The 57671-nt window shown below is 38.8% G+C and carries 53 protein-coding genes and 2 pseudogenes (1 of these 55 only partly in view); 19 read left to right on the forward strand and 36 right to left on the reverse strand.

The window, feature by feature from the left end; translation table 11 throughout:
- Nucleotides 1–5: 5 nt before the first annotated feature.
- The 3 genes from BW142_RS06050 (at nucleotide 6) to BW142_RS06060 (ending at nucleotide 4855) form a co-directional block, all read left to right on the forward strand.
- Nucleotides 6–1232 (forward strand): MFS transporter, encoded by a 1227-nt coding sequence (locus tag BW142_RS06050; RefSeq protein WP_076924261.1) that lies wholly within the window; start codon nucleotides 6–8, stop codon nucleotides 1230–1232.
- Nucleotides 1233–1403: 171 nt separating this feature from the next.
- A complete protein-coding gene (locus tag BW142_RS06055) occupies nucleotides 1404–3794 on the forward strand; it encodes a TonB-dependent receptor (protein WP_076924262.1) in 2391 nt (796 codons plus the stop codon).
- Between the two features lie 113 nt (nucleotides 3795–3907).
- On the forward strand, nucleotides 3908–4855 hold the full coding sequence (locus tag BW142_RS06060; protein ID WP_076924263.1) for a carbohydrate kinase: 948 nt from the start codon (nucleotides 3908–3910) through the stop codon (nucleotides 4853–4855).
- Between the two features lie 44 nt (nucleotides 4856–4899).
- Here BW142_RS06060 and BW142_RS06065 read toward each other — a convergent pair whose 3' ends face one another.
- From BW142_RS06065 to BW142_RS06080, 4 genes are all read right to left on the reverse strand, one after another.
- Nucleotides 4900–5352 carry a hypothetical protein gene (locus BW142_RS06065; RefSeq protein WP_076924264.1) on the reverse strand — a complete coding sequence of 151 codons (453 nt, stop codon included), beginning with the start codon at nucleotides 5350–5352 and terminating at the stop codon, nucleotides 4900–4902.
- A 157-nt stretch (nucleotides 5353–5509) separates the two neighbouring features.
- A complete protein-coding gene (locus BW142_RS06070) occupies nucleotides 5510–5890 on the reverse strand; it encodes an STAS/SEC14 domain-containing protein (protein WP_076924265.1) in 381 nt (126 codons plus the stop codon).
- Nucleotides 5891–5988: 98 nt separating this feature from the next.
- Nucleotides 5989–6681: a cupin domain-containing protein gene (locus tag BW142_RS06075; RefSeq protein ID WP_076924266.1), complete on the reverse strand. Its 693-nt coding sequence runs from the start codon at nucleotides 6679–6681 to the stop codon at nucleotides 5989–5991.
- A 41-nt stretch (nucleotides 6682–6722) separates the two neighbouring features.
- Nucleotides 6723–7343 carry a glutathione S-transferase gene (locus BW142_RS06080; protein ID WP_024597780.1) on the reverse strand — a complete coding sequence of 207 codons (621 nt, stop codon included), beginning with the start codon at nucleotides 7341–7343 and terminating at the stop codon, nucleotides 6723–6725.
- 389 nt (nucleotides 7344–7732) lie between these two features.
- Between BW142_RS06080 and BW142_RS06085 the strand changes: the two genes are divergently transcribed.
- Nucleotides 7733–8251 carry a TetR/AcrR family transcriptional regulator gene (locus BW142_RS06085; protein WP_024597781.1) on the forward strand — a complete coding sequence of 173 codons (519 nt, stop codon included), beginning with the start codon at nucleotides 7733–7735 and terminating at the stop codon, nucleotides 8249–8251.
- Nucleotides 8252–8339: 88 nt separating this feature from the next.
- Here BW142_RS06085 and BW142_RS06090 read toward each other — a convergent pair whose 3' ends face one another.
- The 5 genes from BW142_RS06090 to BW142_RS06110 all read right to left on the reverse strand — a co-directional run bounded on the left by BW142_RS06090 (nucleotide 8340) and on the right by BW142_RS06110 (nucleotide 15177).
- Nucleotides 8340–9809, reverse strand: a complete 1470-nt coding sequence (locus BW142_RS06090; protein ID WP_024597782.1) for a carbon starvation CstA family protein — start codon at nucleotides 9807–9809, stop codon at nucleotides 8340–8342.
- A 257-nt stretch (nucleotides 9810–10066) separates the two neighbouring features.
- Nucleotides 10067–10984, reverse strand: coding sequence for a carbohydrate kinase (locus BW142_RS06095; RefSeq protein ID WP_076924267.1), 918 nt, complete (start codon nucleotides 10982–10984; stop codon nucleotides 10067–10069).
- 2 nt (nucleotides 10985–10986) lie between these two features.
- Entirely contained in the window at nucleotides 10987–12510 is a 1524-nt protein-coding gene (locus BW142_RS06100; RefSeq protein ID WP_076924268.1) for a mannitol dehydrogenase family protein, read from the reverse strand.
- 60 nt (nucleotides 12511–12570) lie between these two features.
- A complete protein-coding gene (locus BW142_RS06105) occupies nucleotides 12571–14292 on the reverse strand; it encodes a hypothetical protein (RefSeq protein WP_076924269.1) in 1722 nt (573 codons plus the stop codon).
- Nucleotides 14293–14502: 210 nt separating this feature from the next.
- Nucleotides 14503–15177, reverse strand: a complete 675-nt coding sequence (locus BW142_RS06110) for an HAD family hydrolase (RefSeq protein WP_076924270.1) — start codon at nucleotides 15175–15177, stop codon at nucleotides 14503–14505.
- 427 nt (nucleotides 15178–15604) lie between these two features.
- On the opposite strand from BW142_RS06110, the gene BW142_RS06115 reads away from it, so the two are divergent.
- Nucleotides 15605–17131: a catalase gene (locus BW142_RS06115; RefSeq protein ID WP_076924271.1), complete on the forward strand. Its 1527-nt coding sequence runs from the start codon at nucleotides 15605–15607 to the stop codon at nucleotides 17129–17131.
- A 100-nt stretch (nucleotides 17132–17231) separates the two neighbouring features.
- Nucleotides 17232–17756, forward strand: coding sequence for an ankyrin repeat domain-containing protein (locus BW142_RS06120; protein ID WP_076924272.1), 525 nt, complete (start codon nucleotides 17232–17234; stop codon nucleotides 17754–17756).
- A gap of 72 nt (nucleotides 17757–17828) precedes the next feature.
- Here BW142_RS06120 and BW142_RS06125 read toward each other — a convergent pair whose 3' ends face one another.
- Together BW142_RS06125 and BW142_RS06130 are read right to left on the reverse strand one after the other, a co-directional pair.
- Complete coding sequence (locus BW142_RS06125; RefSeq protein ID WP_253188800.1) at nucleotides 17829–20996, reverse strand: M1 family aminopeptidase; 3168 nt, start codon at nucleotides 20994–20996, stop codon at nucleotides 17829–17831.
- Entirely contained in the window at nucleotides 20990–21853 is an 864-nt protein-coding gene (locus BW142_RS06130) for an ABC transporter ATP-binding protein (RefSeq protein ID WP_076924273.1), read from the reverse strand. Before BW142_RS06130 ends, BW142_RS06125 begins: the two co-directional genes overlap by 7 nt.
- A 343-nt stretch (nucleotides 21854–22196) precedes the next feature.
- On the opposite strand from BW142_RS06130, the gene BW142_RS06135 reads away from it, so the two are divergent.
- Both BW142_RS06135 and BW142_RS06140 read left to right on the forward strand, forming a co-directional pair.
- A complete protein-coding gene (locus BW142_RS06135; RefSeq protein ID WP_076924274.1) occupies nucleotides 22197–23705 on the forward strand; it encodes a histidine kinase in 1509 nt (502 codons plus the stop codon).
- Nucleotides 23699–24379: a LytTR family DNA-binding domain-containing protein gene (locus BW142_RS06140; RefSeq protein ID WP_076924275.1), complete on the forward strand. Its 681-nt coding sequence runs from the start codon at nucleotides 23699–23701 to the stop codon at nucleotides 24377–24379. The genes BW142_RS06135 and BW142_RS06140 overlap by 7 nt, the downstream gene beginning before the upstream one ends.
- Nucleotides 24380–24495: 116 nt before the next feature.
- Here the strand turns inward: BW142_RS06140 and BW142_RS06145 are convergent, their stop codons facing one another.
- The gene (locus tag BW142_RS06145; protein WP_076924276.1) at nucleotides 24496–26547 is read right to left on the reverse strand and encodes a TonB-dependent receptor; all 2052 of its coding nucleotides are present in this window, start codon (nucleotides 26545–26547) and stop codon (nucleotides 24496–24498) included.
- Nucleotides 26548–27218: 671 nt separating this feature from the next.
- On the opposite strand from BW142_RS06145, the gene BW142_RS06160 reads away from it, so the two are divergent.
- Nucleotides 27219–28769 carry a PepSY-associated TM helix domain-containing protein gene (locus BW142_RS06160; RefSeq protein WP_076924278.1) on the forward strand — a complete coding sequence of 517 codons (1551 nt, stop codon included), beginning with the start codon at nucleotides 27219–27221 and terminating at the stop codon, nucleotides 28767–28769.
- Between the two features lie 62 nt (nucleotides 28770–28831).
- Here the strand turns inward: BW142_RS06160 and yddG are convergent, their stop codons facing one another.
- A complete protein-coding gene (yddG, locus tag BW142_RS06165; protein WP_076924279.1) occupies nucleotides 28832–29752 on the reverse strand; it encodes an aromatic amino acid DMT transporter YddG in 921 nt (306 codons plus the stop codon).
- Nucleotides 29753–30200: 448 nt separating this feature from the next.
- Between yddG and BW142_RS06170 the strand changes: the two genes are divergently transcribed.
- From BW142_RS06170 to BW142_RS06200, 7 genes are all read left to right on the forward strand, one after another.
- Nucleotides 30201–30854: a TetR/AcrR family transcriptional regulator gene (locus BW142_RS06170; RefSeq protein ID WP_024597735.1), complete on the forward strand. Its 654-nt coding sequence runs from the start codon at nucleotides 30201–30203 to the stop codon at nucleotides 30852–30854.
- 3 nt (nucleotides 30855–30857) lie between these two features.
- On the forward strand, nucleotides 30858–31340 hold the full coding sequence (locus tag BW142_RS06175; protein ID WP_076924280.1) for a putative 4-hydroxy-4-methyl-2-oxoglutarate aldolase: 483 nt from the start codon (nucleotides 30858–30860) through the stop codon (nucleotides 31338–31340).
- A gap of 337 nt (nucleotides 31341–31677) precedes the next feature.
- A complete protein-coding gene (locus BW142_RS06180) occupies nucleotides 31678–32883 on the forward strand; it encodes an amidase family protein (protein ID WP_076924281.1) in 1206 nt (401 codons plus the stop codon).
- Entirely contained in the window at nucleotides 32880–34481 is a 1602-nt protein-coding gene (locus BW142_RS06185) for a gamma-glutamyltransferase (RefSeq protein ID WP_076924282.1), read from the forward strand. The genes BW142_RS06180 and BW142_RS06185 overlap by 4 nt, the downstream gene beginning before the upstream one ends.
- Nucleotides 34469–35293: a sulfite exporter TauE/SafE family protein gene (locus BW142_RS06190; protein ID WP_076924283.1), complete on the forward strand. Its 825-nt coding sequence runs from the start codon at nucleotides 34469–34471 to the stop codon at nucleotides 35291–35293. The genes BW142_RS06185 and BW142_RS06190 overlap by 13 nt, the downstream gene beginning before the upstream one ends.
- 3 nt (nucleotides 35294–35296) lie before the next feature.
- The gene (locus BW142_RS06195) at nucleotides 35297–36526 is read left to right on the forward strand and encodes an alanine--glyoxylate aminotransferase family protein (protein ID WP_076924284.1); all 1230 of its coding nucleotides are present in this window, start codon (nucleotides 35297–35299) and stop codon (nucleotides 36524–36526) included.
- A gap of 14 nt (nucleotides 36527–36540) precedes the next feature.
- Complete coding sequence (locus BW142_RS06200; protein ID WP_076924285.1) at nucleotides 36541–37824, forward strand: allantoate amidohydrolase; 1284 nt, start codon at nucleotides 36541–36543, stop codon at nucleotides 37822–37824.
- 138 nt (nucleotides 37825–37962) lie between these two features.
- Here BW142_RS06200 and BW142_RS06205 read toward each other — a convergent pair whose 3' ends face one another.
- The 13 genes from BW142_RS06205 to BW142_RS06265 form a co-directional block, all read right to left on the reverse strand.
- Nucleotides 37963–38265: a hypothetical protein gene (locus tag BW142_RS06205; protein ID WP_076924286.1), complete on the reverse strand. Its 303-nt coding sequence runs from the start codon at nucleotides 38263–38265 to the stop codon at nucleotides 37963–37965.
- Nucleotides 38266–38309: 44 nt separating this feature from the next.
- On the reverse strand, nucleotides 38310–38558 hold the full coding sequence (locus BW142_RS06210) for a DUF1272 domain-containing protein (protein WP_076924287.1): 249 nt from the start codon (nucleotides 38556–38558) through the stop codon (nucleotides 38310–38312).
- 161 nt (nucleotides 38559–38719) lie between these two features.
- On the reverse strand, nucleotides 38720–39022 hold the full coding sequence (locus BW142_RS06215) for a hypothetical protein (protein WP_076924288.1): 303 nt from the start codon (nucleotides 39020–39022) through the stop codon (nucleotides 38720–38722).
- Between the two features lie 248 nt (nucleotides 39023–39270).
- Nucleotides 39271–40809, reverse strand: coding sequence for a glucan biosynthesis protein (locus BW142_RS06220; protein ID WP_076924289.1), 1539 nt, complete (start codon nucleotides 40807–40809; stop codon nucleotides 39271–39273).
- Nucleotides 40810–41162: 353 nt separating this feature from the next.
- Nucleotides 41163–41591 (reverse strand): hypothetical protein, encoded by a 429-nt coding sequence (locus tag BW142_RS06225; protein ID WP_076924290.1) that lies wholly within the window; start codon nucleotides 41589–41591, stop codon nucleotides 41163–41165.
- A gap of 171 nt (nucleotides 41592–41762) precedes the next feature.
- Nucleotides 41763–42032, reverse strand: coding sequence for a hypothetical protein (locus BW142_RS06230; RefSeq protein ID WP_076924291.1), 270 nt, complete (start codon nucleotides 42030–42032; stop codon nucleotides 41763–41765).
- Nucleotides 42033–42350 (reverse strand): hypothetical protein, encoded by a 318-nt coding sequence (locus tag BW142_RS06235; protein ID WP_010553581.1) that lies wholly within the window; start codon nucleotides 42348–42350, stop codon nucleotides 42033–42035.
- 87 nt (nucleotides 42351–42437) lie between these two features.
- On the reverse strand, nucleotides 42438–42662 hold the full coding sequence (locus BW142_RS06240) for a hypothetical protein (protein WP_007584351.1): 225 nt from the start codon (nucleotides 42660–42662) through the stop codon (nucleotides 42438–42440).
- A 99-nt stretch (nucleotides 42663–42761) separates the two neighbouring features.
- On the reverse strand, nucleotides 42762–43274 hold the full coding sequence (locus BW142_RS06245) for a hypothetical protein (RefSeq protein WP_076924292.1): 513 nt from the start codon (nucleotides 43272–43274) through the stop codon (nucleotides 42762–42764).
- 98 nt (nucleotides 43275–43372) lie between these two features.
- Entirely contained in the window at nucleotides 43373–43729 is a 357-nt protein-coding gene (locus BW142_RS06250) for a hypothetical protein (RefSeq protein ID WP_076924374.1), read from the reverse strand.
- A gap of 307 nt (nucleotides 43730–44036) precedes the next feature.
- Nucleotides 44037–44213 (reverse strand): hypothetical protein, encoded by a 177-nt coding sequence (locus tag BW142_RS20710; protein WP_171972314.1) that lies wholly within the window; start codon nucleotides 44211–44213, stop codon nucleotides 44037–44039.
- A 591-nt stretch (nucleotides 44214–44804) separates the two neighbouring features.
- Complete coding sequence (locus BW142_RS06255; RefSeq protein WP_076924293.1) at nucleotides 44805–45203, reverse strand: hypothetical protein; 399 nt, start codon at nucleotides 45201–45203, stop codon at nucleotides 44805–44807.
- A gap of 506 nt (nucleotides 45204–45709) precedes the next feature.
- Nucleotides 45710–46291 carry a hypothetical protein gene (locus tag BW142_RS06265; protein WP_024593233.1) on the reverse strand — a complete coding sequence of 194 codons (582 nt, stop codon included), beginning with the start codon at nucleotides 46289–46291 and terminating at the stop codon, nucleotides 45710–45712.
- Between the two features lie 657 nt (nucleotides 46292–46948).
- Between BW142_RS06265 and BW142_RS20830 the strand changes: the two are divergent.
- Nucleotides 46949–47152, forward strand: a pseudogene (locus BW142_RS20830) (hypothetical protein); the annotation flags it as partial.
- A gap of 541 nt (nucleotides 47153–47693) precedes the next feature.
- On the opposite strand, the gene BW142_RS06280 reads toward BW142_RS20830, so the two are convergent.
- The 3 genes and pseudogenes from BW142_RS06280 to BW142_RS06290 form a co-directional block, all read right to left on the reverse strand.
- Nucleotides 47694–48209: a hypothetical protein gene (locus BW142_RS06280; protein ID WP_076924296.1), complete on the reverse strand. Its 516-nt coding sequence runs from the start codon at nucleotides 48207–48209 to the stop codon at nucleotides 47694–47696.
- A gap of 202 nt (nucleotides 48210–48411) precedes the next feature.
- A pseudogene (locus BW142_RS06285) lies at nucleotides 48412–48654 on the reverse strand (Rho-binding antiterminator); the annotation flags it as partial.
- A gap of 17 nt (nucleotides 48655–48671) precedes the next feature.
- The gene (locus BW142_RS06290) at nucleotides 48672–49511 is read right to left on the reverse strand and encodes a DUF417 family protein (protein WP_076924297.1); all 840 of its coding nucleotides are present in this window, start codon (nucleotides 49509–49511) and stop codon (nucleotides 48672–48674) included.
- A gap of 284 nt (nucleotides 49512–49795) precedes the next feature.
- On the opposite strand from BW142_RS06290, the gene BW142_RS06295 reads away from it, so the two are divergent.
- Nucleotides 49796–51262, forward strand: coding sequence for a DASS family sodium-coupled anion symporter (locus BW142_RS06295; protein ID WP_076924298.1), 1467 nt, complete (start codon nucleotides 49796–49798; stop codon nucleotides 51260–51262).
- Between the two features lie 114 nt (nucleotides 51263–51376).
- Nucleotides 51377–51811, forward strand: coding sequence for a GNAT family N-acetyltransferase (locus tag BW142_RS06300; RefSeq protein ID WP_076924299.1), 435 nt, complete (start codon nucleotides 51377–51379; stop codon nucleotides 51809–51811).
- A gap of 2 nt (nucleotides 51812–51813) precedes the next feature.
- Here the strand turns inward: BW142_RS06300 and BW142_RS06305 are convergent, their stop codons facing one another.
- The 7 genes from BW142_RS06305 to BW142_RS06340 form a co-directional block, all read right to left on the reverse strand.
- Complete coding sequence (locus BW142_RS06305) at nucleotides 51814–52449, reverse strand: trimeric intracellular cation channel family protein (RefSeq protein ID WP_076924300.1); 636 nt, start codon at nucleotides 52447–52449, stop codon at nucleotides 51814–51816.
- A gap of 578 nt (nucleotides 52450–53027) precedes the next feature.
- The gene (locus tag BW142_RS06315) at nucleotides 53028–53429 is read right to left on the reverse strand and encodes a hypothetical protein (RefSeq protein ID WP_076924301.1); all 402 of its coding nucleotides are present in this window, start codon (nucleotides 53427–53429) and stop codon (nucleotides 53028–53030) included.
- A 135-nt stretch (nucleotides 53430–53564) separates the two neighbouring features.
- Entirely contained in the window at nucleotides 53565–54161 is a 597-nt protein-coding gene (locus BW142_RS06320) for an RDD family protein (protein ID WP_076924302.1), read from the reverse strand.
- 139 nt (nucleotides 54162–54300) lie between these two features.
- A complete protein-coding gene (locus tag BW142_RS06325; protein ID WP_076924303.1) occupies nucleotides 54301–55035 on the reverse strand; it encodes a DUF5020 family protein in 735 nt (244 codons plus the stop codon).
- 29 nt (nucleotides 55036–55064) lie between these two features.
- The gene (locus BW142_RS06330; RefSeq protein ID WP_076924304.1) at nucleotides 55065–56441 is read right to left on the reverse strand and encodes a nucleobase:cation symporter-2 family protein; all 1377 of its coding nucleotides are present in this window, start codon (nucleotides 56439–56441) and stop codon (nucleotides 55065–55067) included.
- A gap of 74 nt (nucleotides 56442–56515) precedes the next feature.
- A complete protein-coding gene (locus tag BW142_RS06335; RefSeq protein ID WP_076924305.1) occupies nucleotides 56516–57583 on the reverse strand; it encodes a BMP family ABC transporter substrate-binding protein in 1068 nt (355 codons plus the stop codon).
- A 72-nt stretch (nucleotides 57584–57655) separates the two neighbouring features.
- On the reverse strand, nucleotides 57656–57671 hold the end of the coding sequence (locus tag BW142_RS06340; protein ID WP_024600002.1) for an ABC transporter permease. Its footprint extends 911 nt past the window's final position; the window shows 16 of its 927 coding nt (coding positions 912–927); its start codon lies off the right edge, out of view; the stop codon is at nucleotides 57656–57658.

Genomic DNA, 57671 nt, shown 5'->3' on the forward strand with positions numbered 1-57671 from the left:
AACACATGACAAAATCACACACACACGTAAGCAGCGACCCACTGCAACAAATACGCTGGCTTACATACATGATGTTTTTTATGTTTGCCATGACCTCTGACGCAGTCGGCATGATAATCCCCGAACTTATAAAGGATTTCGGTTTGAGCATGACTCAAGCTAGTGCATTTCATTACGCTCCCATGGCACTAATAGCCTTTAGTGGATTATTTTTAGGCTTTTTAGCTGACAGCCTTGGTCGTAAAAAAACCATTATGCTAGGTTTATTAATATTTTCTGCGAGTTGTTTTTTATTTGCATTTAGCACCAGTTTTACCTTCTTTTTAGTATTGCTTTGCTGCATAGGCTTGGCCATTGGTTTATTTAAAACCGGCGCACTGGCGTTGCTTGGCGATATTTCACATAGTAACGACGACCATACTAAAACCATGAACAAGGTTGAGGGCTTTTTTGGTATTGGCGCTATTGTAGGCCCTGCCCTAGTTGGTGTTTTATTAGTGCAAAACGTAAGTTGGACATACCTGTATATTATTGCGGGCGTAATGTGTTTAATACTTGCTTTATTAGCATGGCGCGCAGACTACCCTGACGTGGTTAAAACAACTGAAAAGCCAGCCTCTTTGGCAACCACCCTAAAAATGGTAAAAAACCCTTATGCACTTGGCTTTTCTTTAGCTATTGCACTTTATGTAGCGACTGAAGTGGCTATTTATGTATGGATGCCGACGCTACTAAAGGACTACACAGGCTCTTGGCCGCTCCTTGCCACTTATGCACTTACTATATTTTTTATACTACGTGCTGCAGGTCGTTTTATTGCCGTATGGTTACTAAATCGCTATAGCTGGCAAGGTGTTATGGCTTATTTAAGCTTAGGTATTGCGCTTTGTTATGTGGGTACACTTATTGGGGGTGTTGATTGGGCTGTAGGGTTACTACCTCTTTCAGGTTTATTTATGTCTATGGTTTATCCAACTTTAAACTCTAAAGGTATATCGTGTTTTCCTGCAGAGCGCCATGGAGCCGTAGCCGGCGTTATATTATTTTTCACCGCATTATCAGCTGCTTTAGCTCCTTTATTTATGGGTATGATCAGTGATTACTTTGGCCATGTGCGCTATGGCTTTTACTTAGCAACAGGGTTTGCCGTGATTTTATTTGTAGCTATGTTGTTCAATTATTTACGCGACCCATCAATGAGTGCTTTACAAGAAAGTAACCCAACAGCTTAATAAACTTGTATCTCAATACAATAAAAAACACTTTTAAAATCAACATATGAATAATAAAAGAGCAAATTAAACACAAAATGATTTGCTTATTGTAAAATATTTGTTATTTTTACTTAATCGATTAAGTGAAAATAACAAATCCTATTGGGATCAACACAACGAGGCGTTCACATGACAACACACAATACACCTTTATATTTAATTAGCGCTTTAGCACTTGCCGTAAGTCAAGGCGTTAACGCACAAGAAACAGACCAAGCAAAACCTGAAGCATCACAAAACAAAGGTCTTGAAACAATTGTTGTAACCGGCGTACCACGTCGAACAACAATCATGGCTTCAAGCGTATCAGTTAGTAGCGTGTCACTTGAACAAGTTCAAGTGTCTACTCCTCGCTCAACAGCCGAAGCTTTTAGAATCATCCCTGGTATTCGTGCAGAATCTACAGGTGGCGAAGGCAATGCAAATATTGCTGTTCGTGGCCTGCCAGTTGCTTCAGGCGGTGCAAAATTTTTACAATTACAAGAAGATGGTTTACCTGTACTGCAATACGGTGATATCGCTTTTGGTAATTCAGATATTTTTATGCGATTAGATAACACTGTGCAAACTATCGAATCGATTCGTGGTGGTTCAGCATCTACTGCAGCAAGTAATGCACCTGGTGGCATTATTAACTTTATCTCTAAAAATGGCGAAAACGAATCTGGCAGTGTATCTACAACACTTGGCTTAGATTACGACAGCGTTCGTACAGACTTTGAATACGGCACTTACTTAACCGATAGCGTGCGTTTTCATGTTGGTGGCTTTGTTCGACAAGGCGAAGGCCCGCGCGAAACAGGTTACACGTCTAATAAAGGTGGCCAAATAAAAGCTAACCTTACTAAAGATTTCGACAACGGTTACGTGCGCCTTTATTACAAACACTTAGACGATAAGAGTGTTGGCTACCTTCCTATGCCAATGTACTCAAATGGTGACTCTATTGCTGGCTTTGATGCACAATCAGACACACCTCACTCAGCGTTATTTACTAAAACAGTACGCTTAAATGGTGAAAACCAAATTAGTAGCGGCGATATCCGCGATGGTATGAATCCAAAGGTTGACTCTGTTGGTTTTGAAGCTGTATTTGATTTAGATAACGATTGGCGTATCGAAAACCGCTTTCGTAAATCATCAATAAGCGGCAACTTTAATTCACCTTTCACAGAACAAGTAGGTAGCGCAACATCAATTGCAGAAAGCATTGGTGGCGTAGGTGCAACCTTGAGCAACGCGAACACCGGTGAAGCGTTTAACGATGGTTTAGCAATGAAGATAGTGACATTCGATGTCACAATGAATGACTTTGGTTCTATAGTTAATGACTTTAAATTAACTAAATCGTTCGACGATGATACTAGCCTAACATTTGGTTACTATGCATCTACGCAAAACATTGCGATGTCGTGGTTATGGAACTCTTACGTAATGGAGCTCAAGGGTGACAATGCTGCATTATTAAATGTAACAGGTGCCGATGGCACTGAGTTATCTGAAAACGGTTTATACGCTTACAGTGCATTTGGTAACTGTTGCCAACGTGATTACGATACAGAGTACGATACTCGTGCACCATACGTTGCATTTTCTACTAAATTAGGCGACGTAAGCATTGATGCAAGTGCTCGCTATGATAGTGGCGAAGCTCGCGGAACATACGCAGGTGCAGCGACTTCAACAGTAGATATGAACCGCGACGGTGAAATATCAATCCCTGAGCAAAACGTTGCAGGTATTGATACTGCAAACGCCAGCCCAGTAAATTACGACTGGAACTATTCTTCTTATTCAATTGGTGCTAATTATCAAATTGATCCAAGCCTTGCTACGTTTGCACGTATTAGTAAAGGTGGGCGTGCAAATGCTGACCGTCTTTTATTTGGTAAAGTACGCGCCGACGGCTCTGTTGCAAAAGAAGACGCTGTTGATGAAGTAAACCAGTTTGAGTTTGGTGTTAAGAAGCGCTTTGATTCATTATCAGTGTTTGCTACTGCGTTTTTTGCCGAAACTGAAGAGCAAAATTTTGAAGCAACATCACAAACGTTTTTTGACCGTGAATACGAAGCAAAAGGGATTGAAATAGAATCTACTTACTTTATTGATGCATGGGATTTTCGCGGTAATTTAACCTGGACCGATGCAGAAATAGCAAAAGATGCGCTTAACCCAGGTGTGGTAGGTAATACACCACGTCGTCAAGCCGATTTAATTTACTCATTAATGGCACGTTACAACTATGAAAAAGGCGCTGCAGGGGTAAGTTTCATTGGTACTACCGATGCATACGCTCAAGATAATAACGACTTGCAATTTGACGGCTACACACAGGTAAATGGCTTTGTAAGCTATGATTTATCTGAAAACCTTAATATTGCGCTTAATGTGAACAACCTATTTGATACAGTAGGTATTACAGAAGCAGAAGAAGGCTCAGTACCTGAAAACAACATTATTCGTGCCCGCGCTATTAACGGCCGCACAACGTCGGTAACTTTAAAATACGCTTTTAACTAAATGTGTGTATTGCGCTGCGGTGAGTAATCACCGTAGCGCCTTTTAAAGTATGGATAAATAACACCCTTCACGTTTTTTAGCCTAGCCTTGCTAGGCTTTTTAGGATATTCCAAATGACCAAACTTCTGTGCTTAGGCGAGCTATTAATTGATATGCTGCCACAAGATGCTGATAACTCTGCCTATTTACCTATACCAGGTGGCGCGCCTGCCAATGTAGCTGTAGGCTACGCAAAACTCGGCGCAGAGGCTGCATTTTGTGGTGGTAAAGGGGACGATCATTTTGCCAATCAATTAAGTAATGCATTAGCGCAATACAATGTAAATACAGACTATTTATTTACCATTGCAGGCTCAAAAACTGCCATGGTTATAGTAAGCCTTGATGAAACCGGCGAGCGTAGTTTTGGCTTTTATCGCCATAACACAGCCGATGTACTATTAACGCAGGCGCATTTAGCGCATATAAATTGGCAAGAAATAAGCACACTACACTTTTGTTCAAACACATTAACCGAATCAGCAATTGCTAACACAACGGTTAAAGCGCTAGAACTTGCAAAAGCGAATAATAAGCTCGTCAGTTTTGATGTAAATTTACGCTACAGCTTGTGGGAAAATACAAACGATATAGCAAGCAATGTAAAAGCTTGTTACACCTATTGTGACATAGTAAAACTCTCGCGTGATGAGCTTAATTTTTTAGCTCAGCATAGCGATACAACGAGCGATGATTACATTCAAGCGCTATTAAATACCGGAGTAAAACTGGTGTTTTTAACCGATGGGCCAGAGCCTGCCAAGGTTTACCACAGCGCATTTACACTTAACGAATCGGCACCAAAAATAAACGCCGTAGATACAACAAGCGCGGGCGATGCATTTATAGCGGGGGTTTTATACTACTTAAATAACTTGGGAAGTGATTTACCACTAGCAGATAAACTAAATGATAAAGCGAGCGTAAAAGACGCCCTGCACTTTGCTCTTAAATGTGGCTCTAAAGCGTGTTTAGCTAAAGGGGCATTTCCGGCATTACCTGTACTGGCTGATGTAATTTAAACGATTAAAGCCCCATATTACAGGGCTTTAAATTAGAGTTAGATCTATTGCTTTATAAAGGTGACACCTTTAGGTATTTCATCTTGGGGTAACCGAGTAGAGTGCATTTGCGATAACAACCATTTATCGCCCACTTTTGATACAACAACGCTTTCTAACCAATAAATATCAATACTTCTTTGAGTGTTTTTAATATTGGCTTTATTCCAGTAATTAATAAATGCAACATCACCCACTACACGCGAATTTATAACACTAAAATAATTAGTTCTTATAAAGTCAGAAGGCTTAACTACATTTATAAAGTCATTAATAGTCCACACTTCACCGTGTTCTAAAAGTAGAAATGAATCATCAACGGCTGCACGCATTTGCGAGTGATCAACGTTAGAAACAGCTAAAAAAAGATCGCTAACCGGCGTGAATATGTTGTTATCTTTTGCATGTATTGATGTAGAAAATATCAGGAATGTAATAAAGATAAGTACTTGTTTCATTGTTTTTATAATATGTAATTTGCTCAATAATAATGAGTGTATTTTAATAGAGCAGTATTAACAATTGAAATAAAGCGAATGTAACTACTTAATAACGTTACCCATAGAGCAAAAAAGCACTCTATAAGAGTGCTTTAATTTAAGTTTTTAAACCAGGCTATTCGTCTAGCCAATCTATGGCTGCGGTAGCATTTTCAAAGTATTGAACCTCACCCGATATAAACCAGTTACCTATTTTTGCCATTCGAGCTTGCCACTCTTTATTACCGTAAATAGCTACTTTTTTAAATTCTTTAGAGTGCTTAACACCTAACTTTAAGTCATCCCACGCTGCGCGTACTTTCCAACCTTCAAGTTCGCTACCATCTATTAAGGCGTTCACGACTGGATGCTTAACTTCGCCAAGAGCTGAATTTATCATTGGGGTAATTATTTTGTAGTCGTCGTGAGTAAGCGTACCAACGGCTTTAAGTTTTAAAAAAAACTCTCTTCCTGCACGTTCAAGACCAATCGATAAACCATGTGTTGTGTGTACCATTACTGCTCTCCTTAAATAGGCTGAGCGGTAAAAATACACCTTCTAAAATTAATTAGTCCTGAACTAAATCAATAAATAATCTCAAATAAACGACTGATTTACGCATTTTGTACGCGAGATATCTGGTTTTCTACATCAGTTAAATGGCCCGTTTTAAGCCATACTTTTGCGCCATTACTTCCCGCCTTAACGTTAATGGAGCTATTAATAGGCACTCTTAACCAACTGTTTTTTACAAAGGTATCGGCTTGCTCATCAAATGAACCTTCAAGTACTAGCAGTTCTGCTCCACCTTTTGCGTTTATAACCATGCTGGCGTTGGGCTTAAAGTGCAACAAGCTTACGTCTTCAAAGTCGTCTTTGTACAAAGGAGTTACAGCTACATTTTTAAAACTAGGGTGCGCCGTACTTTGCATCAAGTCCGTTTGTAAACGCACGTGGGTTCTATCATCTGGCTGAAACTGCCATAACTTTACAAATATAACGCAGCCATTTTCAGACCCCGGTTTGTGCTTTGATTGCGGTGGGTTACGGATATAAGAACCTGCCACAAAGTCACCATGCTCATCTTGAAATACCCCTTCAAGTACAACAAACTCCTCACCGCCGGTGTGTACATGCGGCGAAAATTCACTGCCTGGTGCATAACGAACAATGGTCGTGGCGCGAGCAACTTCGTCGCCCACACGGTCCAGTGCTCGTCTATCAACGCCCGACATTGGCGATGCAACCCACGGGAGCGTTTCGCTGTGTACAACAACTCGTTTACTAAAATCGGCAGCAATTTTCATATTTGGCTCCTAACCGTAACTCCACTTAAACTTTAAACTAATTACGCCGCAACACTTGGGCGTTTTGCTACTTTTTCTTGCCATGCTAATAAATGAGTTAACTCATTCGGGATTGCTATTTGTGCAAATCCAGCAAATACCAGCCCAGCATACAATGTAATATCAGCAATACTAAACTGCTCACCAGCAACAAACGCCGACTGCGCTAGTACATCATTAAAATAGCTAAACCCTTGGCGTGCTTTTTCACCTTGTTTTTCACCCCAAGCCACATTTTGATACGTTTCAAGCTCTGGACCTAAGCCATCAGTTGCATGATGAAAGTAAGTTGCCACAGCGTCAAGCACCATAGACTCTGCACGCTTTTGCATCATGTTAATTACTGCTCGCTCTTTTGCGGTTTCACCCATTAATGACGGGCCTTCAAATGCGGTATCAATATACTCAGTAATAGCGGTACTTTCTGATATAAACGTGCCGTCATCTAGCTCTAATACGGGCACACCTGCTAGTGGATTCTTAGCTAAGAAGGCTTCTGTTCTGTGCTCACCATTTAATAAATCAACAGGTACAAACTCAACATTTGAAGTGGCATTTTTTTCAGCTAAAGCGATACGAACACGAAGTGGATTTGGAAAGTTTTCTACATCATAAATTTTCATAGTAATCTCTATCTTTATTGTTTAAAAGTGAATTAGTGGCAGAAACCTACCTACCGATAGGTAATTTATAATATTAAACTAAATTTAAGTCAACGTTTAAATTTTTCTGATGTATAGGATTTAACTTAATTCATTGTAAAATTAGGGGGTTGCTTAAAAATAAAATCGCTTGTAAATAACTACCTACTGGTCGATAATTTTACTATACCAATTGCATTAAATAGGTGACCTATTATTACGCTAAGAAAATAGCGTAATAACAAGGCGAAAATTATGACATATAGTTGTTCTATATGAGTAATTTTTAACGCAGTTAGTAAGTTATTTAATGCGATAGAATGATCATGTTTTAATAAAATTGGTATTGCTACGGATAGGAAATATTAAAAATGAGTAAAAAAGAAGCTTTATTAAAAGCAGCTGAAAACAAGGTACGCCTTGGCGGGTACAGCAATTTTAGTTTTAGAGAGCTTGCCAGCGAAGTTGGAATTAAAAGCGCCAGTGTGCACTATCACTTTCCGACTAAGGCCGATTTAGGTGCAGAGCTTGCTCATCAATATACAAATTCTTTTTTAGCTGCGTTAGGCGAGCCAAGCGAGCTTAAAGCCAGCGGTAAAAATCCTATTGATGTGTACACTCAGCTTTTTAGAAGTGCTTTAGTTACCGACCGAAAAATGTGTTTATGTGGGTTACTAGGAGCCGAAAGCGATAGCCTTCCAGATAAAGTACGCCTTGAAGTAAAACGCTTTTTTAATCAAAACCTAACATGGCTTAGCGCTGCGCACCTAGCTAATGGTGAGCTTAACCCTACTAAAGCGGCTATTCAAACAGTGAGCTTGCTTGAGGGCGCTATGATGATAAGCAAAACGCTCGACGATAACAGTTACTTTGAACTTGCAACTCAGTAATACCTAAATTTAGTGCACAAAAAAAAGCGAGCTATTCATTATGAATAGCTCGCTTTTTTAATGCTTGAAATAACTTATGTGATTATTATTAAACCGCTGTTGGTTTAACTTTATGCTTAGAGTGCACAATTGCTAAAACAATTAAGCCAATCACTGTCACTACAGCGCCAATAGGTTTACCTAAATCGCTTGATAAGTTAAGACCAATTGCTGCAGTGCCAATATAAGAAACCGTTACCGCTGTTGCTATAACAGCAGGAACACTCGCAATCCAGTGGAATGCTCCACGGTCAAACAAGTACTTAGTGGCAAGCCATAATACGCTTGTAGAAAGCAGCATGTTTGAAAATGCAAAGTAGCGCCAAATTAACGAGAAATCGAGTTTCGTCATAAAGTATGCAATAGCAAGTATAGGTACCGCTACCAATAAGCGGTTACGTAAACTTTGCGGAATATTAAACGCATCAACAACGGTTAAACGTAGTGAGCGGAACGCTGTATCGCCAGAAGTAATCGGGAAAACGGCTACTGCAATAATTGCCATTATACCGCCAAATACACCTAAGTAACTGTTAGCTACATGGTTTACAACTAAACCTGGACCACCTTGATCAAGCAATGCTTTTAAGCCAGCGTAACCATCTGGGAACGCTGCAATACCTGCAAGTGCCCATACACAACCAACAATACCTTCACACATCATAGCGCCGTAATAAACTGGGCGTACGTATTTTTCGTTAGTTAAACAGCGCGCAATAATTGGCGCTTGAGTAGAGTGAAAACCACTAATAGCACCACAGGTAATTGTTATAAATAGCAATGGCCACGTTGGTAACCCATCTGGGTTTGGTTCTAAAAAGTCATGTGCGTGGTCAGCTTCAAAGTAAGCTAAAAAGTCACTTGGAACAGGCAAGTGCGGCGCATTAATAAGTAATGAAATAGCAATTGCCACTGTCATTACAATCATTAGCGCACCAAAAATTGGGTAAAACTTTGTTATTATTTTATCAATTGGTAGCAAGGTAGCTAAAAAGTAATACGCTAAAATAGCAAGTACCCAAAAGGTGTTATTTGCCAGTATTGTACCTTCAAAAAAATCAAGGTTACTTAACAAACCTGCAGGGCTCATAATAAATACTACACCTACAAAAAACAGTAGCATGGCAGTAAATATAAGCATAAAGCCTTTAAATACCACATTGTAATAATGGCCTGCGATTTCTGGTAAGCTTTTACCATCTTCTTTTATACTCATTACACCTGAGAAGAAGTCGTGTACAGCACCACCTAAAACATTACCAAGTACAATCCATACCAATGCAACAGGTCCGTATAAAGCACCTAAAATTGGGCCAAATATTGGACCTACGCCTGCTATGTTTAAAAACTGAATTAAAAATGCTCTTACAGGATGAATAGCTACGTAATCAACACCTTCGCTAAAGCGTTTTTGTGGTGTATCAACGGTTGAATCCAAGCCTGCTTGCTTTTCAACAAATGGGCTATAAAACTTATAGCCCAGTATTAAAATGGTAAGGCAGATAAAAAAGATGATCATAAAGCACGTTTCTCTTTTTGTATGTATGTTATAGAGCGCATGTGTGTCGCCCCGCCTGTTCAATCCGTGAATAATCGACGATTTTATCAAAGCGTCATAACCCTAACAATAAGACGTTTAGCTAATACAATAATCGATATAAGTCACTATTTACGCAACATGCACACTTAACACTCACTTATCGCCTACGTCTTATTTTAGGCACAAAAAAAGCGGTTAAACTTTTACGTATAACCGCTTTCACACACAATGTTTTTTTAAAGTGGGTTCATAAACTCACTAATTTGTTGATGCGTTAAAGTAGGTGTTGCACCAGAGCTTTCGGCGACCATAGCGCCAACAGCACATGCAAAGTCAACGGCATATTGCGCGTCGTCGTTGCTACAAAGCTGATATATTAACGAACCTAAAAACGAATCCCCTGCGCCAACAGTATCAATTACGCTAATTAAATAACCTGAATTATAAAAATTATCGCCTTTGATTGTTAACAAAGCACCGTGGCTACCTTTGGTTACACATAAGTAATCGGTATTTGTTTGCTGTGCAATAAACGCTAAATTTTGTTCAAGCGAATGAAACTTACAACCCATCGCTTTTGCTATTTCGTATAGCTCTTCATCGTTTAATTTAATAAAGTCTGCTTTATTCATTAAATCTACAAGTGTTTCTAGCTTGTAATGCGGTGCACGTAGGTTTACGTCAAATACTTTAAAGTTTGCTACATCAACTAGTTGATTTAATGTTGCTAAAGACGCTTCGCTTCGCCCAATTAAGCTGCCAAATACAAATACATCGCTACTTTTAACTTTACTAAGTAACTCATCTGTAAGCGCTATATTATCCCACGCAGTGTCTGCAACTATTTCATAACTTGCAGAACCTCCACTGTCGAGCGTTACCTCAACCGTGCTAGTTTTTTTATCACTATTGATAGCAATGTATTCGCAGCTTACGCCTTTGCTAGTAATTTCGCCTAGTAGCTCAGCGCCTAACTCGTCGTTACCAACAGCGCTGATCATATCGGCTTTAATGCCTAGTGAGTTAATACGCACACACATATTAAGTGGCGCGCCACCTAAGCGTTTACCTGAATCAAAACAATCCCACAGCACTTCGCCAAAACAGCTAACACTTACGGTTTCACTTGATTTATGATTAATTAAAATGCTCATAATTAGTTACTCTTTTGATCAAGTACAGCCTGCATAATGGCTTTAATTTTACTATTAGGTGCATACAACGCAGCAATCGACTTTTTATACTCAGCAGTAAATGCTTCGTTATGCTCAAGCTTACCAAACAAGCTCGTTAACTTTAAAAATGCAGACGGGCTAGTTTGAGTCTCTTGCGCGTAAGAATTAAGCTCTTTGTGCATCGCATCTTGAATTTCAAGCTTTTCGCCGTTTTCACTTAAACCTTTATCGCTGTATAAGCACCAAGTAGCAATAACAAGCGTTGCCAGTGACACATCTCGACCTTGTACTAGGTTTTCGTTAATTGTGGCAATTAAAAACTTAGGCAGTTTAGCTGAGCTTTCACTGCAAATACGCGCTAGGCTATCTTTAATATTAGGATTAGCAAAACGCTCTATTAACGTATCTTTGTAGCTTTCAAGGTCAATGCCTTCAAGTGGTTCAAGATTTGGCGTTACTTCCTTATCCATAAAAGCACGTAGGTATGTGGCAAATAGTTCATCAGATACCGTTTCGTCAATAGTGCCGTAGCCATGGATTGAACCTAATAAACCAAGTACCGAATGCCCTGCATTAAGTAAACGTATTTTCATGGTTTCATAAGGCGTTACATCAGTAACAAACTGTGCACCAACAACATCCCAATTTGGACGAGAGTCACTAAATGTGTCCTCTATTACCCATTGTGTAAACGACTCACAAGTAATTGGCCACTCGTCGCTAACACCATATGCATCAACCACGTAATCAATATCACTCTTTTTAGATACCGGTGTAATACGGTCAACCATCGCATTTGGAAACGATACGTTTTGCTCAATCCACTCACTTAGGTCTTTGTCTTGCTCTGTAGCAAAGGCTAAAAGCATTTTGCGTGTTACGTTACCGTTGTGCTGAATGTTATCGCACGACTGCACTGTAAATGCGCCTAAGCCTTGCTCTTTACGCAGTTTTAACGCAGCAGTAATGTAACCAAACGCTGTAATTGGGTCGTTCGGGTTATTAATGTCGTTAATAATATCTGGATTACTGTAATCAAACTCGCCCGTTGCAGGATTAAAGTTGTAGCCGCCTTCGGTAATAGTAAGCGACACAATTTTAGTATCGCTGTGCGCTAACTTATTAATTACCGCTTGTTTGTCCTCTGGAGCAAACAAAAAGTCGATCATTGAGCCAATTACTTTGTTATCTATTTTACCGTCTGGGTGTCTAACAGTAAGCGTATAAAGGTAATCTTGCTGCTTTAAAATATCACGCAGACCACGGTTACCCTCTAAAAGGCCAACACCACATATGCCCCATTGCTCAGAGCCTGGGGTTTTTAAAAGCTCGTTAACATATACCGCTTGATGAGCACGATGAAAACCGCCCACGCCAATATGAACAATACCGGCTTTAACTACGCTACGGTCGTAGGTTGGTGTATCAACATGGCTTGGTAATTGAGCCAAGCTTTGTTGGTTTAGCCCTGTAACTAGAGCGTCAGTGTGTTGATGTTGCGTCATGGTGCGACCTTACTAAACAAAAATAAAATATAAATTACGATACTGTATTACGATAAGTAATTACGATGCTGTATTGAGTACTTTATGGCGTTTTAACGACCAGTACGCAGTAACAAAATAAATAACAGTACAAATAAAACAGGCTATTTCGAACTGCGATTTATTAGCGCTGTACATACTCATAGTTTCACTGAAAAACATCACCTGGCTGGCAAATATAAAAATAATAACAAGTGAAACCGTAGAAACCGCATTAAGTACTTTGGTAAATACAGAGCTGTCAATTACTGGCTTTGGAATGTCTTTAGCTTCAGCAGCTTGATATTCTTTAATATCACGTTGCTCTTGCTCTTCTGCTGCAATCTCTTGTGTGTAATCTTCACCGGCGCCATATTTTTTAGCTAAAAGCGTATAAATAACGATTGTGAAAATCCACGTAGGAATAAACAAGTAGTAAAACGACATTACATCAATAGCATTTAAACCAAACCCAAACACAAGTGCTAACGCCCAAGATGCTATAGCCGGTACGCTGCGGGTAATATTTTTATATTTAGCCCAGTAACGTGTTAGGCCAATTTTAGGAAATAACACATGTTCAGCAAACACAATGCCGCCTACTGGCACAACTAATAAGCCTGCGTAGGTAAGTAGCGGAAGCATTTGTGAAAATACAAACGGGAAACACGCAATAATCACGGTTACAACACCTACAATAGCGGTTGTGCGTTCACGTGATTGATTAACAAATATAGATTGTGCTGCAAGGCCTGCACGGTAAAGGTTTGCGTTAGCTGTAGTCCAACCGGCAATAATTACAATAACAAAACCAGTCCAACCTAATGCATGGTATGCAACATCGCCCGGATCAAGTGATGAAATAGTTGTTTTAAGTAATACCGCAACACCTGCGCCCATAATACCGGCAGAGATCCACGCTAAGTAATGACCAAAAAACATGCCCACGCCAGAAAACAAGCCATAGCTTTTGCGTTTAGCAAATCTAAAAATAGCCATGTCGATTAAACCAAAGTGAGTAATTGAGTTAGCAGCCCATGCAAAGCCAATCACTTCTAATAGGCCAATGCCTTTTTCACCATCGGCATTGGTGCCCGTCCATATGGAGGAGTCGCCTATGGTCATAAAGTCGCTAAAGCTAGTTAAAGAGGTAGAACCTAATACGTGATTTGAAAGCTCAGGGAATAACGCGAACGAACCTGCAATAAATATAACAAATAGCCACGGCGCGCACAGTTTTGAAAAGTCAGCAACCGTAGAAAAGCCATACATCGCAACAAACACAACAATAGAGCCAACAGCTAAAACAATGGCTACAAACCAAAAGCTATTTGGATACCAATCAAGTTGCGCTGGTATATCAAACAAAAACCGCACGGCGGTGGAGGATACCGTGATCATCGCGGCCGATATAACACTAAAAATAACCACGTTAGCCCAGTTATAGAGCTTGGTCATTGAGTTACCAGCAATTTTGTTTAAGTAGTTATATAAACTTAAGCGGGTTTCTACTGCAATGGGTGCAGTAATCAGCCACCAAGAACACATTGCTAACAGGTTACCTATTAATAAACCCAGTAGAATGTCGATGGTTGAAGCGCCTAATGCAACAAACGTTGCACCAATAACAAATTCAGTAGCCGCAACATGTTCGCCAGCATATAGCCCTGCAAAATGTTTCCAGCCATGAAGCTTATTATTAGCAACAGGAAGTTGCTCTTCGTTTACATCTTTAAATGTTTGTGTGTGTGGACTCGTTGCCATGGTATTTCCTATTGTTAACAGCAAAGTACTTAATACCTAAATACTTCGCCTTTTATAATTTGGCTTATAAACGCATGATGTTTTGCCATGTTTTGTTTTATTTTTAGTAAAGCAAAACCATCTACATTTATATTTTGCGTTTGCTTGCCTGTCAGTGTGTAAGGCGAGCAAATCGCGTTTAAAACTTTGTTTATTTAAAAAGCTGCGTGTTTACTGCTTTTTAAGTGCAGGGTATGCACTAAAAAAATCTTGCCAATGCGTTAAATGATCAACATTTGGGTAAGCACTGTGTACATGATTAACAGCGCCTTGCATATGTTGCCCACCGCTGTAATGCAGTACTTGCATGTTAGCGTCAATTCCTGCATTTACGCCGGCTTTACTGTCTTCAATCACTAAACAATGCGCTGGCTTTACACCCATTTGTTTAGCTGCATGTAAAAATAAATCGGGTGCTGGTTTGCCACGCTTAACTTCGCTGCTGGTAAAAACCGTATCGCTAAAGTACTTACTTAAACTCACTACGCTCAACGCTTTTGCGGTGCGTGCTGGGCTGCTGCTAGTAGCTATACAAATAGGCACAGCTAAATTGTTAAGTACGTCTTTTATACCGTCAGTCGCGGTTAGCCCTGTTTCAAATTCGTTTAACAGTGCTTCGCGGTAGTCACCTTCAAAGCTTTCAGGAAGAGTGACATTAAATGCATCCGCTATTTTTTGGCTTACTGTTTTAAAATTGCAGCCTAAAAAGTGTTGCTGTACATAAGCACGGTCAATATCAACGCCTTTTTCAACAAGCATATTAATGAGTACTTGTGCGCTTAAAATTTCGCTATCAATAACAACGCCATCACAATCAAATATCACCAGCTCAATGTTAGTATTCATCTTGTCACCTTATTAAAACTGTTTGGTTTAGCTAATTTAAGTATAACGAGTTAAGCGCGATTAATATTGTGCAACTTTTTAGTGCAACTCAACAGTGAGCATAAGCCCAGCGATTGAGCATATTCCCTTTATTGCACGAATATGTCAACACACTGTAAGTATAAAACGCACCAGCTTGGTGAAAATACGCTCAGATAAAACTAAAAACCCTTGTATTTAATCAACTTTATAAAAGCATATTGCGACCAAGGTCGTAGTAAAAAAATTCCGTTAACGTAAAAAGCGCACCTGTTAAATCATTTCATCTATTTTACAAATCACATCAATCTAATTAATCAGTTTTACCGAAGTTAATAAAATCAATACTATCGTTAACAGATTAACAGCCTGCACCACTGCCGGCACTTTTAAATAGATGAGGTCGACAATGAATACTCAAATAAACAAAACAAAATTAACACTAACTGCACTGGCACTTGCAATGGCATTACCGGCAAGCGCAGCAACAACACTTACTAAAGATAACGGCGCAGCTGTTGGCGACAACCAAAATTCAATTACTGCTGGCGAACGTGGTAGTGTATTACTAGAAGACGTGCAGCTAATCCAAAAACTACAACGCTTTGCACGTGAGCGTATTCCTGAGCGTGTTGTGCATGCTCGTGGTACTGGCGCACACGGTGTGTTTGTAGCATCAAAAGAGCTAGACGATTTAACAATTGCAGCACCGTTTGCACAAGCAGGTAAAGAAACAGACGTATTTGTTCGCTTTTCATCAGTAATCCACTCTAAAGGTAGCCCAGAAACACTGCGCGACCCACGTGGCTTTGCAACTAAGTTTTACACAGATCAAGGTAACTGGGATTTAGTAGGTAATAACTTACCGGTGTTCTTTATTCGCGATGCAATTAAATTTCCAGACATGGTTCACTCTTTAAAACCATCTCCGGTTGATAACATTCAAGATCCTAACCGCGTATTTGACTTTTTCTCGCACGAACCAGGTTCTACACAAATGCTAACGTGGGTTTACAGCGACTACGGAACACCAGCAAGTCTTCGTAAAATGGACGGTTGGGGTGTACATGCATACAAAATGATTAATAAATCGGGTGATGTTAAATACGTTAAGTTTCATTGGGTAAGCCAACAAGGTATTGATAACCTTGATGCTAAAGAAGTAGCTAAAGTACAAAGCCAAAACTTTCAGCATTTAACACAAGATTTATACACTGAAATAAACAAAGGCAATTTCCCTAAATGGGATCTGTACATTAAAACGCTTGATCCATCACAACTTGATGACTTTGATTACAACCCATTAGATGCAACAAAAATGTGGCTAGACATTAAAGAAACTAAAGTAGGAACAATGACGTTAAACCGTATGCCAACTAACTTCTTCCAATCTACGGAACAAGTAGCAATGGCACCGGCAAACATTATTCCAGGTATTGAGCCATCAGAAGATCGTTTATTACAAGGTCGTATGTTTTCATACGCTGATACACAAATGTACCGCCTAGGTGCTAACCACCAGCAATTGCCAATAAACCGTGCAAAAGTTGACGTAGTTAACTACAACCAAGACGGCGCAATGAATATTGGTAACACAACAAGCAATGTGAACTACCAGCCAAGCCAAGAAAACGTAGCTGAAAACCCAATTGCACGCAGAAGTAATACAGAGCTTAAAGGCTACGTACAACAAGCAGCGATTAAAAAGCAGCAAAACTTTGCTCAAGCCGGTGTTTTATACCGTGGCTTTAGCAAGCAAGAACGTACAAATCTAGTTAATAACCTAGCGGGTGATTTAGGTAAAGTGCAAAACAGCGATGTTAAACACAAAATGCTTAGTCACTTTTACAAAGCTGATACTGAATACGGTACCCGCTTAACTAAAGCTGTAAACGGCGATATTAAAATGGTTAAACAACTAGCAGCTAAATTGTAAGTCGCTAGTTGTACATAACAACCCCAGCTAAATGCTACATAAGCAACCACAACCATGAGGAAGAGAGTTAATCTCTTCCTCTTTTTTAAAGGTCATTTTTATGCGTAACTTATTAATTATATTTACTCTAATACTTAGTATTGGTAATAGTGCTTATGCTCAATCAGCTGCCACTACACAAAATACGAATACCCAAACCTCAAGTGAACAAACACAAGATCAGGCAAAAGAGCAATACCAAAGCTTATTTGCTTATTATTTTGCCGCAGCACGTACCAACGACACCGCTGTAATAGAGCAATTTGTAGATGCCGGTATTCCTATCGACAGCTACAACAATAAAGGCTACACCGCGTTAATGATTGCCACTTATCACGGTAATAAAGACACGGTTAACACGCTTTTACACTTAGGTGCTAATGCCTGCATGGAAGACAACCGAGGCAACACTGCACTTATGGCTGCTATATTCAGAGGTGAATTTAGTATTGCTAAAACACTCGTATCACTTGATTGCGACAACGCGCATCAAAACAAAGCCGGCCAAACAGCCGAGCAATTTGCACAAACTTTTGGTCAACAAAAAGTTATAGAGTTACTAGCACAGGTAAATAATGGAAAATAATCTGCACGCAACAAAAAGCCCTAAAATAATAGGGCTTTTGATTTACTAAATATATGTTCAAATTAAACGTACTTACTCTAAAAACAGTGTGTTTATTAAGCTTTCTTGTTCTTTCCCAGCTTCATGTTTTAATGCTCGTATAAAATCCATAGAATTGGCGGGACTGTTTGGATAAGCATGATTTTTCCAAACCAACTTGAGCGCATTAATAATGGGTTTATCCCCAATCGCAGCGCGTAGCTTAGCAAAGACAATGGTTGCTCGCGAATATTGGTCAAAGCTTTGTGTAGCATCAACTAAGGCTGATCGCTCCTTTATGTTCATCAACATACTTTGCTCATAGCGTGTTGTTTCATACTCAACCAGCGCTTGCATGGTCGCTTTCCCATAACGCTGCTCTATAACAACAAGCTCAATATACTTTGCCATAGACTCCACTAAAAAAGCGCTATCTGAAAATACTCCATTACCAATATCATGGCCAAACCATTGATGCGCAGTTTCGTGAACTGCACGGCGATAGCGTTGATCAAAGCCTGCATTAGCACTTGGCTTTGCTCTAAAACCAACACTGTCTTCAATAAGTATAAGTTGCGGCAGGGCATAACCTGTTCCACCAAATTTAGGCGAGCCTATTAAGCTCAATTGTTTTGCTCTATATGGGCTTATATTATTAAGCCATTTTATTGTGTCGCCCATTGCACTAAGGTTTACGGCTATAGACTCCCCTCGTGCTGGCTCGTTTTTATCTTTAGCAAACACGTTTAACATCACGCCATTTTGCTGCTTGGTAACAGGGGAATAAGGCACCGTCACCCAAGCTGGGATTGCATTTATGGGTGTACGAGTCTCAAAATGAAATATTTCGCGGTCATCTTTGCTGGTACGTGATATTTCCTCTCCTTGGGTTATAACCTGATAATCACTTGTTGTACTCACTTTACTCGACATAGTAAGCCACTGGTAATGAGTACTTGCTTTCGCCGTTTTAGCAAATAGCTTCGTGGGTCTAATCACCGATTTCACTTTAAGTGCGTGTTGCTGACGAAGTATAGGATCGGTTAATTCATAATTATCTTGATAGCCAACAGTCGGCAATAAAGGCACTGATCGTATATAGCTAAATTCAGGGGTTATTATCTGATGGCCTCTCACTGGCCAAAGCTTAGCTTGATGAACATCAAACCGTGTAACTAGTTTACGTATTTCTCCTGGCTGCATTTCATTCTCAAACTTAAACACAGCTTGATTAAGCAAGGGAAAGCTTTTAGCCCTTTGCGCGCCATCGATTTCAATATCGGCCCATTTATAAAAACCAGAGCGCCCAACCAATATCTCTTTAATAGGGGCTTGATGGGTGTTTTTTAAGGTATATATTAAGGAAAAATGAGCTTGCTGTTGATGCGGATAAAAGTCTACATTAGCATCAATGTGCATAATGCTTGGCTGTGCTACATTGCGCCATTGTGAGAATGCTTTTTCGTATTGTGCTTTAAATGCCTCGCGTTTATGCGAGTTGGTTAAAGGCTTCTCCTCAACCAGTCTTAAATGTAATTGAGTAAATAGTGCCACAGTGATAAGTAAAGGAATAAGTAACCAAAAATGTTTAACCCCCATTACTCTTTGGCTCAACCCGGCACCTCGGTGATTAAAAATCCCCGTAATTATAACTAAACTAATACACGCCACTAACCAAACTGATATATAAGGCCAATAACTACTTATACTTGCACGATAATCCCAAAAGTTATCAGGTGCCTGCAAAGGTGTCCAACCAACACTCCACAATGTATGCGTAAGACCAAGATAAGTCATTATCGGTGTAAATTTAATCAGTAAAATAACAGCAATTAGCAAACCCGCAATAAGCTGCGAACGACACAAATTAAATACACACAAAAATACACACGCAATAATGGCAAGCACAATTGCCATCAAAAATAAAATGGTTAAATGTACTTCAAATTGATATGCACTGTGTAAAAACCACTGAGCTGCACTTGCCCCTAATAAGCTCATTGTTAAAAAAACCAATATCATAGTACCTAGGACCAATAACTGACTGTTTAAAAAGTAATATGTTTTGAGCGGTGTGGCAGCGATCAGCTCAGCTATATTATAGTATTTAGCGAAACAGCTTACTTGCCAGCTCCACAAAGCCATTAATAAAGTGCCAAACAACAATTGCATATCAAATGCATAATAGCTAATTGCATCAAGGCTTGTGGTGCTCATAATACTCATTGGTTCAACATAACCAGAGGACGAGGCAACACTATTAAAAACCATCACCGGCCAAACAAAAATAATCAGTAAAGTAACAGGGTGTGAAACCAAATTAACCAGCGTAATTTTGTATAAACTGGCCATCATCAAAAATGGTTTTTGCGTGACTCTCGCAGTTTTATATTCAGCGGGTTCTAACGTGTTGTAACGAACGCATTCGTTATTATTTTTACCTTTTTGACTCTTTAATAGACTCTTTAATAATGTGTTTTTTTTATTTTTACTAAAAGTAATATAAAAAATACCAACAGCAAGCATACTCACAACAACGCGATTAATAGCAAATGAAGCTCCTAATGAATTGGTTAAACTGTTTATTACGGCGGTGTATGCAAAAGGGTCAAGCCAAACAAATAATGTATAAAAGCGATTGCTTATGATACTACTTCCAGCAAGCATTGGATTTCCGGTAATACTTGCAAGCATTATGTAGCCTATCCACAACACCGCAAAAACAACATAATTGGGTAATGAAGTCGTTGATTTATGGCAAACAAAAAAGGCAACAACAACTAAAAAGCAGCTATTTGGTAACAACACTAAAAAGCTATTAAATACAGTAAAAGAAACCATATTTGATATATAGCCAAATTGCCTTACATGCATGTATATCATTACTAAATCGCTAATTAAGCTAATAATAAAAACCAAGCAAATCAGTAAGCATACTCTTGCTAAACTGCGCTTAAATAAGCTAGGTTGCGTAGCATAAATAAGCTCCTGCATTGACGCGTGCTGATCTCGTAAAAATATAACGGGTGCCAATACTCCTACAAGCACAGGTAACTGCATCATTTGTAGCATTGTAATATTTAACTTAAATTGTTTTAACGAATCAACTTCAACTGTTGCAAGCCCAGAGGACAACATAACCGAAAATATTAAAGGAATAATAATGCACAGCCAAACAAGTGGTTGGCGCACTGCATATCGCCACTCATTAAAAATTAACATGTTTGACTTCCTTTATTGAGTGCAAAAAAGTACTTGTCTTGAAGCGTAGCGGGCGAGTTTATTGCATTTTGTGCAGGCGCTGTGTCTGCATAGACACGAAATGACGCTCTACCATAGCGATGGCTCTTACTTAATACATGCTGATTCGGTATGCCCGTAGGTAAACTTTCGAGCTGCCAAATCTTACCTTCTAAAGGAACTAGTAACTCTTTTACGTCACCGCTTTGTATGAGTGCTCCTTGATCTATAATGGCCACGTAGTGACATAAATTTTCTACATCTTCAACATTATGGGTCGATAACAATACCAACCTATTTTGACTAATACTAACGAGTAAATTATTTAAACTTTCTCGTTCCACAGGATCAAGCCCAGCAGTGGGTTCATCCATAATAATTAGTTTTGGGTTACCTAACAAAGCCTGAGCCACGCCAAAACGCTGCTTCATTCCTCCCGAAAAATTAACGACCTTTTTATTAGCAAACTGAGTCAAATTGGTTAGTTCAAGTAAGCTATTAATTTGGTTTTTGCGTGCATTACCATCTATGCCTTTTAATACGGCAATATGCTCAAGTAACGCCCGACAACTCATATTGGGATACACGCCAAAATATTGTGGTAAATAACCTAGCTGCGATCTAAGCGCATCTGGTTGGCTAATCACATCAAGGCCATTAAAATTAATATGCCCGGAGTCGGCATTTTGTAAACACGCGAGTGTGCGCATAAGTGTTGATTTACCCGCCCCATTTGGGCCAAGTAGACCGACCATACCGGCGGGTAGAGTGATCGTCACATCATTCAAAGCCTGCGTACCATCTGCGTATTTTTTGTTGATATTTTTCAGTGTAAGCATTATTTTCATCCTTAATTGGTATAGCACCAGCTTAAGAAAGCAAGTCAATACAAGCGAGAAAACAATGGTTAAGGTATTGAAATAAATGATGAACATAAAAAAGTAACGTTGGTCATTTAAATATGACCTTTCATCATTTAAATAAACCGCCTAGTATGCTTAAAACGGTTACTAACCCTATGAAATAAAATAACTATTTTAAAAATAAATTATGATTGAAACAATTTTATGGATAATATAGCGCGCTCAGCGTAGTGAATTGTGCAAAGGTAATGTTTAAAATAAAAAGACAATTTTATCTAAGCGTATCTGCTCAGAAACTATAATAAAAACGGAGTCACATATGCAGCAAGCCAATACACCAATATGGCAACGCTTTAGCATTACCCAGCTAATAATTTTTTTACCGCTAATAGCTGCTATTATGCTCGACTCTCATATACGCTTTTTGTCATCACATATGGATTCAACGAGCCAATATCTGGCTATTAATATTCAACTTTTTTTACAGTGTATTCCCTTTTTTATTGCCCATGCGTTTGCATATCGTTTTTTACTTACACCCGCAATCATAGTTTGGCTGTTAGGCTTTTTAGCCTATCCATCTCTCTTGCTAGTATTTAATAACCAGCTTCTTAACTTTTCGCAATGGCAACACCTTGATGCACAATGTTGGACACTGTGCGCATCTGCAAGTGGTATATGGCTTATTACTAAACGCACTAATAAAAATAACAATGTGTTGAGTAATAAATGGCTTAAATCCTTGTTTTCACTTGATACAGTCATGTTTATAATACTTTTAGGTTGGGCAATAGTTACATCAAGCATACTCAATACGCACACTGATCCTATGTTAAACCAGCCTATTGAGCCTGTTATTGACGTTTATAAAGTATTCATACAGTTTGATACTTTTTTGGGTTATCTTTGGCAAATTACTGTTTGTGCCGGATTAGTATATGGAGTGTATTTATTAAATAGATATTTATTAATACGCTATGTATTAACCTATCATGGTGTACTGATGTTTTTGTTTGCAAGTTTAATAAGCCTCGTTGCACTTACACCTGTATTAACATCGTGCTTGCTACTGTTACCTATTAACGATTTACCCTCAGGCATTGCTAACTTAACACCTGGCGGTAATAATAATATTTTTAGCCCTGAAAATTATCAGTTCGTATTTTTGTTTTTGGCTATAAGCACACCGATTATTTTAGCGTTTGAACGACAGCAACAACACGTTCAAATTAGCAACATTGCCCAACAACAAACAAAAACAGAGCTAAAGCTACTTCAACAGCAAATTAACCCTCATTTTTTATTTAATACATTAAACAACCTTTACGCACTGACATTAAAAAAAGCAGATAATGCACCAGATCTTGTTATGCAATTAGCTAACTTACTGCGTTACAGTGTTTATGAAGGCCAAAAAGCACAGGTGAGTTTAGAAAAAGAAATTAATTACTTAAAAGGTTTTATTGCATTGCAGCATTTACGAAGTGCTGAGCGCTGCAACTTTGATGTGCAATGGCCTGAATATCAACAACACTATTTAATTTCGCCACTACTGTTAATAATGATTTTAGAAAACGCGATAAAGCATGGTGTAGAGCCCACCTCACAAAAAGTAACGGTTGTGTTTAAAATCACCATGGCCGATAACATACTAACGCTATTTTCCTCTAACCCTATTCTACCTAATAACAATTCAGAGCATGGGATGGGACTTAACAATTTACGCCGTAGGCTAACTCTTTTATATCCAAATAAGCACACATTAATTATTAATGAAAATAAAAACCTTTGGCAAACCACACTTAAATTGGAGCTGGCTGCATGCTAAACACAATAATTGTTGATGACGAGCCGCTCGCGCATGACGTTATACTGCATCATTTAAGTGCCCATAAAGATATTAATGTAAGCGGACAATACCTTAACGCTAAAGATGCATTATGTGCTTTAGCCACATCATCTATTGATTTGTTATTTTTAGACATAAACATGCCCGAACTATCAGGCATTGCGTTACTAAAAGTGCTCGCGAATCGACCACAAGTGATTATTATTAGTGCGTATCAAGAATATGCTTTAGCCGGTTTTGAACTTGACGTAACTGACTACCTACTAAAACCAGTCTCTGCGCAGCGCCTTGAACAAGCACTCAATAAAGTACGGAAAAAAAGAAAACACATAACGCTAAATCCCAGGGCACCTCTGACTATTACCCTTAAAATCGATCGTGAAAAACATAAAATTCAATTAGGCGATATAGACATGTTTGAGGCTTATGGAAATTATGTAAAAGTATGGCAAGGTGAAAAAGCATTACTTGCAAGCAGTACTCTCAAATACATATTGCAAGAGCTTGATACTTCATTTATTCAAGTCCACAAATCTTACGTTATTAACAAAAATAAAGTTGTTGCGTTAAGTAATGAAAGCGTTCAACTAGCATCAGGCGTGTCAGTTAAAATTGGCAAGTCATTTAAACAACAAGTGCGCGACATTATTTAATTTAAGCTCGGTTAAAGCTCCCCCTTTATTGAAAAGCCCTAATGCTTTAGGGCTTTAAATTATTTTACCTTTAAAAGGTAGCGTTACAATTTCCAATTCATTATTTTAGAAGCACGTTAAAAACGATACGTTACTGAAGCACCTAATGTTTGTGGGTTAACAACAGCAACATAACCCGTTGGGTAACGCCCGCTTGCAGGCTCTACCGACGTAAATGCTTCTTCATCTAATGTATTATTAATAAAAGCACTCACCAACCAATGATCGCTGTTATAGCTTATTGTTGCACGCGTAATTGTGTAACCGCCAGCAACACGCTCCTCGGTGTTAGTTAAATCACCGTAGTACTCGTCTACATAATTAGCGCTCACATTTAGCTTTAAGGTATCTGTAAACCAATGCGATACCCCTAAACTTGCAGTCAGTTCTGGTGCTGAATTTAATTCATTGCCCACTGCATCAGAATAAGTAGTTGATTCATCTATTTTAGTTTTTAATAAACCCAGCCCTGCGTGTAACTGCCATTGCTCACCTAACATGCTATATGCTTCAAGCTCTAAACCATAGCTATGTGCGTCGTCAATATTAGTAATTTTCCTATCAGAACTTAATGCTTGATAACCATCAAAATTATTGTAAAAAATATTAGCACTAATATTTAAATCACCATTATTTAGTACGCTACGCGAGCCCAACTCGTACGTATTTACTGATTCTTGATCGTAGTAATAATATTCCTGCGCGGTAAAATTCAAAGCACCACCACCAGCGTTATAACCACGACGAGCACTTGCAGATAGGGTCGTATCATTGTTAATTTTATATTGAATAGCTAAGGTCGGTAGCCTTATAGTGTTAGAATTGTCTAGCTGCTCAACTAATCTACTGCCACCAAAAGCCATGTCAAAATTACGAAGTTGTTCTTCACGCTCAACTCTAAGCCCAGCGGTTAAAGTAAGCTCATTAGTTAACTTAAAGCTGGTTTCGCCATAAATTGCTTTAGAGTCACTACGATCGTCACCAAAATAATTGGTTGCACCAACGCTTTTAAAGTCTTGGTCACGGTCAAAGTAAGCAATACCAACAAAGCCTGAATAAAATTCACTATTTAAGCCAAAGTTTAACTTGCTATCAATGGTGATATTTTTTTCATCCATAGAAATATCAGACTCAGCGCTTGCCAGTGCTTCATAAGCCTCGTAGCCCCATTCATAATCCATATAAGCGAGTAATATATCGAACGAAAAGTTATCATTAATTTTATAATCAATATTTACCTGAGTCGTGTCTGACTGGGTATCCATGTCACGCTGAAATAAAGGCACATAATCAAACGGTTTATCACCTTCATAATACTTACGACCCGTATTACCTTCTTCGCTATACGTTGAGTAAGTCAGCTGTACAGCTAAATCTGTTGTTGGGGTATACAGTAATTTTGCTCGCGTACTGCTGGTATTAAGGTTATTTAAGTTCTTATCTGTTGGATTGGTTTCATATATCGTTGGATTACTAAAGGTTTCACCGTTTACATATTGAGTAGACAAGCGAAATGCTAATACGTCTTCAACTAATGCCCCCGAAACAACGGCCGCTGTATCAAGGTAGCTGTCTTGATTTTTATAACCAACGCGTACAGCACCTTCAAAATCTTGTGTTGGCGCTTTAGTTGTCATATAAACAGCACCACCAATACTATTACGCCCATTACTTGTTGACTGCGGTCCACGGTATACCGCTATTTGCTCTATATCCCATAAACCGGTATCACCAGTTAAATCAGCAACAAATGGCTGACTAACCCCATCAACAAGTGTTGATACTCGCGCTTTTGAGCCACCACTAAATGAGTTAAACCCAGTTGCACCACCATTACCCGACACACCGCGCATATCTGGCACAGCGCCAGTAAGTACCACCACATTTGCCATTTCTGCCAAGGCTTCAGAAACAGAGCCTAGTTGCCCATTTTCTAATAACGAACTATCTACAACTGCAACCGATGTAATCGTATCCTTGAGTGACCTTTCGATTTTTTCGCCTGTTACAGTAATTGTATCTATTGATTCACGACTTGTTTCATCAGCAAATGCATTGCTTTGAGACAACAATAAAGAGCCTGTAATGATTAGTGAAAGCTTATTTAGTTTGAATGACCGCACCGCTATTATTCCCTTTTATGGATGGTTATTTGATTTTTCGGAAAAATAGCACAAACACGCACTTGTTGCAATTGAGTTTAATTATCATTTAGAATGGCAATATCATTAACAAGTGTTTTTATTTATGTTGCAACTTACCCTTTCTCTTATTTTATTTACTGCTACATCGCTGTTTTATCTTAGTAACCGCCACCAGCGACTACTAAGCAAACCCATTAATAAAAGCTGGCGCAAGCTCACATTTGTCCTTTTTGTTATTGCAATACCATTAGCCTTATATGCTTTTTCTAATGCGGCAGCCGTATTTTTTATCATTTTAATGATAATGCTCGCTTTAATAATAATTCCGCTCGTCAGCCTAATTAAACGCAAGGAAGTTAAATAATGTCATCTGCACAAAGGCAAAAAATAAAACCAACTTGGCTTGGAAAAAGTTTGGCGGGTTGTTTTTTAGGGCTCGCACTAGCGTTTATTCTCGTTGCTTTTTTTGCATGGTACGGAGCGGGAGGCATAGATGCGCCTGATAAAGTGCAATTTAATATGTGGATAATCCCTCTTTTATGGTTAACCATTTTTAGCTTCACATACCTGTTTAGCTCGGCAAAAAATGCTTGGCTGACGCTTGGGGGCTTAAATATAACGCTATATAGTTTATTTATAATTTTAAGGACTTGGCTATGAGAGTTAGAGCCGATATTTTGCGCACCTATCAAGGTGTGCATACATGGACAGGAATAATCACAGGCTTAGTCCTTTTTATAGGGTTTTATGCTGGTAGTTTAACCATGTATAAACACGAATTAGCACAGTGGGCAAAACCCGTCAGTGCACCAGTGACTAAACCATACACTAACAATTACCAAACATTAGTTGACCAAGCAATAGTTAAGTACCCTGAGCAAATGGGCAATGGCTTTTCCCTCGATTTACTAACAAATCAAGCACCGCTCTCTTGGTACAGCCAAGGAAAAGAGCGCGGTATGGCACTTGATAACCAATTACAGGCGCTACATATAAACCAGCAAAATAATCTGGTTATACAGCAACAAAGTGAGAATAAACTTGCAGATTTAATAGATTATTTGCATCGAACCGCAGGGTTTGCAGGCGAGATTGGTCACGACCAATCAGGGGTGTATATACTCGGTATAGCATCTGCGCTGTACTTTTTAGCATTGGTGTCTGGCGTAATTATTTTACTACCTACGCTTATAAAAACGTTTTTTGCAATACGAAAAGAAAAAGGCGCTAGTCGTTTTTGGCTCGACAGCCATAATTTAGTTGGGATCGCCAGCCTGCCTTTTCATTTAATTATAGCGTTTACTGTTGTTGTGTTTGCATTTCATGATCTAATTTATGATGGTCTATCAGCATTTTATGACGATAAATCCTTTTTTCAACGCCCTGCCCCAGCAGCACATAATTATCATATTGCAAATTTACCAAGTATAGATAAACAGCTCCTAGCGGCAAAAAACTACGCTACAGGTTATGAGCCAATTCATATTGCGTTTAATCGTTTAAACACAAACAGTCCAACAGCAACATTAAAAATGAGTAATAGCAGCGCTGTCGTTCGCGGACCTGATACTGACTACTTATTTCTACATCCTTATACATTAGAAGTACTTAACTCAAGCTATCCGCAAGGAGATGAGGGTGTTTGGGGTAATATAGTAGGAAGTTTCTTTTCACTTCACTTTGGTACTTATGGAGGTGAATGGGGGCGTTGGGGGTATTTTATTATGGGGCTGCTTGGCGCATTCTTATTTTATTCTGGTAACTTATTGTGGTTAGACAAACGCTTTAAAAAAGATCCAAACAAACGAAGCACACGATTTATGGCAAATTTAACAATTGGTGTGTGTGTAGGTTCAATAATTGCCGTGGTTGCCACGTTATTGCAAGCTAAATGGACAAACCTATATATAGAGAACGCAAATTACAGTTACCTTTATAGTTACTATTTGGTATTTTTTGTTTTTGTTGCTTATACCTTTTTTAAAGGAACTCACCACGCTAGCTATTGGGGCTTAATCGGCATTGCATTTTTATCTGCTGGTATGGGAGTTTCAACACTAGTACAGGCTTTATTAGCTGATGATTTTTTTAAATATTATCAAAGCGGTATTGTTGATATTAGCGCTGCAGTATTTGCGTTAATATTTTATTATTGTGCAAAAAAAGTTAGATACAAATCAGCAAGCTATGCCGTTATGCCTGCATAGTGGCCACAAACTTAATGAGGCGTATAGCACGCCTCATTAATCGAGTTACATATAAATATAATTTAGCTTAGTGTTTTTGCTGGCTCTGTAACAGACTTTTCTCGCGTTACAAAGTAGCAAATTAGCGAGCCCACGGTTACCAGTACAACTCCTTGCCAAAACGAAGCGCTCAGCGTAATAGATAAATACAGCGCTGAAATAATAGTAGAAAACACCGGTGTAAAGTACGAAAGTGTGCCAAGCAGCATTAAGTTACCGCCAATAATAGCTTGGTTCCACAGTGCATACCCGCTCCCTACCACTACTCCTGCTAATAGCAATGTTATGCTTGAGCTGAGTGAAAACGTTAATGGTGCTTCATTACTAAAAGCATATTGCGCCCATAAACTCATTGCCGTAACAGTAAAGAATAACGTAATGGCATTTTTGCCATTACTCAGCTTCTGCGTAACTACGCAATAAATAGCCCATATAAACGCTGCAGTTAATGCCATTAAATAAGTAGCAGGATTATCAGCAAAGTTAGCTACAAGCGTATCGAGTGACATTTCTTGATCGCCCGTAATACACCAAGCAACGCCTAAAAAAGCAATAATCATGCTTGGGTACACCCAATAACTTACTTTTTTGCGACCAATAATAATAGAGAGCAATATAGTCAGCGTGGGCCATAAATAATTAATAACCGCCATTTCCATTGCCTGATGACGGCTATTTGCCATACCAATAGAAAGCGCCAAGCAAATTTCGTACGATACAAATAATAAAGTACCTACTACCAGGTAGCGTCTTGAAAACCCACTAAACTTAGGCACTCCCATAACCAAAATTAAAAATATCGCACTGACAGAGTACATAGCCGCAGCACCACCAATGGGGCTAAACAACTCAGAAATATCCCGTAGTAATGCCACTAAGCAACTCCACAGTAATATTGCAGCAACTCCATAAAGCGTGTATTTATTTTTGCTTAAAAACTCCATTTGCCAATCCAAAAGTACTACTCGTAAATTTGAAACTAAACTAACAGTAATTATTTAATTAAACAATTAGGGTCTGTTGATCTTTCAAGGTTAAATTTGCAGCAGTCTGTTTGGTATTTAGGCAAGGCAGAGCCTATATAGTGTGGTTATTCCCCATAAATGGGCGATAACGTAGCATTAATGCCAAACAGGCGCTGCCCAAAGGGTTCTTCCTAGGGACTACTTACTCTTTGTTGCTCGGTTTTTACTTAGCCCACTAGGTTACAAATCTCGCGCCGCGATTAAATAGCCCATAGTTTGAACAAATTTTAATCCGCAAAGATCAACAGACCCTAAAGTTTATAGCTTAAACCTCTTCCCCTGTTTTTTACATTCACACTTTTTAGTAATTGACCTTTTGGTCAGTAAAGCTACAATCAATCAATACGTTAAACACGCAAACTCAACAATGACCACACAAATAAAACCAAATAAAAAAGAAGTAACACGCGAAAAAAACCAAAAACTAATTTTAGATGCCGCCGAGCAATTGTTTTCGCAATTAGGTTACGACGGAGCAAGTATGAGCATGGTTGCTAAAGAAGCGCAGGTGCCAAAAGCTAATATTTTGTATTACTTTAAAAGTAAGGATGGTCTGTACGAGTCTGTGATCGACCGCATAATAGCTAATTGGAACTTAGGGCTAGATAACGTCACAATTAACGACGATCCAGCTACCGTGCTTTATAACTATATTAAAAGTAAAGTAATACTCGCCGTAAATCAGCCAATGCAATCTCGCTTATTTGCCAGCGAAATACTGCGCGGTGCCCCTTATTTACAAAACTACTTTAGAACCAATACCCGCCCTTGGGTTAAGCAAAAAGTTGATGTACTTCAAGCGTGGATGGACGCAGATAAAATGGATAAGGTTGATCCCTACCATTTGCTCTTTACTATTTGGTCTACCACGCAGTATTACGCCGATTTTCAGGCTGAGGTTTTACTCGTAATGAACAAATTAGAGTACGACAAAACCGATGTGGCACAAATTACGCAATCAATTGCCCACATAATTTTAAAAGGTATTGGTCTTAAAATACCTGAGCAAAGTGAGACTTAACCCATGACACCCTTTACTACACCCGATTTATTTGACGATCATCGCGATAGCGCACAAGTAGCCGACAGTGGCCTTTATCACTTTGGTAAAAAAACCACGTTTTACGGTCAAGTCGTTACCGTTACCTGCCCAGAAGACAACTCTTTTGCCGCCGATATATTGCATGAAAATGGTGAAGGTAAAGTATTAGTTATAAACGGGTTTGCGAGCAAACGCTTTGCGTTTATTGGCGATATTATGGCTGAGCGTGCCCTAAATAATGGCTGGGAAGGGGTAATAATAAATGGCTGTTGCCGAGATATCGAAATACTCGCCACTATGGACTTACCGGTTATGGCGCTAGGCTCTACACCGCGTAGTACCTTAAAGCGCGGCTTTGGTGATAAAAACCAAGCTGTTACCATGCTTGGCACCACCATAGAACCTAACGATTGGGTTTACGCCGATATTAACGGTTTAATCATCAGTAAAACGTCCCTTATTTAGCGCTCACAACCATATAAATAAAGACCAATTTGGTGCACCTGCGCACCAAATTGGTTTGTTTTAGCTCATTTTAATACCACTATTTTTACAGCCCATATTTACTAACCTCATACAACTCGCCAAATCCTGACCAATTGGACAGGGTTTTAATTTATGGCATTCCTCTTGCTTAGGTTTTAAACAATATAATAAGCTAACCGATTAAAAAGCGGATCAGGCTCTGTAAAATAAAAACAAGATGTTACGCAGTGAGCTGAAAAATAATAAAAATTAATCCGTCTTTTTAATCACTCTAAATCTGAACTGCTTGGTCAGATTTTTTATAACGAGTGGTGATATGAGTACCAAAAATAATAATACGACCGGTATTTTTTGTGACCATGGTCCTAAGGCATGGCAAACACATTACCAAGGCACGCTTATTAATAAGCGTCTTGCGATTAAAGATGTATTTGCAATTAAAGACGAGCGTAACAGCGCAGGCAATCCACATTGGTTTAAAACAGCTAAACCGGCTCAGAATACGGCAAGCTCGGTTAATAAGCTCATGACCGCTGGTTGTAACTTTATAGGCTTTACCCATACCGATGAGCTTGCTTACAGCTTAGAGGGAAATAACATTCACTATGGTGCAGCACAAAACCCAAAACTTAGCGGTCATGCAAGTGGCGGTTCGAGTATGGGTTCTGCTGCATCCGTTGCTGCTAACTTAGCCGATATTGGCTTAGGCACCGACACTGGCGGCTCAATTAGAATACCCGCCAGCTATTGTGGTTTATTTGGTATAAGGCCAAGCCATAACGTGATTGAAAAAGACGGCCTAATACCGTTGGCACCGCCTTTTGATACTATAGGTTGGCTTACCCAAAGCGCCGAGCTATTAAGCAGCGTTGGCAATGTATTATTACCACAACAACCTATTAATAAAGTAAATACGTTAGTTATTTGCGAAGCACTCTTTGAACTTGTTGACCCCTCTTTACAAGCACCACTGGGTAATCTTTTAGAAAAAACCAAACCTTATTTTAATCATCATATCGAGTTTAAACTCCCCAACGTTGGTTTACTAAGTGAGCTTGCCGATACCTTTAGAATATTACAAGGTCGTGCGATTGCTAAAACGCACCGAGATTGGATTGAACTCCCAGATCAGCTTTCTCATTTTGCGCCAGCAATTGCAGCTCGTTTTAAAATGGCACTGGCTTTAACCGAGCAAGAAGAACAAGAGGCATTAAAAATACAGTATGAGTGGCAAGCAATCGTCGCTAAAAACCTAAATAAGCACAGCTGCTTATTTTTACCTACCACCCCTACAACCGCACCTAAATTAGGCGCCGACACAAGCGCCTTACGCATGCAAATTATTACGCTTTCGGCAATTGCAGGGCTGAGTGGTTCGGCGCAAGTACACTTACCGCTGGCTAATTTAGCAAATGCACATCCGTATGGCTTTTCATTAATGATGAGCCACGGTAACGATAAAAGCCTACTTGCGTGCGTACAACAATTAGCTGCACACTTAAAAAAGGACACACCGGCATGACCACACACAACATTGCATTTACCGCGTCTCATTTTTCGGCCACTGAGGCAGGTATAAGTATATTAAAACAAGGTGGTACAGCCACCGAGGCTATGGTAGCCGCGGCCGCTGCTATCAGCGTTGTATATCCACATATGAACTCAATTGGTGGCGATAGCTTTTGGCTTATCGATAACCCAAACCAAAAAACGCCCATCGCTATTGACGCCTGCGGCCGAGCTGCAAGTAATACAAGTGCTTATAACACGCTCACACAAATACCAGAGCGCGGCGGACTAAGCGCATTGACTCAAGCGGGTACAATACGCGGTTGGCAAAAAGCCCTTGAGCTAGATGAACACGCAGCACTGCCACTGTCAAAAATTTTAGCGCCCGCCATTGCACTTGCTCGCGAGGGCTTTACCGTTACAAAAAGCTTGCAAGCAGGCTGCGAAAAGCTAGCTGCTGCAAATAATACCAATGACGCGTTTAAAAGCCTCTATATACCCAATGGTAAGCCCTTGCAAGCAGGTCAGCATTTTAAAAACCCTAAACTTGCAGCAACATTTGAACACTTAGCAAAACAGGGTTTAAACGCATTTTATGAAGGTGCACTTGCTAACTCATTTGCCGCCGACTTAGCAAAAGCAGGTAGCTCAATTACCGTAAGTGATATTGCAAATACTAAAGCCGAGGTCGTTACTGCGCTAAATGCAAACTTATCAGGTATTGATTGCTATAACTTACCCGCACCAACACAAGGCGTGCATTCACTGCAAATAATTGGTGCCGTAAATAAACTAAAACACAAAGCTAAAACCGATGCCGACTGGATGCATTTAATTGTTGAGGCAACCAAACAAAGCTTTACCCATCGCCCTACTCTTTGGGCTGACCCTGAAGTATTAGGAGACGGTTATAAAAACGCACTAACCGATAATCGCTTAAGCCAACTTGCTAATAATATTGATATGACCAAAGCCAAAAAATGGCCTTTTAGCGCAGAGCCTGGCGATACCGTGTGGATGGCAGCTAGAGATAAAAACGGCCAATTAGTCAGCTTTATTCAAAGTATTTATTGGGAATTTGGCAGCGGAATATTAATGAGCGAAGGCGGTTTTGTGTGGAATAACCGTGGTTTAAGCTTTAGTTTAAACAATGAAGGTATTGATGCGGATAACAATATTAACGCCCTTGCGCCAAATAAAAAGCCGGCTCATACACTTAACCCAGCAATGGCAAAGTTTAGCGATGGTCGTCGCCTTGCCTACGGCACTATGGGCGGTGAAGGGCAACCACAAACCCAAGCCGCTGTTTTTGCAGGCTACGCATGGCGAAATAAATCAATAAACCAAGCCATTAGCGACCCTCGTTGGTTACTTGGGCGCACATGGGGTGATACAAGTACAAATTTAAAAATTGAAAAAGGGTTAGTTTTTCATATAGAACATGAATTAAATCAACGTGACCACGATTGGGTAAGCGTTGATAATAATAACGAAATGATGGGGCACGCTGGGGCTATTTTAGATACACCTACAAGCCTTGAAGCAGCAACAGATCCTCGTTCAGATGGACGTGCAACCGTAACTACAGCAGGAACACAATGTCAGAAATAATAAACCAATGGCCAATAGTAGTAGCCTTAATAGCAACCGGTATTTTTGCCGGAATTTTAGCAGGACTTTTTGGTGTAGGCGGGGGTATTGTTATCGTACCTGTGCTGTATTTTTTACTGCAAGGCTTTGGCGTAAGCCCAGAGTCGGCAATGATGATAGCCACAGCTACATCACTTGCAACCATAGTACCTACTTCGCTTTCATCTATTCGCTCGCATCATAGCAAAGGCAATATTGACCTTGCGCTAATAAAATACTGGGCACCGTTTATATTAGTTATGGCGGTAGTCGGTAGTATTATTGCTCATACCGTTCGCGGTAACGCATTAGTGCTCATGTTTGCCTGCATTGCTATTTTAGTCAGTTTAAACATGTTATTTAGAGCCGGCGCACCCGCGCTTGTAAACCAACTGCCAGGTAAATTTGGTCAAGGCGTTATGGCAAGCATTGTAGGTGGTTTATCAGTAATGATTGGCATAGGCGGCGGTACTATTGGCGTACCTATGCTTAACGCATTTAATGTACGTGCCCACGTTGCAGTAGGTACTGCGGCCGTTTTTGGCTTATTGATTGCGCTACCTGGCGTAATTACCTTATTAAGTATTGGCACAACGCCAACCGATGCTCCCCTAGGTACGTGGGGGTTAGTTAACCTCCCTGCCTTTTTTCTTATTATTCCGCTAACTATTTTATTTGCGCCTATTGGCGTAAAAATTGGTAGTAAGCTGGATCAAAAACAACTAAAACGCGCTTTTGCCGTTGTCTTAATGATAACGGGTATTCGCATGCTCATTCAGACTCTGGGAGCCTAAAAAATGTTTAGCAACACGCAAATTCAAACCTTAAACCCACCACAGCGTTTATTAATGGGACCAGGTCCAATTAATGCCGACCCTCGTGTTTTACGTGCTATGTCGGCGCAGCTTATCGGTCAATACGACCCAGTAATGACCGGTTTTATGAACGAAACTATGGCGCGTTACCGCGAAATATTTAAAACTAAAAACGAATGGACCATGCTAATAGATGGCACATCGCGCGCTGGGATTGAAGCCGTACTGTGCTCTATTTTGCGCCCTGGCGATAAAGTATTGGTGCCAATTATGGGGCGTTTTGGGCATTTACTGGCTGAAATTGCAGAACGCGTTGGCGCAAAGGTGCACACAATAGAAGTACCGTGGGGCGAAGTATTTACCCCTGAACAAATCGAAAAAGCCATTGTTGATGTAAAACCCCATGTGCTTGCCATGGTACAAGGCGATACATCCACCACCATGAACCAACCTCTTGAGCATATTGGCGATATTTGCCAAAAGCACGATGTACTATTTTATTGCGATGCCACCGCATCCATTGTGGGTAACGAACTTCCTGCCGATGAATGGAAACTCGATGCACTTTCGGTTGGTCTGCAAAAATGTTTAGGCGGACCGTCTGGTTCAGCACCTTTAACACTCAGTGACAAGTGCGCCGAGTGGATCCAAAAACGTAAAAAGGTAGAAGCAGGTATTCGCACTGCCGATCATACCGACGGCACAGAGCCATTTGTACGCTCAAACTACTTTGATTTAGGTATGATCATGAATTACTGGGGCGAAGAGCGCCTTAACCACCACACCGAAGCCACCAGCATGCTGTATTGCGCCTCAGAATGTGCTCGCATTGTTATTGAAGAAGGCGTGGATAACTGCGTAGCGCGCCACAAATTACATGGCGATGCCATGCTAACAGGCATTCAAGCGCTCGGCTTAAATGTATTTGGTGATTTAACACATAAAATGAACAACGTACTGGGTGTGTATATACCCGAGGGCATTAATGCCGATCACGTACGCGGACAAATGCTAACCGATTTCGGAATAGAAATTGGCACCTCGTTTGGCCCGCTGCATGGCAAAATTTGGCGTATTGGCACTATGGGCTACAACGCCCGCAAAGATGCTGTATTACAAACACTCGCAAGCTTAGACGCTTGCTTACATGCCAACGGTTACAAAGGCCCTAAAGGCGAAGCCGCTATTGCCGCCCTTGCTCACTATAAATAAAAAAAGGATTTAGCATGACGATTGTAAGCCCACAACACAGCCCTTTATTAGATAAAGAACTTGCTGATGAATACGCAACACGCGCTTTATCTCGCTGTAAAACCCTCAGCGCACTATCGCAAATGCAAGGCGGTATTCACCGCGTGTACTTATCAAAAGAGCACAAAGAGTGTAACGCTGTTACTGCATCGTGGATGGTTGAGGCAGGCATGCAATCGTGGCAAGACGAAGTGGGCAACCTTTGGGGGCGACTAAAATCATCAAACCCACATGCTAAACGTTTAATTATAGGATCGCACCTCGACACAGTACCAAACGCAGGTGCGTTTGATGGTATTTTAGGTGTACTGCTGGGGATAGAAATTGCAGCGCTTGCACATAAGTTAAAGCTCGACCTGCCCTTTCATTTAGATGTAGTGGGCTTTTGCGATGAAGAAGGCACCCGCTTTGCCACAACTTTAATTGGCTCAAAAGCCCTCGCTAACGAATTTGATCCACAGTGGCTAAACATTGAAGACACAAACGGCATAACTATGCGCCAAGCCATGCTCGACTTTGGCCTAAACCCTAACGACTACGCAAAGGCCGCACTAAACAAAAACGAATTACTAGGTTACTGGGAAACTCATATTGAACAAGGTCCGGTGCTCGAATCGGTTAATCAGGCGTTAGGCGTTGTAACGGCTATTGCAGGGGCAAAACGCGCCATGCTTACCCTAACAGGCCAAAGCGGTCATGCGGGTACAACCCCTATGAACTTACGTCAGGATTCCCTAGCTGGTTGCGCCGAACTAGTAACCGAAATCGAAAAACTAGCAAACAATGCTAAAAATGGCGAAGTTGCCACCGTGGGGCAAATACAATCTCGCCCCGGTGCTACAAACGTGATTGCCGGTAAAACAACCATAAGCCTAGACGCACGCGCACAAAGCGACACCGATCTCGCTAACTTACTAAGCGCCATACAAAGCAGCGCACAATCTATAGCAAGCAAACGTAATTTAACGCTTGATTGGCAATGGACGCATGCCGCCGATGCCGTAGCGTGCGACACCACTATCCAGCATTTGTTCTCAAGCGCATGTAAACTCAATAACCAAGCATCACCTTCACTTGCCTCAGGCGCTGGACACGATGCAATGGCAATCGCTCCTATTTGCCCCGTTGGAATGTTGTTTATACGCAGCCCTGGCGGTATAAGCCATCACCCAGCAGAGGCTGTTATCGACAAAGATGTAACAAAAGCACTCAGTGTAATGTACAGCGCGCTTTTACTTTACGTGAAAGAGTGTGAGTGATTTTAAGGTAATCGAGTAAACCAAGTATATTAACTTGGTATGCTTAGGGGCTTAAACCTCCTCAAAGCCATTTGGAGGTTATTACTGAAGGCTGGTAAATGCAGGAAAACGCAGGAATATACGTTATTTAAAGTAGCTTTATCGAGCTACCCTTTGCTCTTTTAGGCTAAGGCGTTTATGTGAGCTATATACATGTTGAATGTTTGTACCATTGACCAAATATGCATCCATTTCAACGGTAATTAGCCCCGATAATGGCTTGATTTCGAGAACACCCAACTCACCTAAATTTGCAGATAGTAAAGTATTATTCCTAAAAGCGAACAAAGTTTTGTCAGTATCTCGTAAGTCACCATTTACATATAATTTAGCACCACTAAACCAAGCGTTAATTATTTTAACTTTGATTGACTTAACAGTAAATTCAAAGGATTTTCTCATCAGATCTCCATACCCAGAAAATGTAATTACTATACTTTATGTTCTTATGTGTTTTGCGCACAAACACTTTCTTTTAATACCCGCTTAGTCGATGCTGGGTAATTTTTTAGTGCAGCCAAAGGACGAATTGGCCGCTGAACCAAATTACCTGAGCAGTTTGGGCACACGTTATTTAACAGCATTTGAGCACAGCCAGAACAAAACGTGCATTCAAATGAACAAATAAAAGCCTCAGTGGACTGTGCAGGTAGATTCTTATCACAACATTCACAATTAGGTCTTAAATCTAACATTTAGAGCTCCTTTTTAACGGACCTGTAAATGAACTCGTTTTTAATGTATTGATATTAAGAAATAAACCATAGCCAGATTCTTTTTTTGATTAAATCATTTACTGTATCTGCACACAAAATATTAAAAAATGTTGTTTTAATTGGTGTTTGAGTATTTTTTACTATTGGACTGCATTGAGCCTATGTATTTTGTGAGAATTGTATCCACCAAGATTAACTACAGCATCATGGCAATGCACGTTGAATGTTTTTTTTGACATATATAATGATAAAGCGAGAGAATATAGTTCTTTTTCTTTTAAAGGGATATGGCAGAGTATGTCATTCTCTAATATTAGAAGTGCGTAGCCAGAACCATCTCTAGCTTCCCATTGAACAAACTCCTTAATTGTTGTATTACCTGACTGCACCCAAGCAGATACATTTGCTGAAAATAGAGCCAAAATTAAAACTAGTTTTTTCATAAATTGTCCTTGAAGAGAAGTAAATATAGCAAGCCGGCGAGTTTATGCGCTTTATAATTAATAAATCATAGCCGACTTCCTATTTTGATTCAATCGTTTACCCTGTTATATAAAGTATAGCAAAGTAGCTAACTACTGCTTAATAACTACTTTAGCTATCCTTTACTCTAGCATCCGATTAAACAAACGTCTTAGTTGCTATAATTGCCTACCAAATCAAAATATAGCCACCCGTTTTACTTTAATGCTTATTTAATCGTTACCTTTGCATCACTTACCCATGTCTCAGTTATAGCTTCATCATTTTTATCAACTAAATACGCGCGTATGTTTACCGGATTATTGTTAGCTTGTTTGTAGTCAAATGCTAATCGCCATTGGTTTGTACCAACTACCGGATAAACCCCAATAGGCTCTAGTATTTCACCGTTGCTGGCTTCAACAATCGGCTTTATACCACTTTTGTTATCTAAGCCTTTAAATACAGGGCCTTCAAAATCAATCACCATTTTGTTAACGCCTTCAGGAATAGGCTGGCCAGGAATTCCGCCTAAGCCTTGGCGAGTATTAACAACGCTTGCAAGTGTTTTTGATTTTGGATCGAGTGGACGCCACTCAATATCATAAGAAAATGTAAACTCATCACCTTTACGCGCCTCTTTTTCGGGCACCCAATAGGCAACAATGTTGTCAAACGTTTCATCTTTTGTTGGAATCTCTATTAACTGAACTGCCCCTTTTCCCCAGTCACCAGTAGGTTTTATCCACGCTGATGAGCGCTTATTATAAAATACGCCATCGTCTTGGTAGTTATTAAAGTCACGATCTCTTTGAATTAAGCCAAACCCTTTTGGGTTCTCATCAATAAAGCTATTGGTCGAAACCGACTGAGGATTATTTAATGGGCGCCAAACGTATTGACCCGATCCGGTGTGAATCGCCAGGCCATCGCTGTCGTGAATTTCTGGGCGCCAATCTTTGGCAGTTGTTTTATCTTTTTGTGAGTACCAATACATACTGGTTAGCGGTGCTACGCCTAAGCGTTCAACATCGGCGCGCATATACAAATTAGCCGTTACAGAGGTGATGTGGCCTTTAGCTTCTTTGTTATCTTTGCTTAAACCAAATCGATAAGCACCAGTGATAGAAGGCCCTTCAAGCAATGCCCAAACAGACACACTTTCACCTTTTTTCTCTGCAGGACCAATCCAAAATGCAGAAAAACGCGGAAATTCTTCTGGCTGATTCATACCCGTATTAATCGCGATACCTCGAGCCGACAGTCCATATTGCCCCTCTGGCCCGTCGGTACGAAAATAAGACGCGCCTAAAAAAGATATCCAATCTGGTTTCATATCTGGCCGCATTATTCTAAAGCCTGCAAATCCAAATCCTTCAGGGAGGTCGTGAGCTGGGCTATCATCAGGCATATCAAAAACGTCATTACTAAAAGGTATGTTTTGAACCTGATTTTTATCATCTCTGATGTAAATACTTACTGGCTCAGGAAAATATCGCCCAGGGTAAAATAATTGTACGGGCGCCTTTTTTCCACTTGGGTATAAGGTTTCATCTTCTTTAAAGCGTATTTTCCAGTGTTCGTCATACGTAATTTTATCAATTAACTTCGGCGCTGGCACCTTAGTTGGCGTATAGGGCTTTTCGGCTGAGGCTTTTGCCAGCGCTTTTAAGTCTTCGAATGAAAACTCCGTTTGATCTACTGCTTCTGTCGCGTAAGACGACATCGAAGTGCTAAAAATAATTGCGATAAATAACTTTAATTTCATAAAAAGAATGTCCAATAAATTGAGTCAAATAAAAATGGGAACGCTGCACGAACGTATGTTTAACTTAAAGTTCTGTATGGATATTACGTGACGTAATATGAACTAGCGTTTACTAAAGTATTGTTATTTGTCTCTTAGTTAATTTGTTTTGGTGCGGCGCGTTTGATGATATCGCTGAAGTGAAAATAAGTGGGGATAGCGCAATTGATTATCAGATCGCTGGTATTCAAATGAATAGGGGTTGTATTTAGGTGGTGAAAATGAAGAGGCTCACTACTTTTAAAATTTGCAATTAATAGCTGAATTTTACTAGTCGTCCACCTCAGGGCATGTTGTTATATTTTATATGCAAATCAGCCATTGGTTAATGCACTAACAATAACACCTGAAATTATTGATGTAACTAATGCTAATGCAGCGACTAAATACCAACCTTTTCTAGTCTCATTTCTTGTATTAAAATACTCGATTGATTTAGAGCCAATATATAAATATGAATCATCTTTGTTACCCATGATAGTTACCCCATCATATGTTTGACTTCCATCTCCCTGAGAATATGCCTGAAACATTCTAACTTGCTTATAAGTTTCAAGTTTACCATTGTTATCAAAGTATACAGGCCCTGTAAAGCCGATATATTCAGAGTCCAACAAGGCAGCGAGTGAGTAAAAATCACGATGGTCATTATGTGTACGAATCATAATTGATGATATTTCTTTAATACCCGCATCATCATTGTCATAAATATATTTTAGAATTTGATAATGACTATTTTTCAAAGTGACTCCGAAATTGAATAAAAATATAACAAGTCTCTAGGTTAACCCGTTTTTTATTTGTTTTTATTAATAAACAAACCATAGCTAAGTTCCTATTTTGGTTCAATCGGTAACTCAGTTATGCATAAATTTTCAAAAACGGCTCTGGTAATAATCCAAAAGCCTGTCATCTCAATTCAATATATCGGCATTATCTTTTGTTTGATTTATACCAATAAGGATTTTCTCCAAATAAGTAAAAATAAGCATTATCGCTAATTGTAGGCAAACAAAAATAATAATGGAGAACGGTGAACTTGATAGCATACTTTGTGTTGTTTTTTCTGAAGTGGCGGCCAAGTAAAAATCAACATAGGTCAAAAGTAAAAATAAGCCCGAGACATAAAGTACAACTTTAACTTTTGCACTGCGTAGCTTTGAAACCACTTCATCATTAGTCATTTAAAACGCCTTTAACTGTATTATTTTTTTAAGACGTTTTTTAATGACCTTTTGCTCGCAATAAAGCCCGATAAAACCACCAACAGCAATTGAAGCCACAACCAACAACCAATATAAAGAGCTGTTAGATGCCTGAATACCCGAAATATAAAGGTATAAGTTAAACGGGATAATAAAAAATAAGCTACCTAATACTTTAATGAATTCCCTAAAAAGCTCTGTATCAGACTTTGCTTTGTCGATATGAGAGTTAATAGTTTCATTTGATATCTCATTTAGCTCTGGGTATGTCTTTTGTAACCAATTTAAATAATTCAATTATGCATCCTTGTATTTTTATATCTAGTGCTGCCTTAAATAGGCAAAATATATTTGTAAAAATAAGCATTGTGGCAGCAAAGCGAACTACTTTTTGTTCTTGGTCAATTTATTGCTAACTTCATATTTAGCTTTACCTTGGTTTGCACGTAAACCTGCAAAATAGGTTACCGCAGCTATAGGTAAGCAAATAAAACCGTATGCTTTAAAGCTTTCTAAAAAACCACTTTTCTCGCTTATAATGCCACCAAATAAAACCCCAAGAATGGTAGGCAATAAAATAGCTGCAGCTGCGTATATAAATTTTTTCATTCTTAAATCCTTTTATGATTAGTAATTTTGTTTGTAATGATGCTCACCAAGAGCAAAATGTATTTTTATCTTATTTTAATTATTCTTATCCGCTACTGGTTAAATCGCTTTTCGCATTTTATTTAATAACTCGTAGCATGCTTTATACAACAGTATTTCCATGTCTTCGTTATGATACAAAGGACCCCAACGAAAAAAACCTCTTAAGCTAAATTTTTTAGCAATAAATTGACGCCACGTAACAGATTTAGAAACGCTGAACGTTTTAATCGTCTTATTGTGTTTAATGTTATACAAGCGCGATACTAACTTAACTTTTGGTCGCCAAAATAGCGGAATAATAGCTGTATCAAAATCTATAGTGAATGCATCACCACCATGCAAAGTAACTATAACAACATCTAAACCAATATCTGATTTTTTAGGCTCTTTAATAGACGAAATACTGTGAAGACAAAAAATATCTTCAAGCTTCTTGTGCATATGATCTTGTAGGGAATCCCCCGTTATATAAAAAAACGACTCTATTTTAGAAAAATGGCTGTTATTAGCCACAGCTAACGATCTAAAATAAACATTCGGCTTTTCAGAGCTAAACCAATCAAATAGCAAATTCAAATTCCTTTTTACTTATGCCGAATAAATAGGCCATAAAGTTGTTATCTAAGGTTAGGGTGAAAAAAGCAAAAACCAGCTGTTTATGTTCTGCTTTACGATTTTTTATTATGCTTAATTATTTTACTACGTAATTGAACCCCAAGTAACGTCCCTAATAAAACAGCAATAACATGCAGCAAAGCCGAAACCAAATATACTAAAGGCTCCATTGATATCTCTAATAAAATGTATAGTAAGGCACCGACACTTAGATTAATAAACCAATAAACCGCCATAACTAAAAAGGCTTGTTTATAGGGACTCACTGTTTGCTTATAGCCTAAGTAAAAATACACGATTAAAAAGGTTACAAATCCGAGGACGTAATAAGTAAAAGCTAATGAGGTACTTTGAGTCATCTCATCAAAGCCAACAATCTTTGTTGCTATTGTTGATAAAGCAACTAGCAATAAATACAAGCCTAATGAAAAGAGTACAATCCTAGAGTATTTCACGATAATCCTTTAGTAATAAAACGAGGCTGCAGAATAACTCCTATAGCCAAATTCAATTAATTAGTTTCTTTAATTAACTCTAAGCATTTTAATGCAATGTGTAATAAATGTATTACCCATTAAAAATGGCTGTTTTCTTAAAAAAGTAATTCTACAATCTCAATGCTTACATGAGGGGCTGATAATAACTTGTCGTAATGTGTAGCAAAAAGAACTAAGCAAACAGTTAGTAGTCGCTTGTTAGTAGTTTATACCACTAACCTCACGTAGAAATTTTTAATAAAAACAAACCTAACCCGCCGAATAAAGTTAAAAATACCACCAACATTATAATCAGCGTTTTGGATTCACCTAATGATTGCATTAATCCCATTTCAGTCGGTAATACTTGCTCAAGCAGACTTGGCTGTTTAATTTTGTTTTTTTGACCTCTATCCATAATACACATTCCATATAACTAATACTGCTAACGAGCTTGTAAATTAACTCGTTTTTTATTTGTTTTTATTGATAAACAAACCATAGCTGAGTTCCTATTTTGGTTCAATCTTTTACTGTATTTCACGTGGAATATAAAAAGAGTTAGCTGTTGTTTTAATTGGCGTTTTGGAATGAGTTACGAGTGCTTGAGTGTCTTTATTTTAGGTTAAAAGGGCTTTCCCTTTTCAGTACATCGTGTTTTGCAGCTTTTCTATATTATGAACAGGGCAATACAGTTGCCATTGCGTAAAATAAAGGCATTCACATTCGTTTTACCCTGTAAGGTCAATTTATTCATATCTTTATTGACCGTATTATTCCGATTTTTATTTAAAGGAAAGCAGACTTAACAAAGCCGAGTTGTTTAACATTTTTTAATAAAAATTGTTGTCGTCTATCGGGTTACCTATTACTACTTTCATCTTGTCAACGTAGCTCAGCTTTTTTGCGTGATACACTTTCATGGATTCAACCTAACTCACTGCTATCATTAATTATTTCCGTAAAGTTAGAATGGGTGTCATCCTAACTTATTTCGTAAATGGTTTTATTATGTAACGTCACCGTCAAGTCCAAATTTTTTCCTGTTCAAAACTAGCGCTGCCATCAGAGTTACTCCTAGCACTGTACCAACAGGGAACATGAAGAGTAACAATGTTGAATATATCATTAGTGCCCAAAAAAGCCACTCAGTTCGATAGTTTAAGCCCACAACGGAAAATGTTAAAAAGCAAAGCGCAACTAAAAATAAGATGAACCCTGTTATTGTAGACAAAGCTGTTGATGACATTTCTTCTTGTGATATTTTAGGTTCATTATTTCCAAACAGCGTTATCTCTTGAAATGAAGATGACATAATTAAATACGAATCAACAATTCCCCAAAGTGGTGCCCAGAAAAGCAATAATCCCAAAACTGCGACGTATTTCCCTATAGTTTCCTTGTTCATCATCTCTCCTCACGTAGTTATATAACGAACCTGTAGATTAACTCGTTTTTTATTTGTTTTTATTGATAAATAAACCATAGCTGAGTTCCTATTTTGGTTCAATCGATTACTGTACTTTTACGCAGAATATAAAGAAGTGTTTGATTTTGTTTTAATTGGCGTTTTGGAAAGTATTACTGGAAATTTGGTATGGTTGTCTTTTTTACTCTTTGTAGAATGAGCAGGATTATCTGTGCGTTATTTATTTGGGGCTAAAGCATCGTTAATTGACCACGATAGTTGGCAGCAAAAAGTCAAAGGAAAACCTCATAATACCATCATCAAATCATTGGCATTTAAGTAAATACAAATCCTATTTAGGTCCTGGAAAACACATACGCCCTACGATGAATCAACTTACTTAACTGCATTAAAAAGTAAGGGATCCCCCCAATTAAAATTTGCGGTGGAAAGTGAGCTTTAGCGCTTGCTGTCCACCTCAGGGCGTGTTGTTATATGTTCGTTATTCAACAAGATAATTCTTTTTTTGCTGATTTCACCGCTGAAACTAGTTGTTCGTAACCATATTTAGCCATAAGAGCCTGCACGTAGCCTTGGCAAACTGTTCTTTCTGGTTCCCACGATAAATGCTCAGATTCGTTAATTTGAGAACTAGCAATACTCTGCACTTCACTAATTTCATAGCGCTCATCACCTGTTAGTTTATTTGCTCTAATTTTTGGTAAAGGTCTTTGCAAAGAAAAAATTTCTTTACCACCATCGATGATGGTATTTGATCGAGTGTCAAATAAAACCATTTTCCATTTTTTTAATTTTAAATCAACGGAAAGTGAGGGAATAATACAATCAGAAATTAAGCTAGAAACAGTGAGGGAATCATTCGCTTTAGCTGATGACTTTATCTCTTTAAAAATACTTGAATTAAACTTAACCAATCGGTCACTACGCACAAATTTAGCTTTATTGCTATCTCTCAGCCTAAATTCAAGATCTGTAAACAACCTTGAGGAATTTATCATTTTTTCTGATAACTCTCTAAATTCAGATTCAGATAAGTTTTTTCTATTTGCATGTTTTTTTAAAACCATAATGCCCTCCAATTAACGATAAATGGAGTTTACACCGTACATCCTGCACTTACAACCCCCCCCATTTAATATACACCCCCCAATTTAAAAAAAGGTAAGGGCATACAACGAGACTGTAGAATAACTCCTAATAGCCAAATTCAATTAAATAATGAGTTTCTTAATTAACTCTAAGCATTTTAATACAATATGTAATAAATGTATTACCCATTAAACAGGCTGTTTTCTTAAAAAGAGTAATTCTACAATCTAAACGCCCGCATAAGGGGCTGATAATAACTTGTAGTAATGTGTAGCAAAGAGAACTAAGCAAACAGTTAGTAGTCGCTTGTAAGTGGTTTATACCACTAACCTCACGTAGAAATTTTTAATAAAAACAAACCTAACCCGCCGGATAAAGTTAAAAATACCACCAACATTATAATCAGCGTTTTGGATTCACCTAATGATTGCATTAATCCCATTTCAGTCGGTAATACTTGCTCAAGCAGACTTGGCTGTTTGATGTTGTTTTAATTGGCATTTTGGAAAGTATTACTGAAAAATTTAGTGTGGGTACCTTTTTTATTCTTTCTAGGATGAGCTGGATTACCTGTGCGTTATTTATTTTAGGCTAAAGCACCGTTAATTGACCACGATAGTTGGCAGCAAGAAGTCAAAGGAAAACCTCATAATACCATCATCAAATCATTGGCATTTAAGTAGATACGAATCCTATTTAGGTGCTGGAAAACACATACGCCCTACGATGAATCAACTTACTTAACTGCATTAAAAAGTAAGGGATCACCGCTGTTAAAGTTTGCGGTGGAAAGTAAGCTTTTGCGCTTGCTGTCCACCTCAGGGCGTGTTGTTATATGACTTTTACGTTTTAAATTATGACCACAATATATGAACTTTAACCTTGTAGGTTTGCCAATTTATTTGAACCCAGCCACCTACAGCGTTCTCTTCTCCAGGGTATATTTCATATTCACTAATAAACTCTGTTATAGATATTGGGTTGTTATCCTTTAACCGTTTTGAGTTACTTATCCAATTTTTGAGATTTGTCTCAGTACTAGTAAACTCCATATCATATGTTCGATTGAATCCACCGCCATACATTTCTATATTAAAGTCTTTAATATTTTCAGGTAAACCTGCTAGTCCACCTCAAGATAAAGTGTGCTTAATAGAGTCATTTACTCGCCAAGGGAACATATAGCTTGAAGTTTCATACCAAAGCATTCCCATAACAAGAACAACCAATATGAAGAAACTCCACAATAATTTTTTTAGCACGGAACATCCCTAGTCATATAAACGCCGTTTTAAGCGGCAAATTGCAGTTAGCTAAAATAAGTGAGGCACGAAAAAAAAGCCAACTGTAATTTGTCCTTGTTTAACAGCTTCTTATGCATTAATTGCACTTGGTTTCACCGCCCCAATTGTCAGTGAGTTTTGCTTGGTAATAAACTTGCGCCCACGATGGTCTTTCAAGTTTTAAATTATTCGGGCTGTAAATAATCTGACTTAGACAACCGCCGAAAACAAAACCAGAAGACGATAATGTAACAAAAACATTACCTTTATATAGTTCTATTTCTGAAGCTCCAACGACCGATAACAGATTTAAATATTCAAGGTATCGTGTTTGCGTAAGCTTATACTCTGATAAAATACGCACGAATGATACATAATAGCCATATTGCTTTGCCCATCCCTTATCATATAACTGATATTCACCTAAGCGATCATTTCCAACCTTAAATTTTTGGAGAAACTTTGAGTCATCAGTGATCATTTCGCGTAGCTGAGTGTATTGCAGTTTGTGCTCAGAGAATTTGGTCTCAAGCTCTTTATCGGTCAAAGCTGAATCAATGTTTTTACTACATGACGTTAAAGAGACAATTAACAATATAAAAAATATGCGCACTGACTCTCCTTAATGCATAACGAGCCTGTAGATTAACTCGTTTTTTTATTTGTTTTTATTGATAAACAAACCATAGCTGAGTTCATATTTAGGTTCAATCGATTGCTGTGTTTTTACGTAGAGTAAAATTGTTTTATGTTGTTTTAATTGGCATTTTTGAGGGGTTACTGGAAAAGTTAGAATGGGTATCATTCTCACTTTTTTCAAAATTCACATGGTCAAAGTATGGGTTTTTCTCTCGCGCTTTAAGTACGCTGATTGTAGTTAGCACAATGAGTTGCAACTCGCTATTTACGCTAACAACTATGCATTCGTCTCTATTAGCATTGCGCTTTGTGTCAGTTGCTACGCCACATACACCATCGCCATTTTTTAATATAAGCTCAATGCTTAAATGGTGCATACAGGCAATTTCGATGTAGTCGTATTGGTTGCAACTAATCATAACGTCCTCTTTATATGTTATTTAGTCGGTTTAAAAACCATTAAAAAAGCAATAACAACAAGGTTGGCTATATACCAAAGATCTTTAATTACAAACTGCCCTAAGCGTTCCAATAAAGTGGAAGAACTAAATGCACCGGTTGCGGTAATTAAGAACGTTTGGGTCATCATAAATACGCTTAAACACGCTAAGCCACTTACAATAATTAGCTTTTTATTATTTAAAAATAGCCCTAAGCCCAATAACACAGCAAATAATACATCAAACCCGCCAATCACGTTAGATGCACCTTGTACGCTAAATACCGTGTATAACCACGACATAAACGGTGAGGTTTCTACTAAACTTACAATGCCTTTTGCTTCAAACTCGTAAAACTTCATGCCGCCGATCCACAGTAAAACCATAGCAACCGGTATAAAGTTTAAAAGTACGTGTTGTTTGTCGGTAAGTTTGTCTTTATAAAACAAAAACAAATACAAAGGCACTACTGCAAAGTATTTAATTATGCCCTGCCCACTACCAATGATTGGAAAGCCACCAAGTTGCGCCATCCAACGGTTACTGGCAAACAAGGTAAGTAATGCAACCAAACTTATAATTGCTGCAAGTAAAAGTGCTGGCGTAGGTTTCATTAGTTTAAGGCGAGCGATCACGGTGGCAAACGCTAAGGCAATCATAAAGGAGCCACTAATTAAACCTAACGCAGATACAGACATTAGTGAATCAACGCCGTAAAAACTAAACGTAGCCGTTAACGTATTAGGGTTTGCCCCTAACGCAAACGATAAGCCAAGTAACAAAAAGCTACTCGCTAATAAAAAAGTAATCACGTTGTTGGTTAGTTTTAAGTTCATTGTATTTCCAAGTATTCGTTAAGACTTACAAAGACCTTACGAACCTATAAAACAATTCAAGCTAACTCTTAAAAAATAAGAGTTGATTAAGCACAACGTAAGCTCTCATCGGGTAACTTAATTATTCATTTAGTTTATGGTTTATTACCTCTTTATTAATAAAATTAAATAAGTTTAATTTTCATATGATGTGTGTCATTTTTTTTATTATTAAATGAAGTAGAATAACGTTGCCTTTTCAATACACTGAATGCATGCATTTCTAAAACTTAGGGACATTTTTAATGAAAGGTAGTGATATTCGAGTTACCTCTGGACTGATTTCTATAGCCATTGTTTTATTACTTTGGTTTGCTGTACCGCCTCCGCAAGGTGTTACCGAAAACGCATGGCATTTGCTCGCTTTATTTATTGGTACTGTAGTTGCCATTATTGGTAAAGCAATGCCTATCGGCGCCATTGCTATTTTAGCTATTACCTCTGTTGCATTAACGGGCGTAACTAATGACAGCCCATCTGGCGCTATTAAAGATGCATTAAGTGGCTTTTCTAATTCATTAATTTGGCTGATTGGTATTGCTATTATTATTTCTCGGGGTTTAGCTAAAACCGGTTTAGGTAATCGTATTGGCTATAATTTCATTTCTTTTTTTGGTAAAAAAACTATTGGTATTGGCTATGCACTCGCGCTGTCTGAACTTGTTATAGCGCCTGTGACGCCAAGTAATACCGCGCGAGGCGGCGCTATTATTCACCCAATTATGAAGTCGATAGCAACAAGCTTTGGCTCGTCTCCTGAGGAAGGCACATCTCGTAAAATTGGGCACTACCTTGCTTTGGTGAGCTACCATATAAACCCTATTACATCAGCTATGTTTATTACGGCAACTGCGCCAAACCCTCTAATTGTAAAGCTGATTGCTGATGCTACCGGTGCAAATATTAGTATTACTTGGAGTACATGGGCGCTGGCAGCGCTTGTTCCTGGTTTGCTATGTATTGCCCTTGTCCCTTTGGTTGTTTATGCCATTTACCCACCTGAAGTGAAAAGTACACCCGATGCTAAAACCTACGCAGAATCTAAATTAACTGAAATGGGCCCAATGAGTTATAGCGAAAAAATAATGGTGGGTGTTTTTGCTATGCTGCTTGTTTTATGGGCCGGCGTACCCGCAATGATTTTAGGAGCTGAGTACGCGGTTAATACTACCGCAGTGGCTTTTTTAGGTTTGTCGGTTTTATTAGTAACGGGTGTATTAAGCTGGGACGATGTACTTAAAGAAAAGTCTGCGTGGGATACCGTTGTTTGGTTTTCAGCATTAGTAATGATGGCCACTTTTTTAAATAAACTAGGTTTGGTAACGTGGTTTTCAACGCTTGTTGAGAGCAACATTGCGCAATTGGGCTTTGACTGGATTGTATCGGCTATTATATTGGTAGCTGTGTATTTTTATGCTCATTACTTTTTTGCCAGTACCACAGCACATATTACTGCTATGTTTGCCGCATTTTACGCCGCAGGTTTAGCGCTTGGCGCTCCACCTTTATTTTTAGGTTTACTGTTAGCTGGCGCTTCATCACTGATGATGTCGTTAACGCATTACGCAACAGGCACATCCCCTATCGTGTTTGGCTCAGGCTATGTATCATTAAAAGACTGGTGGGTAATGGGCCTTATAATGAGTATTATTAATTTAAGTGTATGGGGAATTATTGGCGGGCTTTGGTGGAAAGCACTTGGGTATTGGTAGTATTGCCTTTGTTAGTTTGGCTTGCACATTTAATACTGCGCACTTGAGTTTAGAACAAGTTCAAGTGCTTCAGCCCTAAAAATATAAACATTAGGGCTGTTAGAAGGGAGCATTATGGTTTTTAAATTCATAAAGGCAGCATATTCAGACCGAGACTACTTATTAAGCCTCAGAAAACTGACTATGGTTGAACACTTAGAAAATGCCGGGTTATTTTTAACTGATCAACAGCATGTTTTAAGGCTTGATGATCAATATGATTGCTCTCACCTTATAGTTATAAATGAGGTACAAATTGGTACTTTAAAATACCAAACGCACGCTCAATACATTGAAATAATGCAATTACAAATACATCCATTGCATCAAAATAAAGGGTATGGGAGAGCTGTTATTGAACAAGTTATTACAAGTGCGCAATCAAAACCCATTAAACTCACTGTGCTTAAAAACAACCCAGCATTAGGACTTTATAAGCGGCTGGGTTTTACTATAACTGATGAGAATAATTACGAGTACTACATGCAAACGCGGGCTACTCGTAGCTAAAATTAGTCGCTTTGATCTCTGAAGTCTTTTTTTCTGAAAATAGTTAAATGCCAACCCCAATGCAAAGAGCCTAATCTTAAAAAGATAGTCGTGAAAAATGATCCTAAAATACACCAAATGTAATCTACATTAAGGCTAAATAAAGCGGCATAAACTGCACCACCCGCTAAACACGCAGAGGCGTAAGGTTCGCTGCGCATAACCGTTGGCACCTCACGGCAAATTACATCACGTATTAAACCACCAAATATGCCTGTAGTAATACCCATGGTAATCGCGACCACCATGCCGGAGCCATTAATGAGTGCTTTCTCTATCCCCATAATATTAAATAGCGCCATACCAACAGCGTCTACCAATAAAAAGTAGTAGTTATTAACGCGCGGTAAGTATCGAATAAATGCAATTGTTGCTATAATGGCCCCGTAGGTCGAATATAAATACTCTGGAGTGGCAATCCAAAATACCGGTTTGTTTAAAAGTATATCTCTGAGGGTTCCGCCCCCTAGTGCTGTAACGGTTGCAACCACTACTACGCCAAAACCACTAATGTTTTTTTCATACCCAAGCAATGCCCCTGCAACAGCAAAAAATGCAACACCGAGTAACCCTAGTACCATAAAGTATTCAGCAGTCATGGTAATTCCTTTTTAAAGTTTATTAGGAGTTGTATCAACTTACGTGCCAAAAAACTGAGTAAATATAAATAAACCAACAATTTAAGTGACTGAAATTTATAAGCTTATTTAATTTATTAAAAAACGTTAGCTATGTGATATTTAGTGAAGGATTAACAAGAGTAATTATTTTAATTATGGGTAGTTTTTACACGTTAAAGTACAGAGGGATTTTGTTACAGAGTTGCAGTCGAGCACTTTTAAATTTTAAGCAAAAATTAAATGAACAATAAAGCTATTACCAATATTACAAAAATAATAGGCAATATTGCATGTTGCCAGTTTTGTTCTTTATTTTGATTATAGAGTGTTTGCATTGAGCTTTTATCATTATTGGTAAAACTATGCTGGCACTGCATACAGTTTTGGGCTTTTATGCTCACCCAAGTACCACATTTAATACATGCGTAACACCTCGACAGTTTATCAAACTCGTTTGTGTTCCTAAATATTCTCATTTATCACCTCATTGATTTTCGCCGCAGTAAGAAACCCAATGAATAATATATGCTCTTTAAATTCATTGTTACTTCTTTACTTTATTCAATAATTTTTACATTTGGAATGTTTTGTAAAAGGTAGGATTTTAAAGATTCAAACGCATCTTTATTGAAAATAAACTCAGTTGTTTTACCATCAACTTGATTATACGGTAGTGCAAATACACCGTGCCTCTTAGTTTTGTCGATGACAACTTTGTTAATATCGTTAATATTAAACACTTGCTTATAAACGTATAATATTTGCCCCTCAACGCGTACAGCCTTTAACGGGCTTTGCTCAACATTGCGCGAACGAATAAACACAAAATATAAAATAACGGGAAATAAAAACAGGTTAAACGCTTGCAAACTAAAAGGTTTATCTATCAATACAATATATGTTGAGTAACAAATTAAAGAGGCCGCTAGTGCTAAAATTAGCTGTGTGTTGTTTTTCATAATCATCCTTGGTTACTAGTCAAAAAAATCGGTAAGGTTTTTTAATTATATTACCAATTTAGTGAAATACGCCATTTTGTAACTTTTGCTAATCAAACTTAAATCCGGGCAAAGCTGCCATAATTAATATCCTGATTAATCTACATAACTCACTTTTGTTCCCGCTAAATGATCATGTAAACATCGTTTATCTTTTCCAAATATAAATAATGGATTAACAAAACCAGCTATAAACTGACCTACCGAAGGGACAAGTGATAATAGTTGCATACAAAGCATGCGTTTAAAGTAAATTGTAGTAAAGCTTGCTTGTGTACCATCTAAATTTTCAATACGGATAGACATTAAAGATTTACCAATTGTTTGTCCGCGTTGGTACATAAGGTAACCATGAAGCACTAACGTGCTTAATATGCCATAACCTAGCAAACCTGCAGATAAAGTAAGTGTTGGTTGGCTTAAATTATCAAACCATACGAGCATGAATACAGGAATAAAACAAACAACACCTAAAATGCCATCAACAATAGCAGCCACTAGCCTATCTGAGCGCGTTGCTTTTTCTCCTGCTAGTTTTGATACAACATTTTCAGATGGGCTCTGTGCTTCTCGCGTTTTAATTAAGTCGTCTATTTCTTTTGCTCGATCTGGGTAGGTTTCGCGATCGATAGCTCTCGCTGATGAGTAAAGCTCATCTAAAGTGTAGGTAGAAAAGTCTATTTCAGAGTCCATGAAAACAAAATCCATATAGTGTTATTAAAAAGTAATTTAACACAACTAATTTAAGCCATTCAATTATTTAAGATTATCAAATAAAAAAGCTACTAAAAAGTAGCCTTTAATTATTAATTAAATACCATTCAATTAGCTGTTAAAAATGCCATTTAACCAACAGGTTTGGGTTGTGCTCTGTTTGACCATCTACACCAAATTTATTTTTCCAATATACATACTCAATACCCACATCAAGGCGGCCTGTATCTAAGCCGAGCATAGGTGCAATATTGTATTTAATCTGTGAGGTAAAGTTAAAGCCACCTTCACTTTTACCAAACATTGTGTCGGTGCTATCTACAATATCTAAAAAGCCATCGTATCTAAAGTTACCTTTGTTATAGCCCCATGTGACTGTTATTTGGTTATTATCTTCACGCTCTATACCTATTTCATCTTGAAAACGACGATAATAAGCCACATTAAAATACTGAAAGCCAGGTACATCAAGTGATACACCGCCCCCTAATAAATAGTTATTTTGATTCGTATCTCCCGAGCCATACTCTGTTTGTAGGCCTAAAAACACCTCTTTAACAAAGCTATCTTGCGGCTTGTAAAGAGTAGGGTTTATGTTTAGCTCCCCATACACTTCATCGGGGTTACTTAGTCTATCCATAAAAAAGAACGTACTGCCCCAAGTATGGCCCGATGCATGCTCAATGGTTACCACACTTCTGTCGTCTTCCTCCCCTGAAAATGGCTCTAGGTAGTCGGCTCCGGTCATTGCGGTAATACTAAAATCAGACCAAAGCTCTTTAGCCGATACACCTGTAGAGCACATTGTAATTGCAGTTACGAACGCTATATTTTTTATTATTTTGATTTTCATTGTTAATCCCTTTAATGATTTTTATTAGTTTAGTTAAGATGATCTGTACTTGCTGAGTAATTCTCTGGTAGTACCAACGTCATTATTATTGCGGTGATACCCGATACCGTCACTGCGCTACCAAATATAGCGGTAACTAACTTAGGTGCGTTTGCAAACAACTCTGGTACAAAACTAACACCTAGCCCGAGCCCTAAACTCACTGCAATAATAAGTAGGCTTCTGCGATTTATTTTTTCGCTTGCGAGTATTTTTACGCCCGCGGCGGCAACGGTGCCAAACATTACAAGCGTTGCACCGCCCAAAACAGGTTTAGGTATATTTTGTAATACAGCACCAATCACAGGAAACAAACCAAGAATGATTAAAATACTGCCGATCCACAGGCCTATATGTCTGCTGGCAACACCGGTTAGCTGAATAACGCCGTTGTTCTGACTAAAAGTAGTATTAGGAAAAGTGTTAAATAAGGCGGCAATCATCGAGTTAACACCATCACCTAAAATACCACCACGAATACGTGCTAAGTAACTAGGTCCTGTAACAGGTAGCTTAGAAACAGCACAATTGGCAGTAATATCACCAGTCGATTCAATTGCAGTAATAAGGTATAAAAAGCCAAAGGCTATGAGTGCACCAAAATCAACATTAAAGCCGTATTTAAAGGGCAGTGGGATGGCAATTAAATCAAATTCACCTAATTTGAATTTAGCGATACCTAATACAAAGGCTAGTAGCCAGCCAAGTATCATTGCAACTACGACAGCCGTTAGCCTTACCCATTGATTTTTACTGGCATTAAGCAGCACTACTAAAGCAACAACCGAAAAACCAACAATTAAGTTACTCGTTGAAGCAAATTTTTCAGGCATATTAGTAAGTAACCATTGCCCGCCGCCTATATCAGTCATGCCTACTTTAATTAGGTAAATACCAATAGTGGTAATCACCACACCAGTGACTACTGGCTTTATTACTTTGCCTAATTTACTAATAAAAAAACTAATGAATACTTCAACAAAAGCGGCTAAAAAGCACACAGCAAATATAGTGCCAAGGACTTCGTCATTATTGCCACCCGTTGCTTTAACGGTAAAGCCTGTCGCTAAAATAGTTCCTAAAAAGGCAAAGCTTGTACCTTGCACACATATCAATCCTGACCCCACCGGGCCAACACGCCGCGCTTGTATAACCGTGCCCACACCAGATACAAATAATGCCATACTAATTAAATAAGGTATTTCGCTGCCAAGGCCTAGCACCCCACCAATAATAAGCGTGGGCGTAATAATGCCAACAAAGCTTGCTAGTACATGTTGCAAGCCTGCAAAAAATGATTCGGTCGCGCCTGGGGTGTCATCAACCGCATATATAATATCGTCAGACGAGCTTGTGTTTATTGACATATAAACCTCTACGTTTTGCGAGTTAGCCACTGTATTTGTCTAAGTGACCAACTCATTGTTATTGCGTTAACGGCTTATTTAAGCTGCCCTTCAACGCCCTCAACATAAAAGTCCATACCCAACAACGTTTTGTCGTCTATTGTTTTACCCGCCTCAATAACCAGCTCACCTTGCTGATTTTTTATAGGGCCAGTAAATGGATGGAATTCACCTTTACCAATTTTCTCTGAAATCGCGTTCACTTCACTCACAACATCACTTGGAATGTCTTTACTTAGCGGCGCTAAGCGAGTCATCCCTGAGCCTATACCTTTCCATATATCTTGCGATTGCCATTTATCGTCAAGTACCTGCTGTACACGGTCTGCGTAAAATTCATCCCAATGATGAACCGCCGCCGTTAAATGTGCTTTTTTACCATAACCGCTCATATCTGAGTGGTAGCCAATAGCGTAAATACCAGCGGCTTCAGCTGCTTGCAGTGGTGCAGGCGAATCAGTATGTTGAGTTATAATATCAACGCCTTGATCTATAAGGCTATCGGCAGCTTCTCGCTCTTTACCCGGATCAAACCAGCTATTAACCCACACTACTTTTACTTTTGCATTAGGCTTTACTGAGCGCAGGCCAAGCGTAAATGCATTTATACCGCGTATTACCTCCGGAATAGGAAACGCAGCAATATAACCAATACTGTCGGTTTTACTCATGTGCCCTGCAATAACACCTGTTAGGTAGCGTCCTTCGTAAATGCGATCAAAGTAAGTGCTTACGTTTTTTGCGCGTTTATAGCCTGTAGCATGCTCAAACTTTACATTAGGAAACCGTTTAGCCACTTTAAGTGTTGGGTTCATGTAGCCAAACGACGTTGTAAATATTAAATCGTGCCTGCTTTTGGCTAGTTGCGTAATAACACGCTCAGCATCGGCTCCTTCTGGTACGCTTTCAACAAAAGTAGTTTCTATTTTGTCGCCAAATTTGTCTTCTAGGTACTGCCGGCTTACATCGTGTGTATACGTCCAACCGGCCTCACCAATTGGACTTACATATACAAAGCCTACTTTTACGTTATCTTTTGCAGTAGCTGATGCGCTTATGCACAAGCTCAATGCAACCCCGAGTGTTGTTATAAGTTTTTTCATTGTTATTCTCCGTGTTATATTTTTAATATCCTGTTGAAGCAGGTGATTTACCTTATTGATTTTGTAATTAATTTAATGACCCTTGTGC

Origin of the sequence: Pseudoalteromonas sp. EB27 (assembly GCF_001974875.1) — a bacterium.
Lineage (GTDB): Bacteria > Pseudomonadota > Gammaproteobacteria > Enterobacterales > Alteromonadaceae > Pseudoalteromonas.

Bases quoted from the DNA above. Each gene is read 5' to 3' on its own strand.
- BW142_RS06050 (WP_076924261.1), top strand. From the start codon at position 6: ATGACAAAATCACACACACACGTAAGCAGCGACCCACTGCAACAAATA.
- BW142_RS06055 (WP_076924262.1), top strand. From the start codon at position 1,404: ATGACAACACACAATACACCTTTATATTTAATTAGCGCTTTAGCACTT.
- BW142_RS06060 (WP_076924263.1), top strand. From the start codon at position 3,908: ATGACCAAACTTCTGTGCTTAGGCGAGCTATTAATTGATATGCTGCCA.
- BW142_RS06065 (WP_076924264.1), bottom strand. From the start codon at position 5,352: ATGAAACAAGTACTTATCTTTATTACATTCCTGATATTTTCTACATCA.
- BW142_RS06070 (WP_076924265.1), bottom strand. From the start codon at position 5,890: ATGGTACACACAACACATGGTTTATCGATTGGTCTTGAACGTGCAGGA.
- BW142_RS06075 (WP_076924266.1), bottom strand. From the start codon at position 6,681: ATGAAAATTGCTGCCGATTTTAGTAAACGAGTTGTTGTACACAGCGAA.
- BW142_RS06080 (WP_024597780.1), bottom strand. From the start codon at position 7,343: ATGAAAATTTATGATGTAGAAAACTTTCCAAATCCACTTCGTGTTCGT.
- BW142_RS06085 (WP_024597781.1), top strand. From the start codon at position 7,733: ATGAGTAAAAAAGAAGCTTTATTAAAAGCAGCTGAAAACAAGGTACGC.
- BW142_RS06090 (WP_024597782.1), bottom strand. From the start codon at position 9,809: ATGATCATCTTTTTTATCTGCCTTACCATTTTAATACTGGGCTATAAG.
- BW142_RS06095 (WP_076924267.1), bottom strand. From the start codon at position 10,984: ATGAGCATTTTAATTAATCATAAATCAAGTGAAACCGTAAGTGTTAGC.
- BW142_RS06100 (WP_076924268.1), bottom strand. From the start codon at position 12,510: ATGACGCAACATCAACACACTGACGCTCTAGTTACAGGGCTAAACCAA.
- BW142_RS06105 (WP_076924269.1), bottom strand. From the start codon at position 14,292: ATGGCAACGAGTCCACACACACAAACATTTAAAGATGTAAACGAAGAG.
- BW142_RS06110 (WP_076924270.1), bottom strand. From the start codon at position 15,177: ATGAATACTAACATTGAGCTGGTGATATTTGATTGTGATGGCGTTGTT.
- BW142_RS06115 (WP_076924271.1), top strand. From the start codon at position 15,605: ATGAATACTCAAATAAACAAAACAAAATTAACACTAACTGCACTGGCA.
- BW142_RS06120 (WP_076924272.1), top strand. From the start codon at position 17,232: ATGCGTAACTTATTAATTATATTTACTCTAATACTTAGTATTGGTAAT.
- BW142_RS06125 (WP_253188800.1), bottom strand. From the start codon at position 20,996: ATGTTAATTTTTAATGAGTGGCGATATGCAGTGCGCCAACCACTTGTT.
- BW142_RS06130 (WP_076924273.1), bottom strand. From the start codon at position 21,853: ATGCTTACACTGAAAAATATCAACAAAAAATACGCAGATGGTACGCAG.
- BW142_RS06135 (WP_076924274.1), top strand. From the start codon at position 22,197: ATGCAGCAAGCCAATACACCAATATGGCAACGCTTTAGCATTACCCAG.
- BW142_RS06140 (WP_076924275.1), top strand. From the start codon at position 23,699: ATGCTAAACACAATAATTGTTGATGACGAGCCGCTCGCGCATGACGTT.
- BW142_RS06160 (WP_076924278.1), top strand. From the start codon at position 27,219: ATGAGAGTTAGAGCCGATATTTTGCGCACCTATCAAGGTGTGCATACA.
- yddG (WP_076924279.1), bottom strand. From the start codon at position 29,752: ATGGAGTTTTTAAGCAAAAATAAATACACGCTTTATGGAGTTGCTGCA.
- BW142_RS06170 (WP_024597735.1), top strand. From the start codon at position 30,201: ATGACCACACAAATAAAACCAAATAAAAAAGAAGTAACACGCGAAAAA.
- BW142_RS06175 (WP_076924280.1), top strand. From the start codon at position 30,858: ATGACACCCTTTACTACACCCGATTTATTTGACGATCATCGCGATAGC.
- BW142_RS06180 (WP_076924281.1), top strand. From the start codon at position 31,678: ATGAGTACCAAAAATAATAATACGACCGGTATTTTTTGTGACCATGGT.
- BW142_RS06185 (WP_076924282.1), top strand. From the start codon at position 32,880: ATGACCACACACAACATTGCATTTACCGCGTCTCATTTTTCGGCCACT.
- BW142_RS06190 (WP_076924283.1), top strand. From the start codon at position 34,469: ATGTCAGAAATAATAAACCAATGGCCAATAGTAGTAGCCTTAATAGCA.
- BW142_RS06195 (WP_076924284.1), top strand. From the start codon at position 35,297: ATGTTTAGCAACACGCAAATTCAAACCTTAAACCCACCACAGCGTTTA.
- BW142_RS06200 (WP_076924285.1), top strand. From the start codon at position 36,541: ATGACGATTGTAAGCCCACAACACAGCCCTTTATTAGATAAAGAACTT.
- BW142_RS06205 (WP_076924286.1), bottom strand. From the start codon at position 38,265: ATGAGAAAATCCTTTGAATTTACTGTTAAGTCAATCAAAGTTAAAATA.
- BW142_RS06210 (WP_076924287.1), bottom strand. From the start codon at position 38,558: ATGTTAGATTTAAGACCTAATTGTGAATGTTGTGATAAGAATCTACCT.
- BW142_RS06215 (WP_076924288.1), bottom strand. From the start codon at position 39,022: ATGAAAAAACTAGTTTTAATTTTGGCTCTATTTTCAGCAAATGTATCT.
- BW142_RS06220 (WP_076924289.1), bottom strand. From the start codon at position 40,809: ATGAAATTAAAGTTATTTATCGCAATTATTTTTAGCACTTCGATGTCG.
- BW142_RS06230 (WP_076924291.1), bottom strand. From the start codon at position 42,032: ATGACTAATGATGAAGTGGTTTCAAAGCTACGCAGTGCAAAAGTTAAA.
- BW142_RS06240 (WP_007584351.1), bottom strand. From the start codon at position 42,662: ATGAAAAAATTTATATACGCAGCTGCAGCTATTTTATTGCCTACCATT.
- BW142_RS20710 (WP_171972314.1), bottom strand. From the start codon at position 44,213: ATGGATAGAGGTCAAAAAAACAAAATTAAACAGCCAAGTCTGCTTGAG.
- BW142_RS06255 (WP_076924293.1), bottom strand. From the start codon at position 45,203: ATGAACAAGGAAACTATAGGGAAATACGTCGCAGTTTTGGGATTATTG.
- BW142_RS06265 (WP_024593233.1), bottom strand. From the start codon at position 46,291: ATGGTTTTAAAAAAACATGCAAATAGAAAAAACTTATCTGAATCTGAA.
- BW142_RS06290 (WP_076924297.1), bottom strand. From the start codon at position 49,511: ATGAACTTAAAACTAACCAACAACGTGATTACTTTTTTATTAGCGAGT.
- BW142_RS06295 (WP_076924298.1), top strand. From the start codon at position 49,796: ATGAAAGGTAGTGATATTCGAGTTACCTCTGGACTGATTTCTATAGCC.
- BW142_RS06300 (WP_076924299.1), top strand. From the start codon at position 51,377: ATGGTTTTTAAATTCATAAAGGCAGCATATTCAGACCGAGACTACTTA.
- BW142_RS06305 (WP_076924300.1), bottom strand. From the start codon at position 52,449: ATGACTGCTGAATACTTTATGGTACTAGGGTTACTCGGTGTTGCATTT.
- BW142_RS06315 (WP_076924301.1), bottom strand. From the start codon at position 53,429: ATGAAAAACAACACACAGCTAATTTTAGCACTAGCGGCCTCTTTAATT.
- BW142_RS06320 (WP_076924302.1), bottom strand. From the start codon at position 54,161: ATGGACTCTGAAATAGACTTTTCTACCTACACTTTAGATGAGCTTTAC.
- BW142_RS06325 (WP_076924303.1), bottom strand. From the start codon at position 55,035: ATGAAAATCAAAATAATAAAAAATATAGCGTTCGTAACTGCAATTACA.
- BW142_RS06330 (WP_076924304.1), bottom strand. From the start codon at position 56,441: ATGTCAATAAACACAAGCTCGTCTGACGATATTATATATGCGGTTGAT.
- BW142_RS06335 (WP_076924305.1), bottom strand. From the start codon at position 57,583: ATGAAAAAACTTATAACAACACTCGGGGTTGCATTGAGCTTGTGCATA.